Raw genomic sequence first — 57,671 nt, 5'->3', positions numbered from 1 at the left:
GGGCGTTGACATGTTGCATGTCGACGATGCTCGCGAGCGCGCTGTTTCGTCGGCGCAACCGGTCGCCGGATCACTCCGACGAGGAGGATGGGGCGCATGACCGCTCCGGCCGCAACGGCCCCGCTCCGTGACGACCGCCGGGTGGTCCTCGTGGTCGCGATCCTGGCGTCCTTCGTCGTCGGGCTCGACTCGAGCGTCGTCAACGTCGCCCTGCCCGCGATCCGCCGGGAGCTCGGTGGTGGTCTCGTCGTGCAGCAGTGGACCGTCGACGCCTACCTGGTCACGCTCGGCTCGTTGATCCTGGTCGCCGGCTCCCTCTCGGACCTGTTCGGCCGGGTCCGGATCATCCGGTGGGGCCTGGTCGTCTTCGGCGTCGCCTCGGTGGTGTGCGCGATCGCGCCGACGGGCGAGGTCCTGGTCGTCGCCCGGGCGTTCCAGGGTGTCGGTGGGGCGCTCGTGACCCCGAGCGCCCTGGCGCTCATCGTCGCGGCGTTCCGGGGCGCCGCGCAGGCGAAGGCGATCGGGTCGTGGACGGCCTGGTCGAGCGCCGCGTCCATCCTCGGGCCGGTCGTCGGCGGGCTGATCGTCGACGGCATCGGCTGGCGCTGGATCTTCGTGGTGACGGCCGTGCCGATCGCGGTGACGATCCCCCTGGTCCGGCGGATCTCCGGCGACGTGGTCACCGGCGACCGTCCGCGGGTGGACGTGATCGGCGCGGTGCTCGCCGTGGTCGGGGTCGGCGGTGTCGTCCTCGGCCTGATCGAGCAGGAGCGCCTCGGGTGGGGCGCGCCGGTCGTCGTCGCCGCGCTCGTGCTCGGCGCGGCGTCCCTCGTGGCCTTCGTGCCGTGGGAGCTCCGCGTGACCCGGACCGCCGGCTCGCCCCTGGTGCCGCTGGAGCTGTTCCGCGCGCGCAACTTCACGGTCGGCAACCTGGCGACGCTCTCGATCTACGGGGCGCTCGGGATGGTGTTCTTCGTCGTGACCCTGTTCCTGCAGGAGGTGTGGGACTTCCCCGCGTGGGTCGCCGGACTCGCGACGTTGCCGCCGACGCTGATGCTCCTGGCGCTGTCCACCACGGTCGGTTCGTTCTCCGGCCGGTACGGTCCACGGTGGTTCATGGCTGCCGGGCCAGCCGTGGCCGCGGTCGGCGCGCTGCTGATGCTGCTCGCCGGCGACGACCCGGCGGGCTACTGGTGGTCGGTGCTGCCCGGGCTCGTGCTGATCGGCGCGGGGATCGCGACCATGGTGACGCCGTTGACGAGTGCCGTCCTCGGATCGGTGCCGCAGGCGGAGGCCGGTGCCGGGTCCGCCGTGAACAACGCGGTCGCCCGCATCGCCGGGCTGGTGACGGTGGCCCTGGCGGGCGTCGTCCTGGGTGGCGGGGTGAGCGTCGACGGGTTGCACCGCGCGATGGTCGTGATGGCGCTGCTGCTCGCCGCCGGAGCCGTCGTCAGCGCGGTCGGGATCCGGAATGCACCGCTGCGCTCGTAAGTTGAGTGCAGTAGACTCAAGTACACCACCACCGCACGGAAAGGACGGACCGCATGGCGAACCTCCAGGGCGCCCCCGACTCGCAGGAACGGCAGAAGACCGCCCTCGAGCAGTACGGCGTCGACCTCACCGCGATCGCGCGGAGCGGCAAGCTCGACCCGGTGATCGGTCGTGACGCCGAGATCCGCCGTGTCTCCCAGGTGCTGACGCGGCGGACCAAGAACAACCCCGTGCTCATCGGTGAGCCCGGGGTCGGCAAGACCGCCGTGGTCGAGGGTCTCGCGCAGCGCATCGTCGCCGGCGACGTCGCCGACTCGCTGAAGGACAAGCGGCTCGTGTCGCTCGACATGTCCGCCCTCATCGCCGGCGCGAAGTACCGCGGCGAGTTCGAGGAGCGGCTCAAGGCCGTCCTCAAGGAGATCGACGACTCGGACGGTCAGGTCATCACGTTCATCGACGAGCTGCACACGCTGATGGGGGCCGGCGGCGGTGAAGGGTCCGTCGCGGCGTCGAACATGCTCAAGCCGATGCTCGCCCGCGGTGAGCTGCGGCTGATCGGCGCGACGACGCTCGACGAGTACCGCGAGTACATCGAGAAGGACGCCGCGCTCGAGCGCCGCTTCCAGCAGGTGTTCGTGGGGGAGCCGAGCGTCGAGGACACCGTGGCGATCCTCCGCGGACTCAAGGAGCGGTACGAGGCGCACCACAAGGTGACCATCAACGACTCCGCCCTGGTCGCCGCCGCGAGCCTGTCGAACCGCTACATCTCCGGTCGCCAGCTCCCCGACAAGGCGATCGACCTCATCGACGAGGCCGCCAGCCGACTGCGCATGGAGATCGACTCGAGCCCGGTCGAGATCGACGAGCTCAAGCGCAGCGTGGACCGCCTGCGCGTCGAGGAGTTCGCGCTGAAGCAGGAGAAGGACGACGCGTCGAAGGCGCGGCTGGCGACCCTGCGCGCGGAGCTCGCCGGGCGCCAGGAGCGGCTCGACGAGCTCGAGCAGCGGTGGCAGGCCGAGCGGGCGAGCCTCAACCGCATCGGTGAGCTCAAGCAGCAGCTCGACGAGCTGAACATGCGCAGCCAGCGCGCGCAGCGGGAGGCGCAGTACGAGACGGTGTCGCGCATCGAGTACGGCGAGAAGCCCCGGATCGAGGCCGAGCTCGCGGCGGCCGAGCAGGCCGAGAGCGCCGACCGCATGGTGAACGACAGCGTCACGGACGAGGACATCGCCGCCGTGATCGCGCAGTGGACGGGCATCCCGATGGGGCGCCTGCTGCAGGGTGAGACCGAGAAGCTCCTGCACCTGGAGACCGAACTCGGTCGTCGGATCATCGGGCAGCGCGCCGCGGTGTCCACCGTGTCCGAGGCGGTGCGTCGCACCCGCGCCGGCATCTCCGACCCGGACCGCCCGACGGGCTCGTTCCTGTTCCTCGGCCCCACCGGCGTCGGCAAGACCGAGCTCGCCAAGGCGCTCGCCGAGTTCCTGTTCGACGACGAGAAGGCCCTCGTCCGCATCGACATGAGCGAGTACGGCGAGAAGCACTCGGTCGCTCGGCTCATCGGTGCCCCGCCCGGGTACGTCGGGTACGAGGCCGGCGGGCAGCTCACCGAGACCGTCCGGCGCCGCCCGTACTCGGTGGTGCTGCTCGACGAGGTCGAGAAGGCGCACCCCGAGGTGTTCGACGTCCTGCTCCAGGTGCTCGACGACGGACGCCTGACCGACGGGCAGGGGCGCACGGTCGACTTCCGGAACACGATCATGGTCCTGACGTCGAACCTCGGATCGCAGTTCATGACCGACCTGACGCTCACGGACGAGCAACGGGACGAGGCCGTGCGTGAGCTCGTGCAGCAGGCGTTCCGGCCCGAGTTCGTGAACCGTCTCGACGACATCGTCGTGTTCCAGGCGCTCACCACCGACGACCTCGGCCAGATCGTGTCGCTGTACGTCGACCGTCTGGCTCGTCGTCTGTCGGACCGCCGACTCGAGCTGGCCGTGACGCCGGCGGCGCGCAGCTGGCTCGCCGACCGCGGCTACGACCCCGTCTACGGGGCGAGGCCGCTCCGCCGCCTCATGCAGCGGCAGATCGACGACCGGTTGGCGCGGGCGATCCTGTCCGGGGACGTCCGCGACGGGGACACCGTCCGCGTGGACGTCGCCGCGGGCGGCGACGAGCTGACGGTCGAGCCGTTCGAGCTCGCGGAGATCGTCGAGGAGTAGGTCGCGTCCGCCCCGCGGCAGGGTGCGGCCGGGAGGTCCGGTGCCGGTCCGACGGACCGGCACCGGGCCTCCCGGTCGTTGCGTCGCCCCCGGCAGCGTTACGGCCGCGAAACAGTGCACGCGCGACGGTGGTCGCATGGAACCACAGACCGTCGAAACCGTCCCCCTGTTCATCACCCGATCCGCGGAGACGACCGAGTTCGTCGTGCGGTTCGACGAACGGCGGGGGACCGTCCACCTCGACTCAGCGGATTCATAGACATCGCATGTGAAATGTCGAATGTGCGTGTACTCGTGGTCGACGATGAGACCTCCCTGGCCGATCTCGTCGCGAAGGGACTCTGTCGCCAGGACATGGCCGTCGACGTCGCCCACCGGGGCGACGAGGCGGACGAACTCCTGTCGGTGAACGACTACGACGTCGTCGTGCTCGACCGCGACCTGCCGGGTCTGCACGGGGACGAGGTCGCGCGTCGACTCGCGGCGAGGGGTTCGCTGACCCGGATCCTCATGCTGACCGCCGCGACCACGCTGGCAGACCGCGTGCACGGGCTCGAACTCGGTGCGGACGACTACCTCGCGAAGCCGTTCGAGTACCCGGAGCTCGTCGCCAGGGTCCGTGCGCTCGGGCGGCGGAGCGTCGCGCCGGTCGCGCCGGTGCTCGAGCGGGACGGGATCGTCGTCGACTCGAACCGGCGCATCGCCACCCGCGACGGCCGACCGCTCGACCTGACGTCGAAGGAGCTCGGCGTGCTCGAGGTGCTGCTCCGCGCGGACGGTCGCATCGTCTCGTCCGAGGAGCTGCTCGAGAAGGTCTGGGACATGAACATCGACCCGTTCACGGCGGCCGTCCGGGTGACCCTGTCGAAGCTCCGCAAGAAGCTCGGGCCGCCGGACCCGATCCGGACCGTCCCGGGGTGCGGGTACGCACTGTGACGCGGCTCTGGAGCATCGGCGTCCGGACGACCGTCGGATTCGCGGTCTCCGCGATGGCCCTGACCACGGGCGTGCTCGTGTTCGTCGCGCTCGCGTCCCAGTGGTCGCTCCGCGCAGCCACCGAGTTCCGACCGACGGCGCTGTCCTCGGCCGCGACGCCGTCGGTCGGACGTGATCCGCACGTCGACCCCTCGGCGGTGCCCTCCGGTGCGGTCGCCTTCGTGCAGGTCGCCGCCGAGCAGCAGTGGCAGTGGTCGGCGGTCGGCATCGCCGTCGCGGGGGTGCTCGCCGGTCTGCTCGGCTGGGTCCTGAGCCGCCAGGTCCTGCGCCCGATCGACCGGATGGCGCGCACCGCCGACCGGATCTCGGCGTCGACCCTCCACGAACGCATCGCGCTCGACGGTCCCGACGACGAACTCCGCAGGCTCGCGCGCACGGTGGACGCCCTGCTCGACCGGCTCGAGGCGGCGTTCGCGAGCCAACGGCGGTTCGTGGCGCAGGCCGCGCACGAGTTGCGCACGCCGCTCGCGGTGCAGCGCGCGTCGGTGCAGATCGGGCTGCCCGACGACGCCACCCCGGCCGAGCTCGCGGCGGTCCGGGCGGAGCTCCTCGAGCAGAACCGTCGCACCGAGCACCTCGTCGACTCGCTCCTGGTGCTCGCCGAGGCGGAGCGCGGACTCGAGGACCGGTCGACGGCGGTCGACCTCGGTGCCGTCGCCCGTGACGTCGTCGCGCAGGCCGCCGGTGCTGCGCGTGACGCCGACGTCACGCTCGTCGTCGACGAGCAGGACGTGCCCCGCGGGCTGACCGGCGAACCGCTGCTCGTCCGGCAACTCGTCGGCAACCTGGTCGACAACGCGATCGAGTACAACGAACCGGGCGGCACGGTCCTCGTCCGCACAGGCGTGCACGGGGTGACGGTCGAGAACACCGGGGTGCTCGTCGACCCGGACGAGGTCCAGCACCTCACCGAGCCGTTCCGTCGCGGGGACCACCCGGGCTCGAAGCGGCACAGCGGCCTCGGGCTGTCGATCGTCGCCGCGATCGCGGACGCGCACGGCTGGTCGCTCCGGCTCGAGCCCCTGCCCGACGGTGGGCTCCGCGCCGTCGTCGGTGTCTCGTCGGTGTGATCGGTGTCTCGTCGGTGTGATCGGTGTTTCGTCGGTGTAATCCGCGGGCAGCCGTTCGCGAAACACCCTGTCCGGTGTCCTGGATGCATGAACCACACCACCACACCGACTCCCTCGAACCTCCACCGGGCCGCCGTCGTCCTCGCGCTCGTCGTCGGCGCTCCGCTCGCCCTCGCCGGGTGCACCGCGCACGACACGGCGGGAGCGGCTGACACCGCCGCGTCCAGCGGGCTCGGGTCGAAGTGGGGGTCCTGCATGCGGGACGCCGGCTTCGAGGCCGAGGACCCGAGCGACGACGAGGTCACCAGCGGCTCGGTGCTCACGCCGCCCGGGGTCGATCAGGCTGCCTTCCTGGAGGCCGCACAGACGTGCAACCAGCAGATCGGCGTGCAGTCCGCCGACTCGGCGCAGAAGGACGAGTGGAAGCGCCAGTACGCCGCGGTCGACGCCTGCGTGCGCGAGGAGTACCCGGACGCACCGGCGCAGAAGCCGGGGGTCATCGACTACGGCGCCCTCTCCGAGGACCCGGCGTTCGACGACCACCTCGACGAGTGCCTGGCGAAGCACGCGCCCGACACGAAGACGCGGGGCAACTGATCATGACCGGCCGCACCAGGACCACCACCATCCCCGACGACGCGAGGAGCACCATGACACGGACCATCACCAGCACCGGGATCGCCGCGGCGATCCTCGTCCTCGCCGGCGTCCTCGCCGGCTGTTCCGCCTCGCAGCCGGACCCCGGCCGGCCGACGGGCCCCGCCGAGACGAGCAGTGACCACGCCGTCGCGTCCTGCATGCGGGACGCGGGCTACGACGTGACCGACGACGACTACCGGTTCACCCCGACGACCGGAGACGTGCAGGGTCAGCAGGACGCCCTGGCGGAGTGCACGCGGGAGCACGACCCCGAGGCGGCGCGCGAGGCCGAGAGCGGTCGGGACAGCGCGGAGTTCCGGGCGCTCGCCCTGAAGGTCGCGGAGTGCATGCGGAAGGCTGGGTACACCGACTACCCGGACGACCCGGAGCGCGCGGACGCGTACCGGGCCCCAGCGGGCGACACCGCGTACGCGGACGTCCTCGGGAAGTGCTACGAGGGTTCCGGCGCGAAGGTGCAGACGAAGTGACCGGGACCGTGCGCGGGCGCACCGTCGTCGTCAGTGCGTGCCTGGTCGCCGTGCTGGCAGCCGGAGTCGGCACGTGGGCGGTCGTCGGCGGGACCCCGACGGAGTCCTCGGCCGCCGAGACCCGCAGCAAGCAGGCCACCGCCCCGGTCGAGAAGGGGGACCTGACCGACTCGAAGCTGTTCGCGGGTGCCCTCGGGTACGGCGCACCGACCGGGGTCCCGGGCGCGGCGTCCGGTACCGTGACCTGGCTGCCCGAACCCGGACAGGTCATCGAGCAGGACCAGCCGGTGTACGCGGTCGACGAGCGACCGGTCCGTGCGATGTACGGCGCCACCCCGCTCTGGCGGACGCTCGAGTACGGCATCGAGGGGGCCGACGTCCGGCAGCTCAACGAGGACCTCGCCGCCCTGGGCTACGACGTGTCCGTCGACGAGACGTTCGGCAAGCGCACCCGGGCAGCGGTGCAGCGCTGGCAGGAGGACCGTGGGCTGGAGGTCACCGGCGCGCTCACGGCGAACGACATCGTCTTCGTCGACGGCCCCGTCCGCGTCGACTCCGTCGTCGCGAAGCTCGGCCAGCCTGCCGCCGGGGACGTCCTCCAGGTCACGAGCACGAAGCGCGTCGTGAACGCCGCAGTGTCCCAGGCGGACGCCGCGCGCCTCGCCGTCGGCACGAAGGTCCGGGTGCGTCTGAACGGCGGCGAGGACGCGATCGAGGGCGAGGTCGTCGACGCCGAGCCGGACGAGTCGGACACGGGCGGCAAGACCGTCCTGACGACGATCGCGTTCGACGCCGGCGACCAGAGCATCCCCGCAGCGGCATCCGTCCGGGTGGAGGCCCCCGGGCAGACCGCGAAGGACGTGCTCTCGGTGCCGGTGCAGGCGTTGTCCGCGACCGGACGCTCCGGCGAGTACAGCGTCGAGGTCGCCCGACGTGACGGCACGACGAAGCGCGTGACGGTGCAGGTCGGGCTCGTCGCCGACGGTCGTGCGGCGGTCACCGGCGACGTGCACGAGGGCGACGAGGTCGTGGTGCCCTCGTGAGCGCGGCGACCCTCGCCGATCATGCCGTCGCCGGCCCGCGCGCCGCGGAGACGGTGGTCCGCCTCCGTGAGGTGGTGAAGACCTACGGCGACGTGCAGGCGCTCCGCGGGGTGTCGCTCGACGTCACCGCCGGGGAGCTCGTCGCGGTCGTCGGTCCCTCGGGCTCCGGCAAGTCGACGATGCTCAACACCGTCGGGACGCTCGACCGGCCGACCTCGGGCACCGTGACGATCGCCGGGCACGACGTCGGGTCGATGCGCGACGACGACCTGTCCCGGCTCCGCGCCGAGCACATCGGGTTCGTCTTCCAGCACTTCCACCTGCAGGCCGGCGCGACCGCGGCGGAGAACGTCGCCGACGGACTCCTCTACGCCGGCGTCCCGCGTCGGGCTCGGATGGAGCGCGCGGTCGACGCACTGGGACGGGTCGGTCTCGAGCACCGCGTCGGGCACCGCCCGCCGCAGCTCTCCGGCGGCGAGAAACAGCGCGTCGCGATCGCCCGCGCCATCGTCGGCGATCCGACGATCCTGCTCGCCGACGAGCCGACCGGTGCACTCGACACCGCGAGCGGTCGGAAGATCCTCGGGCTGCTCCGCGAGCTCAACGACGCCGGGACCACCGTGCTCGTCATCACGCACGACCTGGCACTGGCGGCCTCGCTGCCCCGCCAGGTGCGGATGCGGGACGGGGCCGTGGAGGACGACTCGAGCACCTCGGACGCGGGTGCCCTCGCCGACGCGATCGTCGGAGCCGGACGGTGAGCGCGCACACGGCGCGAGCGCAGCGCCCGCGGACGGTCGGCGCCGGAGACCTGCTCCGGCTCGGGGTCTTCGGGCTCCGGACCCGTCCGGGCCGGGTCGTGCTGTCGGCGCTCGGCATCGCGATCGGCATCGCCGCCATGATCGCCGTCGTCGGCATCTCGTCGTCGAGCAAGGCGGCCCTCGACCAGGTGCTCGACGCACTCGGCACGAACGTCCTCACGGTCACGAAGGCACAGGGCTTCGGGGACGTCCCGCCCCTGCCGAGCACGGCCGTCGAGTCGGCGCTCCGACAGTCCGACGTGCAGGACGCCGCCGGCGTCGGCGAGGCCGAGGACGGCCGCGTCTACCGGAACCCCTTCGTGCCCGCGGCGGAGACGAAGGGCATCGGCGTGATGACCGTCTGGGGTGACGTGCCGACGGTGCTCGGCGGATCCCTGGCGGCCGGACGGTGGGTCGACCCGTCGCCGGACGCCCCCGCCCAGGCCGTGCTGGGGGCGGTCGCCGCGAAGAACCTCGGCATCGACGAGCTCCGGCCGGACACCCGGGTGTGGATCGGCGGACAGTGGGTGCAGGTCGTCGGCGTCCTCGCGCCGCTGCAACTCGCGGAGGACCTCGACAACCAGGTCTTCGTCCCACAGGCGCTCGCGACGACCCTCGGGTTCGACGGACACCCGACCGCGGTCTACACGCGCGTCGACCCGGAACGGGTGGCCGACGCGCGGGACGTCCTGGCGAACGCGATCAGCCCCGACCACCCGCAGGACGTCGGGGTGACCCGTCCGTCCGACGCCCTCGCGGCGAAGAACGCGACGGACGACTCGTTCACCGGGCTCCTGGTCGGGATCGGTGGGGTTGCCCTGCTCGTGGGCGGGATCGGTGTCGCGAACACGATGGTGATCACGGTCCTCGAACGACGGGCAGAAGTAGGTGTCCGGCGTGCACTCGGCGCCCGACGACGGAACATCCGCGACCAGTTCCTGGTGGAGTCGCTGCTGCTCTCCTTCCTCGGCGGTGTCGCTGGGGTGGTCATCGGGCTGGGCGTCACGATCGCCTTCGCGCTCGCGCAGGGGTGGCCGGTGGCGATCCCGCTGTGGGCGGTCGGGGGCGGACTCGCCGCGACCGTGGTGATCGGCGGCGTCTCGGGGCTGTATCCGGCGGCGCGCGCCGCGCGAATCCCGCCCACCTCGGCGCTCGCCGCGGTCTGACCGGTCGCGTGGTCCGCCGGGCGCACCGGTCGGGAGGCCCGGTGCCGGTTCCTGGAACCGACACCGGGCCCGGCGGCCTAGCGTCCAGGGCATGCCAGAGCTGCCGATCATCCGTCGCCTCACCGACTCCATCGAGCACGCCAGCGTGCTCGACAAGGCCGTCGACCTCGACACGCGCGTCGTCCGCGCGGTCGCGAAGCCGAAGGCCCTGCGGCAGCTGCTGCACGGCGTGCCGTTCGGACACCCCCTGCACCCGCTGATGGTGCAGGTGCCACTCGGCGCCTGGATCTCGGCGGCCGTCCTCGACCTGATCGGCGGGAAGGGCAACGCGCGCGCGGCGCAGACGCTGACCGGGGTCGGGATCGCATCGGCGGGCAGTGCGTCGATCGCCGGCTACGTCGACTGGGCGGAGCTCTCGCTCGAGCAGCGCCGGACCGGGTGGGTGCACCAGGCGGTGAACTGGGTCGGCATCACGTTCTTCGGCCTGTCGTGGTGGCAGCGACGGAAGGGCAACACCGCGGCAGGCAAGGCGCTCGGCGTCGTCGGGCTCACCGTCGTGAGCGTCGGCGGGTACCTCGGCGGACACCTGTCCTACCGGCAGCGTGCCGGGGTGGGGTCGAGCGACCGGGTCCCCTTCGACGACTGACGCCCCACACGGCCTCCACAGGAACGCCCGATCTGCACTGGCAGGTCGGGCGTTCCTTCGTTCGTGTTGGTTCTGCCGCGAAACAGTTGCGTTCGTGTTGCTTTCGGACGTACAGTTCCTCGAACCAACGAGAACGAAGGAGTTCCGGCATGTACGCAACCGAGCGGCAGGACGCCATCGCCGCCACGCTGCAGTCGGCCGGGCGGGTGTCCGTCGCCGACCTCGCCGAGCACTTCGACGTCACGACCGAGACAGTGCGCCGCGACCTCGACGCCCTCGAGACCGCCGGTGTCCTGCGCCGGGTGCACGGGGGAGCGGTCCCCGTCGGACGCTCCAGCGTGGTCGAGCTCTCCGTCGCCGAGCGCGAGGGGCAGCACGGCACCGCGAAGACGGCGATCGCCCGCGCCGCGATGCGCCTGGTGCCGTCGTCGTTCACCGGGTCCATCGCCCTCGACGCCGGCACCACCTGCGCCGCCGTCGCCGCCGAGCTGGTCCGCTGGGAGCCCGCGACCCCCGGAGCCACCCTGACCGTCGTCACGAACTCGGTCCCGATCGCCGCCACCCTGCAGCACAGCGAGCACGTCGAGCTGCACCTGCTCGGCGGGCGGGTGCGCGGGCTGACGAGCGCGGCCGTCGGCACGGCCACCGTCGAGCAGATCGCGGCGCTCCGCCCGGACATCGCGTTCGTCGGCACGAACGGCCTGTCCGCCGGCTTCGGGCTGAGCACGCCCGACGAGTACGAGGCCGGGGTCAAGGGCGCCTACGTCCTCGCGGCGCGACGGAGCGTCGTCCTCGCCGACGCCGCCAAGCACGGCGTCGAGGCGCTCATGCGCTTCGCCCGACTCGACGAGGTCGACACCCTCGTCACCGACCAGGAGCCCCCGGCGGACCTCGCCGGTGCGCTCGCCGACGCCGACGTGGAGGTCGTGGTCGCATGAACCAGCAGGAGCACACCGTGCACCCCAGCACCCGGATCGTCACCGTGACGCCGAACCCGTCCCTCGACCGCACGATCGAGCTGGGCGGCGAGCTGCAGCGCGGCGCTGTGCAGCGGGCCGTCCGGACCACGGCCGAGCCGGGCGGCAAGGGCGTCAACGTCTCCCGGGTCGTCGTCGCGAGCGGCGGGGACACCCTCGCGGTCCTGCCCGGCGACGAGCTCGACCCCGTCCTGCTCGGCCTGGCGACCCGGGGCATCCCGACCGCCGCACTGCCGATCGGTGCCCCGCTCCGCTCGAACGTCACCGTCACCGAGCCGACCGGCACGACGACGAAGCTCAACGAGCCCGGGCCCTCGCTCGCGGGTCGTCTCGAGGACCTCGCCGCGCTCGTCGCCGACGCCGCCGGACCGACCCCGACCGGGCCGTCCGCCCGCTGGGTGGTGTTCGCCGGGTCCCTGCCGCCGGGCCTGCCCGACGACGCGCTCGCCGTGCTCGTCCGTGCCGTGCGCGAGCGCCACGGCGACGACGTCCGGGTCGCGGTCGACTCGTCGGGCATCCCGTTCACCGCGCTGCTGCAGTCGGGGGAGCGGATCGACCTGGTCAAGCCGAACGCGGAGGAACTCGCCGAGGTCGTCGGCGGTGACCCCGAGGTCTACGAGCAGGACCTCGAGGCAGCCGTCGCCGCCGCCCACCGGCTGCGCGAGAAGCACGTCGACACCGTGCTGCTCACACTCGGCAGCGCCGGCGCCGTCCTCGTCTCCGGCGAGGGCAGCCACGTCGCCGCCGCACCCCGCATCGTCGCCCGCTCGACGGTCGGTGCCGGTGACTCGTCCCTCGCGGGCTACCTGCTCGCCGAAGTCGCCGGAGCCTCGGCGTCCGAGCGCCTCGCCCAGGCCGTCGCCACGGGGGCCGCTGCCGCGGCACTGCCCGGGAGCGACGTGCCCGCCCTCGACCACACCGACCCCGGCAGCGTGACGGTCCGGACCCTGCACACGACGCAGGTCCCGGCGCCGATCGCCTGACCGATCCCGCAGCACCACCCCGCAGCACCACCCCGAACCAGCACTGCCCGCGCCCCCGGCGCCACTGCAAAGGAGCAACCCCATGTCCGCAGACACGACGCAGCGCCTCATCAGCGCCGAGCTCGTCGGCCTCGACGAGGACCTCGGCGCGACGTCGTCCGACGTCATCCGCGTGCTCGCCGACCGCGTCGCCGCGACCGGCCGCGCGGCCGACGGCGCCACCCTGGCCGAGGACGCCATCAAGCGCGAGGCGAGCGTCGGCACCGGTGTGCCCGGGGGCATCGCGATCCCGCACGCCCGGTCGGCCTCGGTGTCGAGCCCGACGCTGGCGTTCTCGCGGCTCGCCCGGAAGGTGCCGTTCGGAGCGCCGGACGGCGACGCCGACGTCGTCTTCATGATCGCCGTGCCCGAGGGTGCCGACAAGGACCACCTCACGGTCCTGTCGACCCTCGCCCGGGCACTCATCCGCGAGGACTTCACCGCCGCGCTCCGCGCCGCCTCGACCCCGCAGGAGGTCGTCGACCTGGTGCAGCGTGAAGTGGGCGGCGAGGTCGCCGCAGCCGGTGTCGGGAACGGGAGCAGTGCCTCCCGTCCGACCACGTCGCAGCCCGCGCAGGCCGCAGCAGCCGGCGGCGCGGCCGGCGGCGCCACCGGCGCGCGGAAGGTCATCGTCGGGGTGACCGCCTGCCCGACCGGCATCGCGCACACCTACATGGCCGCCGACGCCCTCGTCGCCGCCGCGGAGCGCGCCGGAGCCGAGATGCACGTCGAGACGCAGGGCTCCTCGCAGGTCGAGCCGCTCGACCCCGCGCTCATCGCCCGCGCCGACGCCGTCGTGTTCGCGGTCGACGTGGACGTCCGTGACCGCAGCCGCTTCGCCGGCAAGCCGCTCGTGTCCGGGCCGGTGAAGCGCGGCGTCGACGAGCCCGACGCGATGATCGCCGAGGCCATCCGCGCCGCCGACGACCCGAACGCCGCGCGCGTCCAGGGCGGTGCCGCGACCGCATCCGAGTCGAACAAGGCCGACGAGCACTTCGGGCAGGCGCTGAAGCGCTGGCTGCTCACCGGTGTGAGCTACATGATCCCGTTCGTCGCGGGCGGCGGTCTCCTCATCGCCCTCGGCTTCCTGCTCTCCGGCTACGCCATCGCGCTCCCGCACGGCGACTCCGGCCAGAACAACGCCGTCTACACGCTGACGAACTCCACGCTCCTCAACCTGCCGCCGGAGGGCCTCGGCTACTACCTCGGTGCAGCGGCCTTCCAGATCGGCGGGGTGTCCCTCGGGTTCCTCGTCGCCGCCCTGGCCGGGTACATCGCCTACGCCATCGCCGACCGCCCGGGCATCGCGCCGGGCTTCGTCGCCGGGTCGATCGCGGTGTTCATGAACGCCGGCTTCCTCGGCGGGCTCGTCGGTGGTCTCATCGCCGGTGCCGCCGCGTACTGGATCGGCCGCATCCCGACCTGGCGCTGGCTCCGTGGCCTCATGCCGGTCGTGATCATCCCGCTGTTCGCGTCGATCATCGCCTCGGGCCTCATGCTCCTCGTGCTCGGCGGCCCGATCGCCTGGCTGATGACCCAGCTGACCGGGTTCCTCAACTCGCTCTCCGGTGCCTCGGCGATCCTGCTCGGCATCATCCTCGGCCTGATGATGGCGTTCGACCTCGGCGGCCCGGTCAACAAGGTGGCCTACGCGTTCGCCGTCGCCGGCCTCGGTGCGGGCACCGCCACGAACGTGGTGCCGTTCGAGATCATGGCGGCCGTGATGGCAGCCGGCATGGTCCCGCCGCTGGCCCTGGCGCTCGCCTCGACCGTGCTGTACCGCAAGGGCTTCACGAAGCCGGAGCGCGAGAACGGCAAGGCGGCCTGGCTGCTCGGTGCGTCCTTCATCTCCGAGGGGGCGATCCCGTTCGCGGCGGCCGACCCGCTGCGCGTCATCCCCGCCTCGATGATCGGTGCCGCGGTCACGGGTGCGATCTCGATGGGTGCCGGCGTCACGTCGCGCGCTCCGCACGGTGGCATCTTCGTCTTCTTCGCCATCGGCGACGTCCTGATGTTCATCGTCGCGATCCTGGCGGGCACGGTCGTCTCCGCGCTGGTCCTGGTCGGGCTGAAGAAGTGGGTGCGAAAGTCGCCCGCCGCCGAGGCCGTCGCCGCCGAGCAGGCAGCCGTGGCCGGCGAGACGGTCGGGCAGCGCGCGCCGGCCGCCGTGTAGCGGTCGTCACCACCTGACGGGCGGGCGCGCCCCGCTCAGCAGCAACGCGAAGCGTTGCGCGGGGCGCGCCGACCGAGCCTGCGAGGGAGGTCGTGCCAGCTGGCACCGGGCCTCCCGTCCGTCGTCGTGCTGTAGTGGCCGGTCAGGTCCGGGGCCGCGCTCGTGATGGTCGTCCTCCACAGCCGGACCGCAAGTATTGCGGGTGTCACATACCACGTTCTACGATGCTCTCGTGATCGATTCGAAGAGCAGCTGCAACAGTGCCGCCGATGCCGGGGCGCTCACCGCCCGTGTGGCCGAGCTCGTCGGTGTCGGCGGCGATCCTGCGGAGGTGGCGGGGGCGGCCGAACTGGTCCGCGGGAAGCGGGTGCTCGTCACCGGCGCAGGGGGATCCATCGGCAGCGAACTCTGCCGGCAACTCGCCGGGGCCGACCCATCGGCACTCCTCATGCTCGACCGGGACGAGACGGCGCTGCAGCAGGTCCAGGTGGCCGTGGCGGGGCACGGCCTGCTCGACACGCCCGACGTGGTCCTCGCCGACATCCGTGACGCGGACACGATCGCCGAACTCGTGCGGGACCGCCGTCCGGACATCGTCTTCCATGCGGCAGCGCTCAAGCACCTCCCGATGCTCGAGCAGTACCCGGCAGAGGGTTGGAAGACCAACGTCATCGGCACGGCGAACGTGCTCGGGGCTGCCGTCGATGCCGGGGTCGAGACGCTCGTCAACGTCTCGACCGACAAGGCCGCGGATCCGTCCAGCGTCCTCGGTTCGACGAAGCGGGTCGGGGAGCGTCTCACTGCCTGGTACGCGGCGGAATCGGGGCGGCACTTCGTGTCGGTACGGTTCGGGAACGTCCTCGGGAGCAGGGGGTCGATGGTCCCGTTGTTCGCCGAACTGATGCGGACCGGGCGCCCGGTGACGGTCACGCACCCCGACGCCACCCGGTACTTCATGTCGATCCCGGACGCCTGCGGACTGGTCGTCCAGGCCTCGGCGATCGCTGAGCCCGGGGAGGTCCTCGTGCTGGACATGGGTGACCCGGTGCGGATCCTGGACGTCGCGCGGGGCATGCTCGCGATGACCGGCAGCCAGAGCGACATCGTGTTCTCCGGGCTGCGTCCGGGCGAGAAGCTCCACGAGGAACTCCTCGGAGGCGGCGAGATCGGCCGACGGTCGGTCCACCCCAGGATCTTCCACACCGCGGTCCCCCCGTTCGATCCCGCACTCCTGGCGGCGCCTCGGACTCTCGCGACCGCTCCGGTCTTCCTCGCCACGGCGGCGTGACGGCGGCGCGACCGCGGCGTGGAGTCGTCCGTGCGCGCACGGCGTCCAGCGCGGGCAGGAGCGCACCGTGATCTGTCAGGACGCTCAGGGAGACTCGGGGCATGACGACCGCCCTCACGCTGCCGCCGACCCTGCCCGCGACGACCACCGCCGCGGGCTCCCGGCCGGAGGGCACCGAGGACCTCGGTGGCCTGTCGGGCTTCGTGCTCCAGCTCATCGACGCGCTGGGGGAGTGGGGCGTCGCGCTGATGCTCTTCGTCGAGACGGTGTTCCCGCCGATCCCGTCCGAGGTGATCCTGCCCCTCGCGGGGTTCCTGGCGGGAGCCGGGCAGATGAACCTCGTCCTCGTCCTGGTGCTGGCGACGCTCGGGTCGTACCTCGGTGCACTCGTGCTCTACTGGCTCGGCGCGGTGATCGGGTTCGAACGGACCGTGCGGCTGCTGGGACGACTGCCGCTCGTCGACGAGGACGACTTCCGCAAGGCCGCCGACTGGTTCCACCGGCACGGCAAGAGCGCGGTCTTCTTCGGCCGCTTCGTGCCGATCGTCCGCAGCCTGATCTCGCTGCCCGCCGGCGCCGACCGGATGCACCTCGTGCCGTTCTCGGTCTTCACGATCATCGCCAGCGGCATCTGGAACAGTGCGCTCGTGCTGCTCGGTGCCGCGTTCGGCACGCAGTACGACAAGGTCGAGCAGTACACCGAGTGGATCGACCGGGTGCTCTACGTGGCGATCGCGGTCGTCGTCGTGACGTTCGTGGTCCGGCGCATCCGCCGCGTCCGTGTCGAGCGGGCCGAGCAGCGTGCGGCGGCGCAGGACGGCGCGACGACCGGAGCCGCCCGCGGACGCCGCCGTGCGACGCCCGCGAACGACTGACCGGTCACTTCTTCGTGAGGGCCGACTCCTTGTGGGCGGCCTTGTTGCCGGACTTCTCCGACTCGATGATCCAGTACGGGTCGTCGTCCGTCGGCTTGAAGTCCTGACCGTCGAACGTGAAGTCCTTCGTCTTCTTCTCGACGAGCTTGCCGGTCGTCTTGCCCTGCGAGGTGTTCCAGTGCACCTCGTCGCCCTTCGACAGCGCCACGATGTCCTCCTTGCGTAGTGGGTGTGGTTCCGTGACTCCGGACCGTACCCCCGCAGATCCGCGGATCCACGGGCATCTGTCCCCCATCACGATGTCGTAACGCCCCTGCGGGATCGAGGTGGGACGCGTACCGTTGACGGCGAGTCAGTTCGCGGCGTGTGCCGCGGTCCCCGATGGCTCCAGACGGAACGACGTGCACCATGACCCTGGTCGACAGCGCACGAGCCGACACGGTCCTCTCCGGCCGCTACCGGCTCGTCAAGCTCATCGGTACCGGTGGCATGGGGTCCGTGTACGAGGCCCGCGACGAGCACACCTACCGGCTCGTCGCCGTGAAGCTGTTCGCGACACCGGACTCGATGACCACGGCCGACCGCGTCCGTCAGGAACGCGAGATCCGCCTGCTCAGCATGCTCTCGCACCCGGGCCTCGTCCCGCTCTACGACGCCGGGACCCACGAGTTCGAGGACGGCCCGCACCGCTTCATCGTGATGGAGCTCATCGCCGACACGACGCTGCTCCGTCGGCTCGCCGGCGGTGCGCTGCACAACTACGAGGTCGCCGACCTCGGCGCACAGCTCGCCGACGCCCTGGCCTACGTGCACTCGCGCGGCATCGTGCACCGTGACGTCAAGCCGGCGAACATCCTCATCAACGACGAGGGCGCATCCGGCTTCGTCCGTTCGGTCAAGCTCACCGACTTCGGTGTCGCCCACTTCGTCGACGGCTCCCGCCTGACGAACGACGGCACGATCATCGGCACCGCCGCGTACCTCAGCCCGGAACAGGTGGCCGGTGAGCCGATCGGCTTCGCGACCGACGTGTACTCGCTCGGTCTGGTGCTGCTCGAGTCGCTGACCGGCAAGCAGGAGTACTCCGGCACCCTCATCGAGGCGGCCCTCGCGCGGCTCCGGAACGACCCGCAGGTCCCCGCAGAGGTGGGGGTCGAGTGGAAGGACCTGCTTGCCAAGATGACGCACCGCGACCCGGCGAAGCGCCCGACGGCCGTGGCCGTCGCGAACGCGTTGCGCGGCGGGTCGACCCAGATCACCGGTCCCGTGCCGCTCGGGCCGGACCGCACGAAGCACAAGCGTGACCACAAGCTGCACCGCGCGGCGCACAAGCACGCGAAGCGCGGGACCTTCACGGCGGTGCGCCGCTGGCGTCGCCGGAACGTGCTCGTCGGCTCGTTCGCCACGTTCGGTGTGCTCGCCGCGTGTGCGGCAGCGTACGTCGCGGGCACGCTGCACTGAGCGGGTTCGTCCACAGCGCAGCCCGAGGGCATCGTCCGACGGTCCGCCCTGGCAGGATGGGACCATGACCGACCAGCGCTGGATCAAGATCTGCGGCCTGTCGACGCCCGAGACCGTGGACGCCGCCGTGGACGCCGGTGCGGACGCGGTCGGGTTCGTGTTCGCCGCCGGCAGCCCCCGCACCGTGACGGCCGACCTGGCCAAGGAACTCGTCGAGCGGGTGCCCGACGGCATCGACGCCGTCGGGGTCTTCCGTGACCAGCCGATCGACGAGGTCGTGGGCATCGCCTCCGAGGTGGGGCTCACCACCCTGCAGCTGCACGGCCGCGAGTCGGCCAGCGACTTCGCCCGTGCCCGCGACGCGGGCTTCTTCACCATCCGCGCGGTGTCCGCCGACGACTACCTGCGCGAGACCGCCGAGCAGCGCGCGGCGTTCGACCACGACCTGCTGCTGCTCGACGCCGCGGTGCCCGGCAGCGGCACGCTGGTCGACCCGGCGACGCTCGCCGATCGGGTCGACGAGGCCTGGATCCTCGCGGGCGGTCTGACGCCCGCGAACGTCGTCGCCGCCGTGCAGGCGCTCGACCCGGACGGCGTCGACGTCTCGAGCGGCGTCGAGTCGGAGCGTGGCGTCAAGGACGCCGCGAAGATCCGCTCCTTCGTCGAGGCGGTCCGCAGCATCCCCTGACCGTGGGTGACGTCGCGCCTGACGCCACCACGGGACGGACGGGAGGCCCGGTGCCAGCTGGCACCGGGCCTCCCGTCCGTCCGTGCGCGTCAGCGCAGGGTGGGGATCAGGTCCGTGAGGAACGCGTCGGTGTCCTCCCAGCCCTCCACCGCGTGGCAGGGCACGCCGATCGCCTTCACCGGGTAGTCGTTGCCCTCGGGGTCGAGGCGGTCGCCGACGAACAGCATGTCGTCGAGCGGGATGCCCGTCAGCTCGGCGAGGCGACGCATGCCGTACGCCTTGTCGATGCCCTTCCGGGTGATGTCGACGCTGGTCGACCCACCGGAGCGGACCTCGAGGTCCGGGAGCTCCGCCTGGACGAGCCGACGCAGGTGGTCCTTCTTCTCGCCGGTCGGGTCCCAGCGCTTCTTGACGTCCACCGGAGCGGACTGGCCGAGCGCCGAGAAGGTGATCTGCGACCCGCGGTCCTCGAGGATCTCGCCCCAGGTCTCCGACTCCCAGTAGCCGGCGGCCTTCGCCTGCGACTCGACCGCCGCGAGGGCACGGGCCTTCTCGTCGTCCGTCAGGTCCTCGGCGTACTGCAGGGCCCAGTCCGACCCGGACCAGCGGTAGTACGCCGTGCCGCACGTCGGGAGCAGGTGCAGGTCGTCGAGCACGAGGCCCTCGCGCTCGCGGAGCGGATGCACGAGCTGCTGCTCGAACTGCTGGAAGTTGCCGCCCGAGATCACCGCGACGGGCACGGTGGCGAGCAGCGCGGCGAACGTCTCGAGCATGCGCGGGTCGAGCGGGGACTTCGACGGCGCGAGGGTGTCGTCGAGGTCGAAGGCGACGAGGCGGGGCGTGGTCATGACACCGATTCTGTCAGGCCCGGTGGGCAGCGGGGTCCCGGCCGTCGTGGTGCGGTGCCGCGCGTCGTCGTGGAGCGGTGCGCGTCGTCGTGCGCTGCTGCGCGTCGTCGCTACTCCTTGACGAGGACGACCTCGTCGAGGGGCAGGCGGGTGCGCGGAGCGACCTCGCGCTCGGCGGCCTTCTCGTCGAGCTGCGACGGGTCTGCCACGGTGCCGATCGCGGTCACGGTGTAGGGGAGGAAGCGCTCGGGCAGGTCGAAGGCGGCGCGGAGGCCCTCGGCGTCGATGCCGGCCATCTGGTGCACGTGGAGGCCCTCGGCGTGCGCTTGGACGGTCAGCGCGGTGAGGGACTGGCCGAGGTCGTACTGTGCGAAGGGGCGCTCGTCGCCGTCCTCGGTCGTGGTCTCGAGGATGCCGACCACCAGGGCACTGGCACGGAAGGCCCACGCGGCGTTGAAGCCGAGCAGGTTGTCGTTGATCTTCGCGAACGTGTCCGTGCCGCGGCGGCCGGCGACGAAGCGGCGCGGCTGGTGGTTCATCGCGGACGCGGCCCAGCGAGCGGCCTCGAGGACGGCGTCGAGCTGGGCGTCGGTCATCGTCGCGGTGTCGTCGTAGGAGCGCGGGCTCCAGCGCTCCTCGAGCAGCGGCACGAGGGGCTGGCTGGAGTCGGTCGAACGGGAGAGCGTGTCGGGCGTCGAGGTCATGGTGCCTGCAACCGTATTCGATGCGAACGCATTTCCCGGCTGAGTGACGTCACATGTGCGCCGGTCGGCCGCACGTGTTGCCGTCCTGGTCGCCGTCCGTGCCGTCGGGCTGCGAGGATGGGGGCGATGGGTGGCGTGTTGACGGGGTTCGCGATCATCGGCGCGATCATCGCCGCCGGCTACGTGGTCGGGCGCGTCCGCCTGCTCGGTCCGCACGCGCAGTTCGTGATGAGCCGCCTGGCGTTCTTCGTGCTCATGCCGTGCCTGCTCTTCCACACCATCGCCACGGCGCACATCGAGTCCTTGCTCTCCCCGATGCTCTGGGTGTCGCTGGTCAGTGCCGTCACGGTCGGGCTCGTCGCCGTCGCGGTGTTCTGCCTGGTGCTCCGGCGGTCCGTCGCCACGACCACGGTCGGGGCCCTGGCGTCCGGGTACGTGAACGCGAACAACATCGGTCTGCCGGTCGCGGTGTACGTCCTCGGCCAGGCAACCGCGGTCGTCCCGGTCATCCTGCTGCAGCTCGTCGTGCTGGCCCCGCTCGCCCTGACGGTCCTCGACGCGGCGACGGCGGGCGGTGGCGGCTGGCGGTCCCGGGTCGTCGGACCCTTCCGGAACCCGATCATCATCGCCTCGCTCGTCGGGCTCGTGTGCTCCGCGCTCCGCCTCGAGCTGCCGGCGCCCGTGCTCGAACCGTTCTCGTTGGTCGGTGCTGCTGCGGTGCCCGTGGTGCTGCTGTCGTTCGGCATGAGCCTGCACGGCGCGACCCCGCTGCGTGACCGTGCCACACGACCGGACGTGCTCGTGGCCTCGGCGCTCAAGCTGCTCGTCATGCCGGCGGTGGCGTACGTCGTCGCCCGGTTCGTCTTCGGGCTCGACGACCAGGACGTCTTCGTCCTCACCACCCTGGGGGCGCTGCCGGCGGCCCAGAACGTGTTCAACTACGCCCAGCGCTACCAGGCGGCCGTCCCGGTGGCGCGCGACGTGGTGCTCGTCTCGACGATCGGCGCCGTCCCGGTCCTGGTCGTCATCGCCGCGCTCCTGCACCCCTAGCGCGCGGGCGCGCCGACCGCGGGAGTCGGGGCCTGCCCTGCCGGTGCCTGCCGGTGCCTGCCGGTGCCCTGCCGGGGGCTGCCCTGCCGGCGCCTACCGGTGCTGACCGGGCCATCTCTGTCACGGTCAGCGGGTTCGGGCGACCGATCGAGCCCGGTCGGTGACCAGCGCGCGGCACGTCGTGCACGCTCGCGGTGGTCCCAGCGGGCACAGGGTGGCCTCGAGCGCGCTCGGAGACGACAGGGACGGGCGCGCTCGGAGACGACAGGGACGGGCGCGCTCGGGGACGTCAGCGGCGGGCGCGCTCGGGGACGTCGGGCGCGGGCGCGCTCGGAGATCGCGGGCGCGGCGCCGGCTGTCGGCCGGGACCGGGCCGGCGTCAGAAGATCATCGGACGATCGTCGTCGAGCGAGGTCTCCAGGTCGAGGTCGACCGACACCGGGACGTGGTCGCTCGGGGCGTCACCCTTGCGCTCGTCGCGGTGGATCGTGGCGCCGACGGTGACGTCCGCGAACGCCTGCGACCCGAGCACGAAGTCGATGCGCATGCCCTCGTTGCGCGGGAAGCGGAGCGACTTGTAGTCCCAGTAGGTGTAGCCCTCTGGCACGAGGGGGCGGACGACGTCCTGCAGCCCGCGGGTCTCGAACTCGCGGAACGCCGCACGCTCCGGTTCGCTGACGTGCGTCGCGCCCTCGAACACCCGGAGGTCCCAGACGTCCTGGTCGAGCGGCGCGACGTTCCAGTCGCCCATCAGCGCGAGCGGGGTGTCCGGTTCGGCGTCGAGCCACTCGGTCGTGCGGTCGGCCAGCTGTGCGAGCCAGTCGAGCTTGTACGTGTAGTGCGGGTCACCGAGCTCCCGGCCGTTCGGGACGTAGAGGCTCCACAGCCGGACACCGTCGACGGTGACGCCCATCGCCCGTGCCTCGACCGGCAGGTCCGGCCCCTCGTGGCCCTTGAGGAAGCCGGGCTGACCGGGGAAGTCGCGGGTGACGTCCTCCATCGGCAGGCGACTGGCGAACGCGACGCCGTTCCACTGGTTCAGCCCGTGCGCCTCGACCTGGTAGCCGGCCGCCTCGAACGCCTCGACCGGGAACTGCTCCGGCTTGCACTTGATCTCCTGCATGCCGAGGACGTCGACGTCCTCGCGCACCAGCCAGTCGACGATCCGGCCCACTCGGGTGCGGACGGAGTTCACGTTCCAGGTCGCCACGCGCATGGGATCGAACCTACCGGTGACGGCTGGCACGCCGCTCGCGCCGGACCAGGAGCTGACACCCGGCGCGTCCGGCCCGACGCCGCTGGCCCGACGATTCTGGCCGGGTGTGCGACATCGCACCCGTCGATCGACAGGTGCGATGTCGGAGTCGCGGCGTGACGCGCGCCGCAAGCCGTACAGCGCCGACGTGCGACGCGCGCCGCCCGCCGTGCGCTCCGGACTAGAGGCGAACGCCCCGCGCCGCCATGAACGGAGCCGGGTCGATCGTGGCGCCGTTGATGTGGACCTCGTAGTGCAGGTGGCAGCCGGTCGAGTTGCCCGTCGAGCCGACCAGGGCGATGAGCTGCCCCGCCGAGACCCGCTGGCCGGGGGAGACCCGGAAGCCACCGTTCACGATGTGGCCGTACGCGGTCGAGACACCGCCGCCGTGGTTGATGCGGACGTAGTTGCCGTACCCGCCGTACCAGCCGACGTACTCGACCGTGCCGGACGAGGCCGCGACGATCGCCGTCGAGCAGCCGCTCGTCAGGTCGAGTCCGTCGTGCTTCGTGACGCGACCGGTGATCGGGTGCACGCGGTACCCGTACGGGCTGATGACGTAGCCACCGCCGGGGCGCACCCAGCCGGTGCCGGAGCCGGAACCGACCCCGCCGCCCCCGCCGCCACCGCCGGCAGCCGGAGCGGGCGCACCGCCGCCGCCACCGCCACCGCGGTTCGCTGCCGCCGCCTGTGCGTCGGCCAGCCGCTGGGCTTCGCGCTGCCGTGCGGCCTCGGCCTCCTGCCGGGCCTTCTCCTCAGCCGCCTTGCGGACCTTCTCACCCTCGGCGAACTCGGCCTCGGTGCGCACACGCCCCGAGGTCAGGGTCGCGAGCTGGGCGTCGAGCCGCGCCTTGTTCTCCTGCTGCTCGTCGTACGCGGCCTGGACCTTGTCGGCGGCTGCCTGGGCCGCCTGCATCTTGCGCTCGGCCTCGGCCGCGAGCTCGTCGAGCGCCTTCGACGCGCGGTCGGCCTGCGCGGTCAGCGACCGGGCGACCGAGGCGTCGGCGCTCGCCGCTGCCTCGACCCGCTCGGCCTGCTCCGACAGCTTGCTCAGGGCGCCGAGGTCGTACAGCAGGTCGCGGGCGTCCTCGCCCTCGGCCAGGACCGACGCCGTCACGTCGGCGCCACCGTGCCGCGCCATCTGCGCCGCGAACTGCCCCGCCTGCGACGCGCTGCGCTCGGCGATCTCGGCGTGCTCGTCGGCCTCGGCACGGAGCTTCTGCTCGGTGGCCGCGGCTTCCTGCGCTTCGCTCTGCGCGTCGAAGAAGTCGTCACCGAGGCGCTTCGCCTCGGCCTCGGCTTCCTGCACCTGGTCCGACAGCCCGGAGATGACCCCGCGGATCTTCGTGATCTGCTCCTGCTTCGCGGACTCCTGCCCCCGGGCCGCCATGACCTCGTCCCACGAGGGGTACTTCGCGGCGCTCGCGCTCGGCGCGTCGACGAGCACCGTCGCGAGCAGGCCGGCGAGGGCCAGGCCGGTGGCGGCGATGCGGAGACGGAGGGCGGGGCGCGGGACGCGGTGGCTTGTGGGACGAGTCACGGGGTCGAGTCTATACATCCGTACAGCCGGCGCGACACGCCGCCGCGCCGCCTGTGGAGAACTCCCGACGGCATCGCGGGCCGCGACCGCGCCTCAGAAGCCCCGCTCGCGACGGATGGCGTCCGCGCTGCCGACCACGTCGCGCTGCAGGACGGCCGCCCCGACCGTGCCCGCGTAGTCGTAGACGTCGAACCCGGTGCAGTGCGTGATGGTCGCCGGCGCCCCGAGCGAGTCCTCGACCGCGGTCGTCCAGACGTCGTTGGCACCGATCACCACGAAGGTCGGTCTGGCGTCCCGGTAGGCGCCGAGGTCGACGAGCCACGGGTAGGTCTCGAACGTGTCCCGGACCTGCAGGAGCTCGACGTCGTCGGACGCGTACGCCGCCAGGGGCCGGACGGTCCAGAACTGCCCGACGCCGGTGACCTGCCGTCCGTCCGCCCAGCGGTCCAGGCAGTCCGCCGGCGCGTACCGGGCCGTCGCGACGGTGCTGACCGTGGTCGGGGCGACGGCCGCCCCACCCAGCAGGACCACCGCCGCGGCGATCGCCGCGGCGAGCTGCACGCCGCGGCGCGGCCGGTGCACCCGGGTCCGACGGACGGCGGAGCGCACGAGCTCGGCGACGGCGACGAGCGCCAGGAGCGGTGCGGTCACGATCGGCTCGAGGTACCGCGGTGTCTCCGACCCGGCGACGACCACCCCGACGGACACCGCCACGACCGTCACGAGCGGCAGCACGGTCGCGACGAGCACGGTCCGCGCGGTCCGCACCCGCCAAGCCCAGACCGTGCCGCCGACGGCCAGCACCACGCCCGCGAAGAGCAGCAGCAGCTCGGCGTCGCCACGGGCCGACCCGGCGCGGTCGTCGGTCAGCGCCGCGAAGAAGGCGAGCGTCCGGCCCGCCTGCTCCGGGTGCACGTAGGTCGACGGGTCGAGCGACACGAACGGGGCGAGCGGGATCCGGAGCAGGTACCCGACGACGGAACCGGCGACGAGGACGGCCGACATCCACCCGGTCGGACGCCAGGGGACGCGTCGCGCGAGCGAGAGCAGCACGAGGGTCACGACGACGGGCGCCGCCGACCACGGGACGTACAACGGGTTCGACGCCGTGGTGCACGCGGCGACGAGGCCGGTCACGACGAGGACGACGACGGAGGCGCGGCCGGTCCGGACCGCGCGGAGCACCAGGACCGCGGTGCCGAGCATGGCGAGCACAGCGCCGTAGTAGTAGGTCGTCGTCAGGAGGAGTGATCCGAGTTCGAGCGAGGTCGCAGTTGCCGTGTACTCCGTGAGCACGATCGCGGTCACGAACCCGAGCGCGACGGCGGACACCGCGATCCTGGCCGACCGGCGTGCGGCCGGCATGAGCTCGTTCGCCGCCGCCCGCACCAGCGCGTACACGGCGAGCAGCACGAGCACGCCGTTCAGCGCCAGCGCCTGCTGCGGGGTCGCGGTGACGAGGGAGCAGAGCAGGTAGACGGGCAGCTCGGGGAAGAAGAACAGGGCCGGTGACATCGCCCACTCGAACGGCTGCCCGAGCCGGATCGACCGTTCGACGAGCGGCAGCAGGACGGAGTCGCCGTCGTACCAGAGCAGGGCGACCCGCTCGGTGACCAGGACGTGGCCGAGGGCGATGACGGCCAGGGCGAGCGCGACGGCGGCGCCCAGTGCCTCCTGGCCGGACGCGACCCACCGGCGGCGCGACGGCGGACCCGCCGGAGCGATCGCGACCGGCTCCGGGACCGCAGCGCGGCCGGACGGGCCGGGCGCGACGGGTGACATGAGCGGAGCGTACCGAGCGAGCCGTGACGCCGCCTGGCGATGGCGTTCCGGGGCCGAGCGACTACCCTTGTGGGCTGTGACCGACACGCGCGACCAGCTGATCCAGCACATCTCCGCAGACGCGGTGTTCCACGGCGACTTCACGCTCACCAGCGGCAAGCAGGCGTCGTACTACATCGACCTGCGCAAGGTGAGCCTCGACCACCGGGTCGCTCCGCTCATCGGCCAGGTGATGACGGACCTGCTGCAGCAGGTGCCGGACGTCGACGCCGTCGGTGGCCTCACCATGGGCGCCGACCCGATCGCGAGTGCCGTGCTGCACCAGGCCGCGGCGCGCGGACTCTCCTACGACGCGTTCGTCGTGCGCAAGGAGCCGAAGGACCACGGCCGCGGCCGCCAGGTCGAGGGTCCGGACGTCCGCGGCAAGCGCGTCGTCGTGCTCGAGGACACCTCCACGACGGGCGGCTCGCCGCTCAAGGCCGCGGAGGCGCTCGAGCGCGAGGGCGCGATCATCGCCGCAGTGGCCGTCGTCGTCGACCGCGACACCGGCGCGAAGGAGCGCATCGAGGCGGCCGGCTACCCCTACTTCGCCGCGATCGGACTGGCCGACCTGGGGCTGAGCGCGTGACCGGGGAGCGTCCGGACGACGCGCGCGATCCCGACCGTCCGTCCGGCCCGGCAGACGGGGCGGACGACCGGGAGGCCCTGCGCGCGTCCGGCTCGGACGCTCCGTTCCGCGGTCTCCGCAGTGCCGCCGACATCTTCGGTGCGCCGCGTGGTGCCGACGAGTGGCCCTCGCGCCGCGAGCGGCGCGAGGCGGAGCGGGCCGCTCGTGAGACCGGCGCGCCGCTGCCGGAGCCGTTCGAGCCGGAGGCCGTCGATCCCGCACCGTTCGCGCCCGCACCGGTCGTGCCGGCGCCGCCCGTCGGCGACCGTGAGGCCGGGTCCGGCCCGGGGTCCACGTCCGGGGCTGGGTCCGGATCCGAGTCCGAGTCCGACGAGGATGCCGGGGCGACCCAGGCGATCCACATGGGCGACGAGCTCCGCGAGCCGTCGGAGAACCCGCAGGCGACGGTCGAGCACGAGCGCGAGACGCTCGGGGACCGCATCCCGCCCGCTGCGCCGGTGCCGCCGACGAGCACGGTCTCGCACCCGTCCTCGATCTCGCTGCCGACCGCGATGCGCCACCGGGACGAGCGCGCTGCCGAGAACCGCGCCGTCGACGACGAGCGACGACGTGCCGACCCGTTCGGCCAGGGGCGCAGCGACGTCGACTGGCTCGGGCGGGTCACCGGGTCACAGCCGGGAACGCCCGCGCCGACGCCGACCGGGCCGGTCGCGCAGCCGCTCGGGGTCGAGAACGTCCTGCCGCCCGCGCCGGCACCCACGAACGAGCCGCCGAGCTTCACCGAGCTGCTGCGCCTGCAGGGAGCGGGTGACGCTGCCCCGGCCGGCGCGACGGAACGACCCTTCGACTGGGCGATCCGGGACGACGAGACCGGCGAGGTCCCGACGACGCTGACGACCGGCCGGTTCGACACCACGGCACTCGGGGCGGGGTCGTGGTCGCTCGCGGACGAGGCGGACGACGACGTGGTCGCGGGCGAGGTCGACACGCCTGCCGGTGGGCTCCCGAGCGGGCTGCTCGCGGCGCCGGTGCCGGCACCGGTGCCGGCACCGCTGCCGGTACCCGCTCCGGTGCCGACGTCGGCCCCGGAGGATGCGAAGGACGACGACGTGGCACGGACGACGGCGCTGCCGTCGGTGCAGGACGACGACCGGGGCGACCGCGAACACCGCGACGACGATGCACGGACGACGGCGCTGCCGGCCGTGGGCGGTGTCGGACGTGACGACTCCGCTGCGGACGCGCCGATGCCCGTCGCTGCAGCGGCGACCCCCTGGTGGGCGGAGCCCGACGCCACCGTGCCGCCGACCGCGGCGCCGCCGCTGATCGAACCGGCGTCGTCGGACGCCACCGCTGCGTACCCGGCGCACCTCCCGCCGTCCGTCGGCCAGGACCTCCGGGGGCTGGCCGGCGATCGCGACGCCCGCAGCGACCGCCGCGACGATGACGACGTCCACGACGAGCGGTACGACGAGCACCCCGTCGAGCGCCTGCCCGCCGCTGCACCGGACGACCTCGACCAGGACGAGTGGGACGGCCGCGAGACGAGCGACACGAGCGTCATCAAGGACCTGTTCGGCACGGCTGCGGTCGGGCAGCTCGGCGACACCGGGTACGACCCCGAGGACTCGGGGACGCGCATGATGCCCGCGGTCGCCGCTCCGGCCGGCGCTCCCGGTCGTGACGGGACGCCCGGTGCACGCGCAGCAACCCGTGGGACGGCTCCCGACCGCGCGGCCTCGGGGAGCACGGCTCCCGGCGACGGCGGCGGACGGGACAACTTCATCAACGAGGGCTTCGGTCGGCTCGCGGGCGAGGGCAAGCGCGGCAAGCAGTTGCTCGTGATCGGCGCCGTCGTGCTCATCGTGGTGCTGCTCGTGGCGGTCTTCGGGCTCACCCGCTGGATCCTCGGGAACTCCATCAGCGAGGAGAGCGCTCCCGCGGCGGGCGCGTCGTCCGCCGCTGCGTCGGCCGCTCCCTCGGACGAGCCCTCGGCAGAGCAGTCCACCGAGGCCGCCGCGGCCCCCGCACCGCCGCTGCAGTTCGCGACCACCCAGGCCGCCCCGGGTGAGCACGCCTGGAACGAGCTCGCCGGCGGTGAGTGCCTGTCGCCGTTCACCGACGCCTGGGCGCAGTCCTTCACGGTGGTCGACTGCGCGGCAGCGCACGCCGGGCAGCTGACCTCCCGCATCCAGGTCGAGGCCGGAGCGTGGCCGGGGCCGGACGACCTGGCGGCGCAGGCGGCGCAGGTGTGCCAGACCGCCCAGGCCGTCGACACCGCGGCGGCGGCGCGGTACGGCGACGTGCAGGTGCAGGGCACCTACGCGCCCGACCAGGAGACCTGGGACCGCGGCAACACCTTCATCTCGTGCTTCGCGACGCGCTCGAGCGGCCAGCCGTTGACGGGCTCGCTCGCCCCGAGCGGCACCTGACCCGATCCCCTCTCCGCAAGACGCAACGTCGGCGGTTCCTCGCAGCGTTGTACCGCTGCGAGCAACCGCCGACGTTGCGTTTCGCGAGGGTAGCCGCGCCGCCGGGTCGCGGGGGCTGCGGGGCGGGCGGCGCCGGTCAGGACGCGGCGGGGACCCGCGCGGACGCCTCGTCCAGGGTGCGGAGCTCCTCGGCGCCCAGCTCGAGGTCCGCGGACGCCAGGAGCGCCGGCAGCTGCTCGGTGTTCCGCGCGCTCGCGATCGGTGCGACGACGTCCGGCTGGGCCTGCAGCCAGGCGAGGGCGACCGATGCGATCTCGGCCTCGTGCGCCTCGGCGATGCGGGAGAGCGCGTCGACCACGGCCAGTCCTTCGTCCGAGAAGTAGCCCGACACCTGCCCCTCGCGGTCCTTGCCGGCGAAGTCGTCCTTCGTGCGGTACTTCCCGGTCAGGAACCCGGCGGCGAGGGCGAAGTAGGGCACGACCCCCAGGCCCTCGGACGCTGCGAGCGGGGCGATGTCCGACTCGTAGGGCTCACGGGTGACGAGGTTGTAGTGCGGCTGGATCGCGACGGGCAGCGCCAGCCCGTTCTCCTTGGCGATGCGGATCCACTCCTCGGCACGCGGACGCGAGTAGTTCGAGATCGCCGTGTACCGGACGAGGCCCTCCTGCACGAGCTGGTCGAACGCACGGACGGTCTCCTCGAGCGGGGTGTCCTGGTCGTCGAAGTGCGCGTAGTACAGGTCGATCCGGTCGGTGCCCAGCCGCTCGAGGCTCGCGCGGGCAGCCGCGGCGACGTTCGACGCCGACAGCCCGCTGTACTGCGGGTGCTGCGAGACCTTCGTCGCGACCACGACGTCGTCGCGCTTCCCGGATGCGCGGAGCCACGAGCCGATGACGCGCTCCGACTCGCCGCCCTCGTTGCCCGGCGCCCACGCGGAGTACACGTCCGCGGTGTCGACGAAGTCGCCGCCGGCCGAGGTGTACGCGTCGAGCACCCGGTGCGAGGTCTGCTCGTCGGCGGTCCAGCCGAAGACGTTGCCGCCGAGGGCGAGGGGGAACACGTGCAGGTCACTGGTTCCGATGCGGGGCATGGGGAGTCCTTCCGGTGCGGTACGGGTCCCGTCCACGCTATGCCCCGGCTCCGTGCACGTGACCAGCGGGCACCCGGTGTTGCATGAGGGGATGACCACCCTCGCCGACGACCTCACCGACCCCCGCTCGTCCGTCCGACTCCGTGCCGTGATGGCCGCCGGCACCGAGGCGAGGCCGTCCGACCTCGAGGTGCTCGTCGAACGCTGTGCCGTCGAGCCGGACCTGCAGGTGCGCGAGGCCCTGACGTGGGCGCTCGTCAGGCTGCCGGCTGAGACCGTCGTGCCCCGGCTGACGCACGAGCTGCACCGTCCGGAGGCGCAGGCGCGCTCCCAGGCGCTCCACACCCTGTCGAAGATCCGCGACGGGTCGGTGTACCCCGAGGTGGCCGACCGGCTCGGCGACGACGACCCCGGTGTGCGTCGGACGGCCTGGCGCGCGGCCGTCCTGCTCGCTCCGGCCGAGGAGGGTCCCGCCCTCGCCCGACGCCTCGCCCGCGAACTCGGTCAGGGTGACCGGGAGACCCGACTCGCGCTGAGCCGTGCGCTGGTCTCGCTCGGCGAGGACGTCGTCGCCCCCGTCCTGGCAGACGCGTCCGAACGTCGCGGCGAGGCCGTCCGCGCGCACGTCGACGAGACCGGACGACTGCTCGCCGACCCGGACGCCGGATCGGCGCTCGCGCTCGAACGCGCCCGTCGCGAGATGGCGCTCGGACGCGGCAAACGCGCCTCCGGGTGACCACCTGACGGACGGGAGGCCCGTGGCTGCGCCGCCACGGGCCTCCCGTCCGACGCGCGGTGCGCCACGAGCGCGTCCCGCCGTTCCGGGGCGGGCCGCGGAAGACCCGGATTCGGGTCGACGAACAGGCCCGATCGGCTTGCGCACGCGGATCGGAGCGCGCCAAGGTGGACGGCGAAGGGGAGTAGCTCCCAGCGCGTGCATCGACACACTGGCCATCACGACGATCGGCCCGGTGCACCACCTGCCGGTCCCACCCGGCGGGCGAGCGAGACCTTCGGCCGTTCTGCCGTGCCGAAGCGCTCCCCACCCCTGCGCGATCGGTGCGGCCCGACCAAGGGACCATCCCGTGATCGACACCTCACCCGTCCGCGTCGTCGATGCCGACGCACCGCCCGCCCGCATGGGAGGCAGCGCCTGGGGGCGCATCGCGATCTGCATCGTGATCGCCCTGCCCGCCGTGGTCTTCCGCGTCACGGGCTCCGCCCCGAACCCCGTCGTCGACCTGCTGGTCTTCGGCGGTGCGGTGGTCGCCGCCTCGTTCCTGCTCGCCTGGGCCGCCGAGGCCGCGCAGAAGGACATCTCCGGCGCGCTCGCCATCGCGATCCTCGCGCTCATCGCCGTGCTGCCCGAGTACGCCGTCGACCTGTACTACGCGTTCCGCTCCGGGTACGACCCGTCGTACGAGCAGTTCGCCGCCGCGAACATGACCGGCTCGAACCGGCTGCTGCTCGGGTTCGGCTGGCCCCTCGTCGTGGTGATCTCGCTGCTCGTCGCCCGCCGGTACGTCCGCGCCGGCACCCTGCCCCGGTCGGCGACGACGGTGCTGCAGCTGGAGCAGTCCTCACGGCTGGACATCGGCTTCCTGGCGCTCCTGGCAGTCGTCGCGTTCCTCATCCCGCTGATGGGCTCGATCCCGCTGTGGTTCGGGTTCGTGCTGCTCGCCGCCTTCGTCGCGTACCTGTGGCGGGCGTCGCAGGCGCCGGACGACGGCGGCGACGAGGAGATGGTCGGGATGGCGGGGAACATCGCCTCGATGCCGCAGCGTGCGCGCCGCTGGACGATCGTCGCGCTGTTCGTCGTGGCCGCCGCCGTCATCCTGTCGTCGGCGGAGCCGTTCGCGGACGCGCTCGTCGAGTCGGGGAGCGCGCTCGGCATCGACAGCTACTTCCTCGTGCAGTGGCTCGCGCCGCTCGCGACCGAGGCGCCCGAGTTCATCGTCGCAGCGCTCTTCGCCCTGCGCGGGATGGGCGGCGCGGCGATCGGGACGCTCATCGCGTCGAAGGTCAACCAGTGGTCGCTGCTCGTCGGGTCGCTGCCGATCGCCCACGTGCTCGGTGGCGGGACGACGGGCGGGCTGCCGCTCGACGGTCGGCAGGTCGAGGAGTTCGTGCTCACCGCGTCGCAGACCGTGCTGGGCGTGGCGATCATCATCGCGCTGCGCTTCCACCGGTGGTCGGCGATCGCGCTCGTGGCGCTGTTCGCGGTGCAGTTCGTGGTGACGGACACGAGCGGGCGGTGGGTGCTGAGCGGGGTGCACGTGGTCGCGGCGCTCGTGGTGCTGTGGATCAACCGGAAGGACATCGTGCCGACGTTGCGGGCGCCGTTCCGGCGGGCCGGCGCCGCCGGCGCTCCGGCCGCGTAGGCGGCGGCGCGGCTCCGCCCGCGGCCGCGGCCGCGGCCGCGGCGGCTGCGGTCGGTTCCGGTCGTACGACTGCCGCCGGCGGCCGTTCCGGTCGCACGACGTGCCGTCGGCGATCGTTCAGGTCGCAGGACGTGCCGTCGGCGGCGGAGGTGAGCGGCATGTCGTGCGACGGGAATCGTGGGACGGGAGGCTCGGGGCGGGCTGGCACCGGGCCTCCCGTCCGATGGGCGTGCCGGCGGTTCCGGTCGCACGACCTGCCGTCGGCGACCGTTCAGGTCGCACGACGTGCCGTCGGCGGCGGAGGTGAGCAGCATGTCGTGCGACGGGAATCGTGGGACAGGAGGCTCGGGGCGGGCTGGCACCGGGCCTCCCGTCCGTTCGTGGGCACCAGCCGCATCGAACGGGCAGGACGTGCCGCGCGCGTCCCGTCGGGCGGGCAGGATCCGTCGGCAGGAGCCGCCGAGTGTGACAGGAAGTGCCCGCTCGGCGAGCGGGCGGGCGGCTGGCGTCAGTCGGCGTCGGGGGCGAGCCAGATGGCGGAGGCGGCGGCGGCCGGCAGGTCGACGAGGGACTCCTCGCCGTCGGGAGCCCGCCGGCTGACGGCGATCACACCCGCGTAGTCGCGGACACGCTCGACGCGCAGGTGCGTGCCCAGTGCGACCCCGAGCTCGTCGAAGTACCGGAGCAGGGCCGGGTCGTCGTCGGACACCCGGTCCACGACCCCGCAGGCTCCGGGTTCGACCGAGCCGAGCAGCGTGCCCGCCGACGACGGGACCGACCCGTCCGTCGCCGGGATCGGGTCACCGTGCGGGTCGTGCGTCGGGTGGCCGAGGTCGGCGTCGACCCGCTCGAGGAACGTCTCGGACACCGCGTGCTCGAGCGCCTCGGCCTCGGTGTGGACCTCGTCCCACGAGTAGCCGAGCCGCTGCACCAGGTACGTCTCGATGAGCCGGTGGCGACGGACCATCGCCACGGCGACCTGCTGCCCGAGCGGGGTGAGCACGACGCCGTAGTAGGGGGTGTGCTCGATGAGGCCGTCGCGGTCGAGCTTCCGGAGGTTCCCCGACACCGTCGACGCCGAGACCCCGAGGGCCGCCGCGATGTCCCGCGTCGCGAGCCCCTCGCCGCCGCGCTCGGTCGACTTCCACACGAGCTTCACGTAGTCCTCCGCCATGACGGACAGGGAGGGCAGGCGCATCACGACACCGCCGTGGTGCAGTGTCCGCTCCGGGCCATGACGGACAGGGAGGGCAGGCGCATGCGTCAATGGTACAAACGGCGGGTGACCACCACCGCACCCGTCCGACGCCGTCGCTGGCCGGTGCCCCCGTCGCTCCTGCTCGGCCTCGCGCCGCTCGTCGCCTTCGCGGCCGTGAGCGCCTGGCGCTCGCGGCCGAGCGACGACTACAGCACGCTCGGGCAGACCGTCGAGGGCGTCCTCGGGGCACTCGTGGTGCCGGAGGGCATCGCGGTGCTCGTGCTCTGCGTCTACGTCACCGCGCTGGGCTGGTGGCCGATCGCGACCGCCGACCGTCGTCGGACGGCACTCCGGTGGACGCTCACGGCCCCGGCGTTGATCGGAGCCGTGTGCGTCGCCCGGCTCCCGCTCGTCGAGTGGGGCGCCCAGCCGGTGCGGTACTTCCTGCTGCTCGCCGTCGGGGTCCTCTTCGTGGGGGTGTTCGAGGAGCTGCTCACCCGCGGCGTGCTGCTCGTCGGGCTCCGGCGGCGGCTGCCCGAGTTCGGCGTGTGGATCGCGTCGTGCGTGCTGTTCGGGCTGCTGCACTTCCTCAACGTCCTCGCCGGCGCGGAGGTCGGAGCGACCGTCGTGCAGGTCGTCTTCGCGGCGTCGTTCGGCTCGACGCTCTACCTCGCCCGCCGGCTCACCGGGAACCTGCTCGCGCCCGTGCTGCTGCACGCCTTCTGGGACTTCGGGTCGATCGCGGTGTCGGCCACCGTGCCGACGCAGGACCTGGTGCGGATGGTGCCCGTCGGGCTCCTCGGACTGTTCGCGTTCGCGGTGCTCGCCCTCGGGGTGGTCGCCGGCGGCCTGGTCGCATGGCGGGACGACCGGGGCCGCCGCCTGCTGCGCCGGTGGCGGTCGGTGCCGCCCGTGGGGGCGCCCGCGGTGCAGGGGGACGAGCCGCGCCTCCCGTCCGCCGTCTGACCCGACCGCCCGCGCTCAGGTACCGGGCCCGGCGGGTGCCGCCGGGCCGACTCGTCCACGAGGGCGACGGGCTGCGAATGCGCACAGCCTGCGGCCCGGTTCACCCCCGGGTGGGGGGCCGTTCGCCGTCCGGCAACCACCCGTCCCTAGGTTCGCCCTGTTTCCACACCGGTACAACAGGAAGGGGCGTCGCCCCCGGGCGACCACCACCACATGCGCAGATCCACCGTCCGCGGCGTGACCGTCGCCACCGTCGCGACCGCACTCGTGCTCGGGTCGCCGCTCGCCGCGCAGGCTGCGACGTACCCGAGCGACTCCACCGAGCCCGACCTGGTGTCGCTGCTCAGCGGGTACGACCAGTACTGGACGTCGAGCGGGAAGAACGACCTGCACGGCACCGTGGACGACCCGGCGACGCTGGCGAAGAACGACCAGCTGACGTCGTGGATCAACCAGCACGCGACGACGGCGCAACAGTTCCGGGCGCTGCAGGACGCCGAGTACGACAACGCGACGAACACCGCCTACGACCAGTCCTTCACCGTGTCGCAGGGGCTCGGCGAGACGCTGAGCAAGCTGTTCGTGCAGGGGCGCAACGACGGCGACCTGCCGCTCGTCGACGCGCTCATCAACTCGTCGAACGGTACGAGCGGTGCCTACGTCGGCACCGGCGACGCGAAGGCCCACTACAGCTACCCGCGGCCGTACCTGCCGACCGACACCGCGGCGACGCTGCCCGCCGGTGACGACACGGCCAGCTGCAACCCGGCGACCGTGAACGCGTCGTCGCTCGCCGCGAACCGCACCGGCACGGCCTGGGCGGACGCGAAGGGCAACCTCACGATCACACGGGTGCCGGCCACGACCGACACCACGCACGAGTTCTCGCCGAACGACGTCGTGCTCGACGCCGGCTACGGCCAGAAGGGCATCTGCACCGGCGGCTCGTACCCGTCCGGGCACACCACCACGGCGTACCAGGCGGGCATCACCCTCGCCACGCTCGTGCCCGAACTCGCGCCGGAGATCCTCGCCCGCACGTCCGAGGCCGGCAACGACCGCATCGTCCTCGGCGTCCACTACCCGCTCGACATCATGGGCGGACGCATCGACGGCGAGGCCGCCCTCGCCGCCCGCTGGTCCGACACGCGGTACCGCACCGAGGTCCTCGAGCCGGCCCGCGCCGAGCTCACGGCGTACCTCGAGGCGACGTGCGGCGACACCCTCGCGAACTGCATCGCCGCGGAGCGGCCCTACACCGACGACCCCTACGGCGGCCAGGCGATGCCCGGCGGCACCGCGCAGGTCGTCACCGACCGGGCCTCGGCCGTGCAGGTCTACCGCGAGCGCATGACCTACGGCTTCGCGCAGACCGGCACCGCGGGTCTCGCCCCGTCGGTCCCCACCGGCGCGTCGAACCTGCTCCTGTCGACCTTCCCGACCCTGACCGACGCGCAGCGCACGCAGGTGCTCGCGCAGACCGAGATCGCCTCGGGTCACCCCCTCGACCAGTCCGGCTCCGCGAACGGCTCGTGGGAGCGGCTCGACCTCGCGGCCGCGACGAGCGCGACCGTCGCCGTCGGCGCGGACGGCACCGCGACGGTCGTCTCGACCGGTGGGCAGGCCCGCGTCGTCTCCGGCGTGCTGACCGCCCCCGAGGGCACCTCCGTGCAGGCCGGGAAGACGATCGCCCTCGCCGGCACCGGACTCCCCGCCGGCGCCACCCTGCAGGTCGTCCTGCGGTCCGACCCGGTCACGGTCGGCACGCTCACGGTCGGTACGGACGGCTCCGCGACCGGCTCGGTCGTGATCCCCGCGGACGCTCCGGTCGGCGCGCACACGCTCGACCTCGTCGACGCGTCGGGCGTCTCGGTGCTCGTGACGCCGCTCGCGATCACCGTGACCGCGGCGTCGAACGCGGGCGGCTCGACCGGCGGCGCGGGCACGTCGGGCGGCACCGGCGCCACCGGGACCGTCCCCGCCGGCGTGCACCTGCCGGTCGTCAGCGGCTGACCCACTCGACGGGAGGCGCGGGACCGGCCCGTCACGTGCCTCCCGTCCGCACCCACCCGACGGGAGGCGCGGGACCGGCCCGCCCCGTGCCTCCCGTCCGCCGCCCCGACCGCTCACCCCCCCCTCGCACCACCGGAGGCCCCCGTGCCGTACCCCAAGACCTGGACCACCGTCGGCATCGCCGCCGTCGTGGTCGCCGCCGCCGCGATCGCCGTCCCGGTGCTGACCGGCGCGACCGGCGGCGACGCCGTCCCCGCCGCGGCGGACCGGACCCCCACGGCCACGGCGCGCACGGTGCCGAGCGTCCCCGACGTCGCCGCAGCGGCGCTCGCCGCGCTGCCCGAAGCGCGCTACTCGGCCGTGGTCGGCGGCCTGCTGCCCGTCGACCGGACGGTGTCGTCCGCCGAGGTCTTCCACCTCCGCACCGACGCACCGCTCTTCGGGTCCGATCGGCAGCGCCCTGTGGCGCGCTTCGCGGCCACCGACTTCCTCGGCCAGCCGACGACGGTCGTGGGACTGCGGCACGAGGGGGACTGGGAGCTCGTCCTCACGCCGGCGCGTCGGGAGCTGCCCTCGGCGGCCGACGGACACGCGGCCGCGCAGACGGCCGCGTGGGTGCCGCGGACGGCACTCGTGCAGCAGGTGACACCGACGTCGCACGTGGTCATCTCGACGGCCGACCAGACCGTGTCCATCGAGTCCTCGTCCGGACGGGTCACCCGGAGCTTCCCCGCGGGGGTGGGCACCTCCGACACCCCGACGCCGACCGGCGTGACGGGGTACCTGGAGCAGCGGTACGTCGACCCCTCGCAAGGGACGGGCGACCACGCGATCCAGCTGACGTCGCTGCACTCGAGCGCAGCCGACGAACCGTACGGCGGGTCGGACGGCGGGCTCATCGGCCTGCACTGGAACGCGGCGGCCTCGGGGACGGTGTCCCACGGGTGCGTGCGGCTCTCCGCGGAGGGGGTCGCGGCGCTCGACGCCCTGCCGCTCGGGACGCTCGTGACGGTGGAGTAGCACGGGCGCCGCCGGGTACGCTCGGGCCGGTGACCGACGGGACCGGACAGTTGCCCAGGACCCTGCGGTCCGGGGCCGGTGCGACCGTGCGCCGACTGGTGCACGTCTCGCGTCCGGTCCTGTGGATCAACACGATCGGCTCGGGGCTGGTCGCCGTGTGGCTCACCGGCGCGCTGTTCGACCTGCGGGCGCTGCCGATCCTGATCTGGCTGACGCTGCCGTTCAACCTGCTCATCTACGGCGTCAACGACGTCTTCGACCAGGACACCGACGCGACGAACCCCCGCAAGGGGTCCATCGAGGGTGCCAGGATCCGGCAGTCCGAGGTCCGACTCATCGTCTGGGCCGTCGCGGTGGTCAACGTGCCGTTCCTCGTCGCGTTCCTGCTGACGCTGCCGCCGCTCGCGAACGCCGCGATCCTGCTCTACGCGGTCGTCTTCGTCTGCTACTCCGCGCCACCGGTGCGCTTCAAGGCCCGGCCGTACCTCGACTCGCTGAGCAACGCGGCGTACGCGCTGCCGCTGGTCATCGTGCCGTTCGCCCTCGAGGAGGAGCCGACGTGGCCCGCCGCGCTGGGACTGATGGCCTGGAGCGTCGCCAAGCACGCCTTCGACGCCGTGCAGGACATCGTCGAGGACCGTGACGCGGGCATCACCACGACCGCGGTCCGGCTCGGACCCCGGGGGACCGCGCTGTGGAGCGGCGCCTGGTGGGTGGTGTCGACGGTGTTGTTCGCCGTGGTCAGCATCCCCGTCGCCGCCGTCAACCTGCTCATCGCCGGCATCCTCGTCGTGTGCCTGCTGCGCGCCCCGTCGCCGGAGACCGGTCACCGCCTGTACCGCCTGTCGGTCGCCTTCCCGTACATCGCGGGGTCCTTCGCCGGGGTGCTGCTCCTGGTGTCCATCGTGCTCGGAGGTGCCCGGTGAGTCGTGTCGTCGTCGTCGGAGGCGGGATCGGTGGCCTCACCGCCGCCGCCCTGCTCGCCCGTGCCGGGCACCGGGTGACCCTGCTCGAGGCGTCGGACCGGCTCGGCGGCAAGAGCCGTCGCATCCAGCTCGGGGCGGACCGGATCGACACCGGGCCGTCGCTCGTCACCTTCCCGGCGGTGTGGGACGAGCTGCTGCGGCGACTCGGCGGACGTTCCGGCGAGGACGGGCACCTCGACCTGGTGCGCATGCCCGAGGTCGGCCGGTACTTCCACGGCGGCGAGGAGACCGCGCTCCCGGTGGCACCCGACCACCCCTGGTACCCGGCGTGGCGACGCTTCGCCGACCTGCACGCGCCGCTCGCCGACGACGTCACGCGGCTCCTGCTCGCCGACCCGCTCGACCGCTCGGCCCTGCCGGCCGTCCGTCGCCTGCTCTCCGTCTACGGCTCGCGGCTCACCACGCGTGCGTACCTCGACGGCCTGTCCTGGCTGCCGGACGGGCTGCGCGAGATCATCGCGATCCACACCCTCAACGCCGGGGTCTCACCCGCACGCACCCCCGCGCTCTACGCGAGCATGCCGGCGATCATGGCGGAGACCGGCGCGTGGGTGCCCCGCGGCGGCGTCTACGAGGTCGTGCTCGCGCTGCAGCGACTCGCCGAGGCCGCCGGCGTCGAGGTCCGCACCGGCGAGGCCGTCACCCGCATCGCGCGCGGTGGCGTCACCACCGAGGCCGCGCACCACCCCGCCGACCTGGTCGTCAGCGCCCTCGACGCCGACCGGCTCGCCGCGCTGACCGGACCGGCCGGTCCGTCCGCGATGTCCGCGATGTCCGCGATGTCCGCGCTGCCCCGCCCGCGCTCCCGCCCCCGCCCCCGGGCCCTGTCCTGCTCCGCCGTCGCGCTCTACGGCGTGCTGCGCGAGGAGCTGCCCGAGGGCCTCGCGACGCACAGCGTGGTGCTGCCGACGAAGCCGGACGCACTGCACCGGAGCCTCGAGGCGGGCGACGAGCCGGCGGACACGATGGTGTTCGTCAACCACTACCGCGCCGGCGAGCTCTCCCCGAACCCGCACGGCACCGTGGGCGTGCTGCTGACCGCACCCGCGGACGGGGCGCACTACGAGATCGACCACCCCTTCGTGCGGCGGGAGGTCGACCGGGTGTCGGCAGCGCTGGGCCTCGACCGACCGATCACCGACCTGCTCGACGACCACGTGGTCCTCGACCCGCAGTACTACGGCACCGGGGGAGAACCGCACGGGGCGCTCTACGGGGCGGCCCGTCCGCCGTGGCAGAGCGGGCCGTTCCACCGCCCCTCGTACAACGACCGCTGGCGGCCCTGGCTGTGGCGGGTGGGAGCGTCGGTGCACCCCGGCGGCGGGATCCCGGCGGTCGTGGGCGGCGCGATGATCGCGACGGAGCGGCTGCTCCGGGCGAACCCGGTCTGAGCGCGCGTTCACGCCCTCGCTAGAGCTCGACCTCGATCGGCTCCGCGCGGACGAGCTCGTGCACGCCGGCGATGACCTCGCTCGGGCGGAACGGGTACCGGTCGATCTCGGCCTGGTCGCTGATGCCGGTCATCACCAGGACGGTGTGGAGCCCGGCCTCGATGCCCGCCTGCACGTCGGTGTCCATGCGGTCGCCGATCATGCCCGTGTTCTCGGAGTGGGCCCCGATCCGGTTCATCGCCGAGCGGAACATCATCGGGTTCGGCTTGCCGACGACGTACGGCTGCTTCCCGGTGGCCTTCTCGATCATCGCGGCGATGGCCCCGGTCGCCGGCAGGACCCCCTCGGCACTGGGCCCGGTGGCGTCGGGGTTCGTCACGATGAACCGGGCGCCGTCGCGGATGAGCCGGACGGCCTTGGTGATCGCCTCGAACGAGTAGTTGCGGGTCTCGCCGACGACGACGTAGTCGGGCGCGGTCTCGGTCATGATGAAGCCGGCCTCGTGCAGCGCCGTCGTCATGCCGGCCTCGCCGATCACGAACGCGGAGCCGCCGGGCATCTGCGAGCGGCAGAAGTCCGCGGTGGCGAGCGCCGACGTCCAGATGCGCTCCTCGGGGACCTCGAGCCCCGACCACCGCAGCCGGGCGCTGAGGTCACGCGGCGTGAAGATCGAGTTGTTCGTCAGGACGAGGAACTCGGTCCCTTCGTCCAGCCACTGCTGGATGAGCTCGGGAGCGCCCGGCAGGGCCTGGTTCTCGTGGACGAGCACGCCGTCCATGTCGGTCAGCCAGCACTCGACTTCGTCGCGGGTCGCCATGGGCCCAGCGTACTGGGGCCGCCGCTCGCCGGGCCCGGTGGTCACCCGACTGTGGAGGACTGGCCGACCGGACACCGACCGGCGTTCGGCTTTGGGTTACGATTTTCGGGACACGTACCGGATCAAGGAGGCCTCCCCGTGCTCGTCGACCCCGGCAGCCCCACCGCACAGCCGCGCACCACGACCGACGGCCGTACCGGCGCGGGAGCGGCCGACGCCCCCACCGGGACGACACCGGCAGCCGACACCGCCGCCGCACCCCGTCGCCGCCGCGGTCGCCCCAACGTCCTGAGCCGACAGCAGGTGGTCGACGCCGCCACCGCCATCGCCAACGAGGAGGGCCTCGACCGCCTCTCCTTCCGCGCCCTCGGCGCGAAGCTCGGCGTCGCACCGATGACCGTGCACCGGACGATCGGCGGCCTCGACGACCTGCACGCCGAGCTCGTCCGTCGCACCGTCGACGAGTTCACGGCCACCTTCGTCTGGCCGGACGACTGGCGCTCGGTCGTCCACGTCTTCGCCTGCACCTTCCGCGACCTCATGCGCACCCACCCCCTCGTGCTCGAGTCGCACAGCCAGCGCGCCCCGCTCGCCTCCACCGAGTCCGACGCCGTCGTGGCGAAGGTCGTCGGGGCCCTGCAGCAGGCAGGTCTGCCGGAGCGCGAGGCCATGTACGCCTTCTTCGTGGTCTACGACTTCGTCGTCGGGCACGCCGGCGTGCAGGTCGGCCGCGGCGACTCGGAGGCGGGACGTCCGGAGCGGCACCGCGTGGTCGGGGAGATCCTCGGCGAGCACTCGTACGACGACCGCTTCGCCCTGGGCCTCGAGATCATCACCGCCGGCATCGAGGCCCGCGTCCGCACGCACGGCACCACCGCGTCGTGAGCACGGTCGACCCGCAGCAGGCACGCCGCGAACGCGAGGCCCGGTACCGCGGCTCGACCACCGCCCTGACGATGACCGTCGTCGGTGCACTGCTGGTCGTCGCCGCGGGGGTGATCGGTGGACTCGCGGTGTCGGACTTCGTCCTGCGCTTCCGGATGATGACGGTCAACAGCATCTTCTCCGACAGCCCCGACCCGGAGACGCACCTGTGGGCGGCCCCGAGCGCGGTCGTCGGAACCCTGGTGGCCGTCGGCGTGTACACGCGGTGGAACCACCGGTGGTCCGGGCGCACCACCGACCTGGTCGGGCTCGGGCCGCTGCCGCTCTGGCTCGTCGGTGCCACCGCGTGCACCTGGTGGGCCACGACCACGCAGTGGCCCGCCCCGGACCGCGTCGGCGTGGCCGTCGACCCGACGTTCGGGCACGACGAGACGTGGGGCATCGGCAGCTGGATCCTGTACACCGCCGTGTGGTGGCTGCCGGGGCTCCTCACCGTCGTGACCGTCCTCGCGCTCGTGGCCGGCGGTGCCACGCGGGTCGGCCGCGGGAACCGTCGCGCCCGACTCACGGACGTCATGGCGAACGGCCGTCGTACGACGGGCGAGGTCACCGCGATCAGCGGCGGCACGACCCCGGACGCGTCGCGCACGCTGCTGCGGTGGACGTTCTCGTTCGTGGACCTGCACGGCGTCCGGCGCTGGGTCGAGCGGACCGAGGGCTTCACCCACGGCACCGCCCCGGTGCTCGGTGGGACGGTCACCGTGCTCCACGACCCGGCCCGCCCCGGCGACCGCAAGCGCATCTTCACGACGACCGGCAGCGGTGACGACCCCGAGGACTACCTGCGCCCCGGCACGACCTGAGGCCGGACGAAGATTGGCACTTCTCCACGAAAACGCGGCGCTCCTAGGCTCGTCAGCCGTGTCAGAACAGAACGTCCAGCCCCAGCAGCACCCGTACCAGCCGTACGCGACGGCACCGGCCGCCCCGCAGCGCACGAACACCCTCGCGATCATCGCGCTCGTCGCGGCGTTCGTCGCGCCGATCGTCGGGTTCGTCCTCGGCTTCGTCGCGATGTCCCAGACGAAGAAGCGTGACGAGGGCGGCCGTGGCCTGGCGCTCGCAGCGGTCATCGTCGGCGGGGTGATCACGGTCTTCTACGCCGTGCTCTTCATCGCGCTCGTCGCGGTCGCGATGTCCGAGCCGTCGGTCACGTACCCGACGTCGTACTGACCGTCGGCTGACGGCGGTCGCCGGACGGGAGGCGCGGGGCACGCGCCCTACGCTGGTCACGTGACCGAGCGCCTCCCGTCCGACCCCCTGGTCCCGTCGACGGGACCGGCGCAGCCGGACGGTCCCACGCTGCCACCGACCCACGAGGCCACGACCAACGGCGTCGGGCCGCACCCCGAGCCCTGGCCGGAGGACCCCCGGCTCGACCCGGAGCTGCTCGCCGCCGGGGACACCCGCAACGTCGTCGACCGCTTCCGGTACTGGTCGATGGACGCCATCGTCGCCGAGCTCGACACCCGCAGACACGCCTTCGACGTCGCGATCGAGAACTGGCAGCACGACCTCAACATCGGGTCGATCGTGCGGAGTGCGAACGCGTTCCTCGCCGGCACCGTGCACGTCATCGGTCGGCGGCGCTGGAACAAGCGCGGGGCGATGGTCACCGACCGGTACCAGCACGTGCGGTACCACCCGGACGTCGCGGCGTTCCTGGCTGCGATGCACGAGGAGGGACGACCGGTCGTCGCGATCGACAACACCCCGGGTGCCGAGCGCATCGAGACCGCGGCGATCCCGGAGCGCTGCGTGTTCCTGTTCGGGCAGGAGGGACCCGGGCTCACCGACGAGGCCGTCGCGGGTGCGGACGCCCACCTCGAGATCACGCAGTTCGGGTCGACGCGGAGCATCAACGCCTCGGCCGCGGCGGCGATCATCATGCACGCCTGGGTCGTCCAGCACGCGGTCCTGCCGACGGACTGACGCGCTCGCCGCCGGGCTGGAGCCGCCGGGCCGCCGGGCCGGGGGGCCGCCGGGCCGCCGGGCCGCCGGGCCGGAGGGGCCGCGCACGAGACTCGGCTCCGCGGACACGTTCGCGGCGCCGGGGCCGCGAACGTGTCCGCGGAGGCGAGACTCGGGTGCGCGCGGGAGGTGCGGGCGGCGCGGACGCTCGCGTCAGCGCGGAGCGGTCGTGCGGCGGGCGACGAGCCGGGGCTCGACCAGGGTCTCCTGCGCCGGAGCGGTCGGGTCGGCGATCCGGGCGAGCAGGCGCTCCCCGGCGCCACGGCCGATCTCCACGCTGCGGTCGTCGATGCTCGTCAGGCCGACGTAGGACGACGCCGCGAGCGGGGTGTCGTCGTAGCCCATCACCGACACGTCCTCGGGGACGCGCAAGCCCCGGGCGGCGAGCCCCGACATCGCACCGAGCGCCATGACGTCGTTCGCGGCGAACACCGCGGTGACGTCGGGGTGGGCGTCGAGCAGGTGCCCGACGGCCTCGGCGCCGGCCTCCTCGGTGGGTTCCACGGGCATGACGTGGGTGGCGAGCGAGGAGGGCGACGTGGCGGAGGTGATCCGTGCCTCCAGGCCGGTGAGCCGCTCCGCGGACGCAGCCGAGCGCCCGCCGACGAAGCCGATGCGCGTGTGGCCGAGCGCGAGCAGGTGCTCGGCGGCCATCCGACCACCGGCGCGGTCGTCGTTCGCGACGGTGTCGGCGCGGGGGAGCACCGCACGACCGCCGGCGACGACGACGGGCATGCTCGCCGGGATCGCGAGGTCGGTGTCGGGCTCGCCGGCGATGACGATGCCCTCGACGCGCATGGACAGGAAGCCCTCGACGGGTGAGGCGTCGAGCCCGGTGTTGAGGAAGCGGTCGGCGACGACGAGGCGGTGCCCCTGGTCCTGCAGCGCCTCGCGCAGGCCGGTGAGCAGGTCGACGAACCACTGGTTGCGGAAGTCGTCGAGCACGACGCCGATCGTGCGGCTGCGGGTGCCGGCGAGGGACACGGCCGCGGTGCTCGGGCGGTAGTCGAGTTCCTGGATGGCCCGCAGGACGGCCTCGCGGCGCTGGTCGCTGACCTTCGGGGACCGCTGGAGCACGAGCGAGACGAGGGACTTCGAGACCCCTGCGCGGGCGGCGACGTCGTAGATGGTCGCCGGTTTGCCGTCTGCGGTGGCGGACCTGCCGTCTCCCATGATCTCCCTCGACCCGTCGTGGTGTCCCTCGATCGTAGCGGCCCCGACTCGAGCGGTTGTCAGGACATGGTGCGCCGACCGGGGTGGGTGGGGTGCGATGGGATGGGTGTAGCGGGCGCGGGGCGTCCGGCGTGCTCGCGGGGCGGAGGTGGCGCGGAGGCGGCGTGTGGTGCTGGGTGCTCGCGCACCACCGGAAGCACGTCGCGCCACGGAACCGCGTGGCGCGACGTGCTTCTCGTTGTGCTGACGGCCGAGCCGCCCTGAGCGCCGAGCGCCGCCCGCGCCGCCCCGAGCGCCGCGCCCGCGCCGCCCGCGCCGCCCGCGCCGCCGCGCTCCGCGCCGCGCCCGCGCCGCGCGCCGCCCGCGCTACCCGATCAGGCTCGGCCGCAGGTCGCGCAGCGTCCGCGAGCGGGTCTGCCGCGCGGTGACGACGTACGACACGAGCAGCGCGCCGAGCAACCAGCACGCGAGCACCCCCGCGTCCGACCACACCGCCGCGAACGACCCGCCGTACATCGTCTGCCGGATCGCGTCCACGGAGTAGGTCATCGGGAGCGCGAAGTGCAGCGCCGCCAACGGCCCCGGCAGCGTCTGCCACGGGAAGGTCCCGCCGGCGGTCACGAGCTGCACGAGCATGAGCACCAGGCCGAGGAACTGCCCGACCGAGCCGAGCAGCACGTTGAGCGCCATGATGATCGCCGCGAAGGTCGCCGAGGCGAGCACCATCACGGCCACCGTCGACCCGGCGTGCACCACGTCGAGGTCGAGCGCGAACCGCACGATCAGGAACAGCGCCGCCATCTGCACGACCCCGAGGAGCGCCGGGGTGAGCCAGCCACCGAGCACCACGCGCAGCGGCTTCTGCACGGCGGTGATCGCCCGCTTGGAGATCGGCTTGAGGATGAGGAACAGCGCGTACATGCCGATCCAGGCGGCGAGCGAGATGAAGAACGGTGCGAGGCCGGCGCCGTAGTTCGACGCGGCGGCGACGTTGTCGTCGCCGACCTTGACCGGGTCCGAGATCACGGACGCCTGCGACGAGCGCTGGGCGGCGGTCGATGCCGGGATCCTCGTGCGTCCCTGGTCGAGCTTCGCGGCGAGCTCCTTCGAGCCGTCCTCGAGCTGGTCGACACCCGACGAGAGCTGCGAGGCACCGGACGCGGCCGACGCGGCACCGTCCGCGAGCGAGGCCGCACCGGACGACAGCGTCGGTGCCGCGGCGGCGAGCTTCGACGTGCCCGCGGCGACCTGCGACGAGCCCGATGCGAGCTGCGAGGCGCCGCTCGACGCCGATGCGATGCCGTCCGCGAGCTGCGGCGACGCCGAGGCCAGCGCCGACGTGCCGGCCGCGACCTGGGCCGACCCGTCGCGGAGCTGGTCGACGGCCGACTTGGTCGACGCGTAGGTCTCCTTGGCCGAGGCGCCGGCGGTGTTCACGTCGCCGACCGCCTTCGTGATCGCCTCCTGCTGCGAGGGGGTCAGCGTGACGCCCTCCGGCAGGTTCGCGGTGATCTGCGCGAGCACCGTGGCGGCGTCCACCGGCTGCACCGCGTCGACGTCGGCGCTGACCGAGTCGACCTTCTCGGCCAACGCCGCGTTCCCCGCTGCGACCCGCTGCGCGCCGTCGTTCAGCTGCGCGGTCTGCGCGGGGAGTGACGCGGTCTGCTGCTGTGCGGACTGCAGCCCGGACGCCAGGGTCGAGGCCCCGGACGCGACCTGCTGTGCGCCGCTGTCGAGCTGGGCGGTCTGCGACGGCAGTGCGGCGGTGCGGGAGGCGAGCTGCGAGGCCCCGGCGGACAGCGCGGAGGTGCCGGACGCGAGCGAGGACGCGCCGTCCGCAGCCGTGGTCGCCCCCGATGCGAGCTGTCCCGCACCGTCGACGGCGTCGCCGAGGCTGTCCCGCACGTCGGCGAGTCCGACGAGCAGGGTCGTCGCCGCCTGCTTGCCGACCCGCTCGGCGACGGCCGTGCGCATGGTCTTGCCGGCCTGTTCCGCGATGGTCGAGGCGAGGTACGAGTTCGTGTCCGCGGTCGTCATGACGAGTTCGGCACGCTTCGGGTCGTCGCCCTGCGCCGACGCCAGGGCCTCGGAGAAGTCGTGCGGGATCGTCACGACGAAGTCGTACTTGCCGTTCCGCACGCCGGAGCGCGCGTCGGCCGCGGTCGTCTCGGTCCACTTGAAGTCGGCGCCGTCGATCGCCTCCTTCGTGACGTCCTCGCCGTAGTCGACCCGGTCGCCGTCGAGCGTCGCGCCGGCGTCCTGGTCGACGATCGCGGCCGGGATCTGGTCGAGCTTGGCGTACGGGTCGCGGTTCGCCCAGAGGTACGCGCCGCCGTAGAGCAGCGGCACCACCATGAGGGCGACGAACGCGAGCCGGGCGAGCGGCGTTGCGGTGAGGCGCGCCAGTTCGGCGCGGATGAGCGAGGGGATGGTCACGCGGGTGCCTCCGTCGGGACGGTTGCGGGAGTTTCGGGGTCGGAGGGGCCGGACGGGAGGCCCTGGTCGCCCCCGTCGGTCGAGGTCACGTCGTCGGGACCCTCGGTGCGGATCGTGTCGAGCAGCTGCTCGACGGTGGCTGCGGCGGCCTTCGACGTCACGAGGACGACGGTGACGCCGCGCCGGGCGACGTCGCGCACGACCGCGAACCAGTCGGCCACGGCGCCGCCGTGCCGCTCGGGCGAGGTGAGCACGATGCCCGTGACCCCGTCCCGCAGCAGCGCGAGCTCGACGAGCAGCCGCACCCGCACGTCGGTCGGGACCCGCTGCACGTGCGTGTCGGCGTGGTCCCGCATGCCGAGCTCGTCGAGCACGGTGTCGACGTGGTCGCGCGAGGGGCGCTGCCCGGCGAACGCGAGTTCCTCGCGCACGACCTTCCGGATCGTCATGACGGGGAACGGTTCGGCGACGCCCGGGGTGTCCACGAGCGCGAAGGCCGCGCGTACCGCTGCGGCGTCCTCGTGTCCGTCGAGCAGCACCCGCCCGGACTCGGGACGCATCCGCCCGCCGGCGATCAGGGACGCGAGCACCGGGGCCTGCTCGGTCTCGACGGCGACGACACCGGGGCGACCGGGAGCGGCGACGGCGGACACGACGGGCAGCTCGGCGCCGGGCTCGTCGCCGATGCCGACGTGGTCGAGTTCGAGCGTCATGCGCGGGTCTCCTGCTCGGTACGGGGTGCGGGTGCGGCGGGTTCGGACAGCAGCGCGGTGCGCCAGTCGATGCCGGCGGTGCCGAGCGCCGACAGCACGACCGTGCGGCGACCGGCTTCGTCGCTCGTGCCGGACCGGGTGGCCTCGTCGAGGACGGCGATGCAGGCGGCCTCGACCAGGCGGGCGAGCGTGTCCGCGTCGACGTCGTCGCGCATCGAGCCCTCGTCGATGCCGAGCGCGCAGGCCGTGCGGACCTGTGCCCGCAGCGGCGCGAACACCTCGGCCACGGACTCGGCGAACGGGCTGCGCAGGGCGACGCGGGCCATGGAGCGCACGTGCGAGACCTCGGCCCAGAGCGTCACGGCGATCGCCGCGAGCCGTGCGGCGGGCGGGAGGTCGGCGAGCTCGGACGACGACGGCATCGCGCCGGCGATCCGTGCGGCGCCGCCGGTCACGACCTCGCGCACGAGGTCGTCGCGGGAGGGGAAGTGTCCGTAGACCGCACGGCGCGACAGGCCCGCGGCGGACGCGATGGTCTCGAGCGAGGCATCGGGGTCCTGCTGCAGGACGCTCCGTGCGGCCTCGATCAGGGCGGCCCGGTTCGCCGTCGCATCCCGTCGGGGCGCGCGTCCGGGCTGGTCGGTGGTGGTCACGAGCACCATCGTAATAACGTGCACACTGCTGTGCAAGTTACGAGGTGCTGTACCCCCGAACGAGGGCCAGTCCTCCAAAGTGCGGACTGTTCCGCCTGTGAACGAACGCATAACTTCACAGGAATTCCCACCACGGACAGAGCCGAGGAGTGCGCCCTGTGACACGTGCAACACCGAACCGTGCAGTACCCGAGCAACCACCCACCACGGAGCGCACCACGCGGTCACGCGTCGCACGCATCCTGACCGCCGGCATCGCCGCCGTCGCCCTGTCGTGCGGCGGTCTCGCCGTGGGCGGCGCAGCGAACGCCGCGCCGAGCGGTCTCTCCGCCGCCGACCTCAAGCTCGCGGCGCCCCTGCGCGACGCCAAGCCCCAGAAGACGGTCGCGGCGTTCGTCCGCACGACCGGCCAGGGGGCCCTCGAGGTCGACGCGAAGGCGAAGGGCGGCGACCTGACGAGGTCGAAGACGCCGTCGTCCGCCGCGAAGGAGCGCGTGCAGGCGATCACGTCGACCGTCGACGCCGTCCGCGCCGCCGTCAAGCGGTCCGACGCAGAGGCGACGGAGCTGTACTCGACCGAGTACACCGTCCCCGGTGTCGCCGTCGTCGCCGACGTCGACGCCCTGCGCGACATCGCCAGCCGGTCGGACGTCGAGAGCATCATCCCGCTCACGCCGAAGAAGATCGTCGACCCGACCCCGGGTGACGCGTCGAAGGCCCCGAGCGGCGTCGACCCCGACCTGGTGCAGCCGGGCGCGGACGGCGTCAGCCCGAAGAACGCCGCGAGCGACGTCTACACGCGCTCGCTCGACGCGTGGCAGCAGACCGGCCGCACCGGCAAGGGCGTCAACGTCGCCGTCCTCGACACCGGTCTCGACTACACCCAGGCCGACTTCGGCGGCCCCGGCACGACGGCCGCGTACGAGCAGGCCCTCGCGAGCACGAGCGCGCCGGACCCGAGCTGGTTCGACGCGAAGAAGTACCTCGGTGGCTACGACTTCGCCGGCCCCACCTACAACGCCGACTCCTCGAGCGCGGGCTACGACCCGACCCCGAAGCCGGACGCGAACCCGATCGACGGCAAGGGCGGCGACCACGGCACGCACGTGTCCGGCACCGCCGCCGGCTACGGCCTGACCGCGGACAAGAAGACGTTCCGCGGCGACTACACGAAGCTGACCAACCAGTCCGTCCAGGACATGTGGATCGGCCCGGGCACCGCGCCGGACGCCGGCCTCTACGCCCTCAAGGTGTTCGGTGACGGCGGCGGCTCGACCGACCTGACCGGTGCCGCGCTCGACTGGGTCGGCCAGGCCCTGACCGAGGGCAAGGACATCAACGTCCTCAACCTGTCGCTCGGTTCCGACTACGGCGCACCGGACGACCCCGACAACGCGAAGATCGACGCGCTCACCGCCCGCGGTGTCCTGCCCGTCATCGCCTCGGGCAACGCCGACGACTTCACCGACATCGGTGGCTCGCCGGGCAACGCCGAGGGCGCCCTCACCGTCGCCGCGAGCGCCACCGGGCAGTCGCTGTTCGACGGTGTCAAGGCCACCGCGCCGTCCGACGTCGCCGGCACCTACCGTGCGCAGTACTCGCAGAACTACCAGGGCACGCTGCCGGTGGAGGGCGACGTCGTCGTCCCGACCACGAACATCGACGGCTGCGCAGCGTTCAGCGCCGACGAGGCCGCGAAGATCAAGGGCAAGGTCGTCTGGCTGAAGTGGACCGACGGGGCGCTCGAGTGCGGCTCCGGTGTGCGCTTCACCAACGTGCAGGCAGCCGGCGGTGTCGGCGTCCTGCTGGCCGGGACGGTGACCAGCTTCGACTCGGGCATCGCGGGGAACGCGACCATCCCGGGTGCCGAGCTGACCTCGGACAGTGCTGCGAGCCTCCAGGCCGCCGCGACGGCCGGGACCCTCCACGTGCAGTTCGCCCAGGAGCTCAAGGGCTTCCAGCTGGCGACCGACCAGGCGAACGTGAACACGCTCGCCCCGTTCACCAGCCGTGGCGTGCACGGCTCGTTCGACGACATCGTCAAGCCGGACGTCGCCGGCCCCGGGGTGAACGTGATCTCCGCGGCCAACGGCACCGGTGACGGCCGCATGTCGATGAGCGGCACCTCGATGGCGACCCCGCACGTGGCCGGCATCGTCGCGCTGACGTTCCAGTCGCACCCGTCGTGGACGGCCCCGCAGGTCAAGGCCGCCGTGATGAACACCGCGACGCACGACGTTCGTCAGGGTGACCGGGACGCCACGCTGCTGCGCCAGGGCACCGGCCGCGTCGACGCGCTGCAGGCGGTCACCGCGGGCACCACGGTGCGCAGCATCGAGAACGACCAGCTCGTCACCGCCTCGTACGGTGTCGTCGAGGTCAGCGGGAAGACCACCGAGTCCCGCACCCTGCAGATCCAGAACACCGACGGCCGTCCGCACACGTACGACGTGGCGTACCAGGCCCAGGTGGACCAGCCGGGTGTCGCGTTCTCGCTGAGCACGAAGCGGGTCACCGCTCCGGCGCACGGCACCGCGACCGTCAAGCTGACGTACACGATCGCCGACCCGACGCAGCTGCGTCGCGTCATCGACCCCACGCAGGAGTCGGTGCAGTCCGGCTACCAGCGTGAGTTCGTCGCCGCCGAGTCCGGTGTCGTGTCCTTCACGCCGACGGACGCGAAGCTGAACCCGATGCGCCTCGGTGCGTACGTCGCGCCGAAGCCGGTCAGTGCCGTGCACGGCAAGGACATCGCGTTCTCGGGCTCGACCACGACCGCGGAGCTCGCGCTCACCGGCCGCTCGGTCGACCAGGGCGACGCCGTGACCGGGTACCACTCGTCCGTCGCACCGTTCGTCCTGGGCGGGACCGACCCGCAGGAGCCGCTGCCCGCCGGTTCGGCGAAGCAGTCGCTGCAGGCCGCCGACATCCGGGCCTACGGCGCGAACTACGACAAGGCATCCGACACGCTCGCCTTCGGCGTCCAGACCGCGGGTGCCGACGCGAACCCCGGCGCGGTGACCAACGTCGAGGTCCTCATCGACACGGACCGCGACGGTGAGCCGGACTACCTGGTCTACGACGCCAAGTCGGCCACGGTCGACGCGACGCTCGCCACCACGGTGGACCTCGCGACGGGCAAGACGGTCGACGCGCAGCCGCTCAACGGCGGCACCGCGGGACAGGACGTCAACACGTTCGACAGCGCCGTCAAGGTGCTGACGGTGTCGGCGTCGACCATCGGTGCGACCGGTCCGTTCGACTACTCGGTCCTGACCGAGTCGGCGTACGCCCCGGCCCTCGCCACCAGCGGCTCCAACGTCGTGGACGAGACCGACCCGGCGACGTACGACCCGTCGGCACCGGCGCTCACCTTCGCGCAGGGCACCACCACCGGTGTGCTCTACGCGGACAAGGGCGCGCTGCAGGTCACGCGACAGGCCGACGCCACGAACGCCCGGGTCCTGCTGCTCCACCTCGGCAACGCGGTGGGCGACCAGGCCGACGTGCTCCAGGCGGCGCAGACCGCGCCGACGCTCACCCTCCGCGAGGGCAGCGCCGTCACGATCTCCGGCACCCCGAAGGTCGGCAAGACGCTCAAGGCGAAGCCCGGCTCGTGGGACGGCAAGAAGGTCTCGTACTCGTACCAGTGGCTCCGTGACGGCGTCGCGGTGCAGGGTGCGACGGACCAGCGCTACACGCTCGGCACGACGGACGCGGGGCACCGCTTCTCCGTCGAGGTGACGGCGAAGGCGACGGGCTACCAGGACGGCTCGGCGACCTCCGCCGAGACCGCGACGGTGGCACCCCGCAAGTAGCGATCGACACGAACGCCCCGTCACCGGTCCGGTGGCGGGGCGTTCGCCGTTCCCGGTCTCCGAGCGGAGTGGTCCCGAGTGCGGCAATGGGACATGTAGTTAGGCAAACTAGGCAATGGATGGGAGAGTGAGGCCATGCGATCCCACACCTCCCTGATGCAGCTCCGGGCGAACCCGATGGAGTGGCGCCGCCGTGGGCTGACCCCGCCCGACGCGCTCCAGGCCATGGTCGAGGAGCGGCTCGCGCAGCCCGGTCACGCCCAGCCGGTGGGCGACCCGTCGTACCAGGACTTCTTCCGCGCCTGATCGCGGAACGCCACCACCACGACGGACGGGAGGCGCGGTGCCAGCTGGCACCGCGCCTCCCGTCCGTTCCGTGGTGCGGTCTACTTGCCGATCTTGTCGTCGGCTGCGTGCTCCGCCTTGTCGATCTGGTCGCCGTGGCCACCGCCGGTGGCCTTGTCGGCCGCGTCCGCGGCCTTGCCGAGACCGGCGTCGGTCGCCTGCTCGCCCTTGTCGCTGTCCGCGAAGTCCTCGGCCTTGTCACCGAGGTCACTCATGTCGTGCTCCCTTGCTCGTCGGATCTGACCCGTCCGACGCTGCGCCGGTCGGCCCGGACGGGCTCCCAGGTCCGATCTGTGGGTCGCCCTCGTCAGCCGTCTCGTCCACAGGGATGTGGCGTGCAGATGGACAGTCGATAGACTCGGGTGGACCATCGGCCCAGCCCGCCGGTGCGGTCCTCCGCCAACGTGAGGAGAACCTCCATGCCCGCAGCAGTCATCATCGGTGCCCAGTGGGGTGACGAGGGCAAGGGGAAGGCAACCGACCTCCTCGGGTCCCGCATCGACTACGTCGTCAAGTTCAACGGCGGCAACAACGCCGGCCACACCGTCGTCGTCGGCGGCGAGAAGTACGCGCTGCACCTGCTGCCGTCCGGCATCCTGACGCCCGGCGTGACCCCGATCATCGGCAACGGTGTCGTCGTCGACCTCGAGGTCCTGTTCCAGGAGCTCGACGCGCTCCGTGCCCGCGGGGTGGACGTCTCGAAGCTCCTGGTGTCCGCGAACGCGCACGTCATCACGCACTACCACCGCACCGTCGACAAGGTGACCGAGCGCTTCCTCGGCAAGCGCCAGATCGGCACGACCGGTCGCGGCATCGGCCCGACCTACGCCGACAAGATCAACCGCGTCGGCATCCGCATCCAGGACATCTTCGACGAGAACATCCTGCGGCAGAAGGTCGAGGCGGCCCTCGACCAGAAGAACCACCTGCTGGTCAAGGTCTTCAACCGTCGCGCGATCGACGCGGACGAGGTCGTGGAGTCGCTGCTGTCCTTCGCCGAGCGCCTGCGCCCGATGGTCGCCGACACCGCGCTCGAGATCCACCGCGCGCTCGAGCGGGGCGACACCGTGCTGTTCGAGGCCGGCCAGGCCACCATGCTCGACGTCGACCACGGCACCTACCCGTTCGTGACCTCGTCGTCGGCGACCGCCGGCGGCGCCGCGACCGGTTCGGGCATCGGCCCGGGCAAGCTCGAGCGCATCATCGGCATCGTGAAGGCGTACACGACCCGCGTCGGCGCCGGCCCGTTCCCGACCGAGCTGTTCGACGAGTCGGGGGAGTTCCTCCGCGCCAACGGCTTCGAGTTCGGCACCACGACCGGCCGTCCGCGTCGCTGCGGCTGGTACGACGCCCCGATCGCCCGGTACACGGCGCGCATCAACGGCGTGACCGACTTCGTGCTGACGAAGCTCGACGTGCTGACGGGCCTCGAGACCATCCCGGTCTGCGTGGCGTACGAGGTCGACGGTGAGCGCGTGGACGAGGTCCCCGTGAACCAGTCGGACTTCCACCACGCGAAGCCGATCTACGAGGAGTTCCCCGGCTGGACCGAGGACATCACCGGTGCCCGGTCGTTCGAGGACCTGCCGAAGACCGCGCAGGACTACGTGCTCGCGGTCGAGGCGATGTCCGGGGCGCGGATCTCGGCGATCGGCGTCGGCCCCGGCCGTGACGCGATCGTGGTCCGCCACGACCTGCTCGGGACCGGCGAGGCTGCCGCGTGACGATGCGGATCCTGTTCGTCTGCAGCGGCAACATCTGCCGCTCGCCCCTCGGCGCCCAGGTGCTCGAGGCCCGGCTCGGCCCGGACGCCCCGGCGTTCACGGTCGAGTCGGCCGGCACCATCGCCGACGACGGCGCCCTGATGGACGAGACGGCTGCCGCGCAGTCGTCGCGTCTGGGTGGGGAGCCCTCCACGCACCGTTCGCGCTACCTGACGGAGCAGATCGCGGCGTCGGCCGACCTCGTGCTCACCGCCGAGCGCTCGCACCGCGCAGCCGTCGTGTCGCTCGCACCGCGGGCAGCGAAGCGGGCGTTCACCATCAAGCAGTTCGCCCGGGTGCTCGACGGGCTAGAGCCCGGCGACCTGGCCGGCATCGAGACCGCGCAGGACCTGGTCGACCGGGTCGCTCGACTGCGGGGGACCGTGCCGCCGCCCGCCGACCCGGCGGACGACGACGTGGACGACCCCTACCGTCGGTCCGAGGACACCCACGTGCGGGTCGCCGACGAGATCGACGCGGCGCTCACGCCCATCGCGGACGCCCTGCGCGCGCTGCGCTGACGCCCCTCCGCTCCGGGAACGACGAAGCCCCCGCCTCGACGGCGGGGGCTTCGTCGTGTCTGCTCACGCCTCCGGCAGGCGGTACGTCCCGACCGTGATCGTGTGCGCGCCCTGGCCGGCCAGCTGTCGCACGACCGAGTCGGTGCGCGCCCGGTTCGGCACGGCGTGCTTGCGTGCCAGGTCGGTGACGAGCCCGCGGAGCTCGTTGTCGTTCGTCACGACGGCGGTCGTCGCGGAACGACCCGTCGGCGTCGTGCTCGTGCTGCGGTCCTCCGGGTTGACGTACGCGGCTGCGTCGCCGGAGTAGAACACGCACGAGTCGACCCACTGCGGCCCGTTGCCGTCCTCGTCCGCCAGGAACCGCTGCAGCCGGCGGGCCTGCTGCCGGACCTGCCGGGTCGGGGCGTTCCCGCCGGACTGCACCCGGACCTGCCACCAGTGCTCGACGTCGTCCGCGTGGTCGAGGACGCGACGGCTGCGGACCTGGATCGCGAACGACCCGGTCAGGGAGGACTCGTCGAGCAGGTTGCGGAACGCGTGGTGCACCGCGCTCGGCTTGCGGCCGTCGAACACGATGCCGTTCCACCGCTTGTTCTCGATGACCAGCACGTGGCCGGACTCGAACACGAGCACGTGGTCGAGCTGGGCGGCGTAGCTGCGGTCGCGGTCCCGCTCGCCCTGGGCCACCGGCACGAACACCACGTTGGTCAGCAGGGCGCCGTTGATCCCGGCGGCCTTGCAGACCTCGAGGATCGTGCGCTGCGAGGCCTCCTCCCAGCGCATGCCGGTGCGGGCGAGGGCGCGACCGGCCTCGGCCTCGGCGAGGGCCTGCTGGCGGGAGGCCTCGGCACCGGCGAGCTGCCGCGCGTGCTCCGCGTCGGCGGCTGCGGTCTGCTCGCGGTGTTCCCGCTCGAGGGTGCCGGTGCGGTGGTCCAGCCGGACCTCGGCGTCGGACAGGGCGGCACGGTTGAAGGACTGGGTCCGCCGCAGGACGATCACCAGGACGACCACGACGATCGCGAGCCCCCCGGCGACCACCCACGGCACGAGGTCGCTGGTCATGGGTTCACCTCACCACGGCTCGACGCGAGTCGGTCGCCGCACCCCGGCGCGTCCCGAGGTCCGATCGGCGATGTGTCCGACGGCCCACGGGTGGCAGCGGACGCCGACACGATCCGCCGTGGTCGGTACGGTGCCGTGGTGCACCACGGAGAGCGCGGCACCGCGCAGCAGATCACCGTCGGAGTCGCGGTCGGAGCCGGGGCGGCCGTCGCCGGTCTGCTCCCGTGGATCGTCACCGGGATGCGGCTCCCACTGCAGAACCTGTGGGCGACGCCGACCACCGACCCCTCGGACATGCCGATCGCCCTGCTGCCGTTCAGCCAGTACGCGGTGACGACCATCGCGTCGCTGCTGCTCGTCGGGGGAGTCGTCGCTGGCATCGCCGTCCGGGTACTGCGTGCTCGCGGGTCCATCGGGCGCAGCGGATCGCTCGCGGCGCTCGCCGGGCTGGTCGGGGTGCAGGTCGTGGCCGTCGTCGAGACCGCCGTCGTCACGGGCGCGGGCATGCGGATGGACGGCACGCCGGGCACCGGTGCGGACGTCAGCGCCGCGCAGTTGTACGTCGTCGCGCTCACCGTCGGGTCGCTCGTGTGCGTCGGAGCGGCGGCGGTGCTCGCTGCGCTCGTCGCCCGAGCGGCTCCCGGCGGTGCGCTCGTCGCACTGGCGCTCGGCGCGGTGGCGCTCGGGTCGTGGGCGAACACGTTCGTCGTCCCGCCGGTGTCCTCGCCCGGTGACGCGGCGGGCGTCGTCCTCGCGGTGCTGCGGTGGCTTCCGGCCGTGGCGGTCGGTGCGGCGATCGCGTGGACCGGGCTCCGTACGGTCGGTCAGGGCATCGCCGCGCTGATCGCGCTCGGGCTCTTGTGGACGGGGACCGCGGCGATCACGGCGGTGTCGTACGCACTGGGGTCGCGCGTGTACCTGCCGTACCCGCTCGAGATGGTGTCGGCCGGCGCCACGGTCTTCGTGATGGCGATGGGACCGGCGGGAGCGACCCTGGTGCCGCTGCTGATCGCCGCCGTCATCGGAATCGCCGGTGCGGTCGTCGTGCGCCTGCGGGACGGACGGCGCCGGTCGGATCCCTGAGCAGGATCGGTGCGGCCAGGTCGAACGGCGCTGGGCGGCCCG

52 protein-coding genes (1 of these 52 cut by a window edge) are annotated in these 57,671 nt (G+C 72.9%); 36 read left to right on the top strand and 16 right to left on the bottom strand.

Annotated elements, in window-relative coordinates:
* Positions 1–19 carry the 5' end (the start) of a heparan-alpha-glucosaminide N-acetyltransferase domain-containing protein gene (locus tag ACIP6W_RS03355; RefSeq protein ID WP_400428282.1) on the bottom strand. Its footprint begins 1,187 nt before the window's first position, so only the first 19 of its 1,206 coding nucleotides appear in the window; its start codon is at positions 17–19; its stop codon lies beyond the left edge, outside the window.
* Positions 20–96: 77 nt separating this feature from the next.
* On the opposite strand from ACIP6W_RS03355, the gene ACIP6W_RS03350 reads away from it, so the two are divergent.
* The 15 genes from ACIP6W_RS03350 (at position 97) to ACIP6W_RS03280 (ending at position 16,896) form a co-directional block, all read left to right on the top strand.
* On the top strand, positions 97–1,491 hold the full coding sequence (locus ACIP6W_RS03350; protein ID WP_066651976.1) for an MFS transporter: 1,395 nt from the start codon (positions 97–99) through the stop codon (positions 1,489–1,491).
* A gap of 53 nt (positions 1,492–1,544) precedes the next feature.
* Positions 1,545–3,713, top strand: a complete 2,169-nt coding sequence (locus ACIP6W_RS03345) for an ATP-dependent Clp protease ATP-binding subunit (RefSeq protein WP_081984593.1) — start codon at positions 1,545–1,547, stop codon at positions 3,711–3,713.
* 282 nt (positions 3,714–3,995) lie between these two features.
* A complete protein-coding gene (locus ACIP6W_RS03340) occupies positions 3,996–4,649 on the top strand; it encodes a response regulator transcription factor (RefSeq protein WP_200884151.1) in 654 nt (217 codons plus the stop codon).
* Positions 4,631–5,779: a HAMP domain-containing sensor histidine kinase gene (locus tag ACIP6W_RS03335; RefSeq protein WP_209684129.1), complete on the top strand. Its 1,149-nt coding sequence runs from the start codon at positions 4,631–4,633 to the stop codon at positions 5,777–5,779. Before ACIP6W_RS03340 ends, ACIP6W_RS03335 begins: the two co-directional genes overlap by 19 nt.
* Before the next feature lie 87 nt (positions 5,780–5,866).
* A complete protein-coding gene (locus tag ACIP6W_RS03330) occupies positions 5,867–6,376 on the top strand; it encodes a hypothetical protein (RefSeq protein ID WP_400428279.1) in 510 nt (169 codons plus the stop codon).
* Between the two features lie 53 nt (positions 6,377–6,429).
* On the top strand, positions 6,430–6,906 hold the full coding sequence (locus ACIP6W_RS03325) for a hypothetical protein (protein WP_144411217.1): 477 nt from the start codon (positions 6,430–6,432) through the stop codon (positions 6,904–6,906).
* A complete protein-coding gene (locus tag ACIP6W_RS03320) occupies positions 6,903–7,949 on the top strand; it encodes an efflux RND transporter periplasmic adaptor subunit (protein ID WP_209684123.1) in 1,047 nt (348 codons plus the stop codon). The genes ACIP6W_RS03325 and ACIP6W_RS03320 overlap by 4 nt, the downstream gene beginning before the upstream one ends.
* On the top strand, positions 7,946–8,710 hold the full coding sequence (locus tag ACIP6W_RS03315) for an ABC transporter ATP-binding protein (protein ID WP_235426449.1): 765 nt from the start codon (positions 7,946–7,948) through the stop codon (positions 8,708–8,710). The genes ACIP6W_RS03320 and ACIP6W_RS03315 overlap by 4 nt, the downstream gene beginning before the upstream one ends.
* A complete protein-coding gene (locus tag ACIP6W_RS03310; protein WP_209684121.1) occupies positions 8,707–9,915 on the top strand; it encodes an ABC transporter permease in 1,209 nt (402 codons plus the stop codon). Before ACIP6W_RS03315 ends, ACIP6W_RS03310 begins: the two co-directional genes overlap by 4 nt.
* A 91-nt stretch (positions 9,916–10,006) precedes the next feature.
* Positions 10,007–10,561 (top strand): DUF2231 domain-containing protein, encoded by a 555-nt coding sequence (locus tag ACIP6W_RS03305; protein ID WP_066652001.1) that lies wholly within the window; start codon positions 10,007–10,009, stop codon positions 10,559–10,561.
* Positions 10,562–10,710: 149 nt separating this feature from the next.
* Entirely contained in the window at positions 10,711–11,499 is a 789-nt protein-coding gene (locus tag ACIP6W_RS03300; protein ID WP_066652003.1) for a DeoR/GlpR family DNA-binding transcription regulator, read from the top strand.
* A complete protein-coding gene (locus tag ACIP6W_RS03295; protein WP_066652005.1) occupies positions 11,496–12,521 on the top strand; it encodes a 1-phosphofructokinase family hexose kinase in 1,026 nt (341 codons plus the stop codon). The genes ACIP6W_RS03300 and ACIP6W_RS03295 overlap by 4 nt, the downstream gene beginning before the upstream one ends.
* Positions 12,522–12,603: 82 nt before the next feature.
* Complete coding sequence (locus tag ACIP6W_RS03290) at positions 12,604–14,733, top strand: fructose-specific PTS transporter subunit EIIC (RefSeq protein WP_400428275.1); 2,130 nt, start codon at positions 12,604–12,606, stop codon at positions 14,731–14,733.
* Positions 14,734–14,965: 232 nt separating this feature from the next.
* Complete coding sequence (locus ACIP6W_RS03285; RefSeq protein WP_400428273.1) at positions 14,966–16,021, top strand: UDP-N-acetylglucosamine 4,6-dehydratase family protein; 1,056 nt, start codon at positions 14,966–14,968, stop codon at positions 16,019–16,021.
* Positions 16,022–16,122: 101 nt separating this feature from the next.
* Positions 16,123–16,896, top strand: coding sequence for a DedA family protein (locus tag ACIP6W_RS03280; protein WP_400428271.1), 774 nt, complete (start codon positions 16,123–16,125; stop codon positions 16,894–16,896).
* 4 nt (positions 16,897–16,900) lie between these two features.
* Here ACIP6W_RS03280 and ACIP6W_RS03275 read toward each other — a convergent pair whose 3' ends face one another.
* Entirely contained in the window at positions 16,901–17,104 is a 204-nt protein-coding gene (locus tag ACIP6W_RS03275; RefSeq protein WP_058729617.1) for a DUF2945 domain-containing protein, read from the bottom strand.
* 200 nt (positions 17,105–17,304) lie between these two features.
* Between ACIP6W_RS03275 and ACIP6W_RS03270 the strand changes: the two genes are divergently transcribed.
* Both ACIP6W_RS03270 and ACIP6W_RS03265 read left to right on the top strand, forming a co-directional pair.
* A complete protein-coding gene (locus tag ACIP6W_RS03270; protein WP_066652012.1) occupies positions 17,305–18,357 on the top strand; it encodes a serine/threonine-protein kinase in 1,053 nt (350 codons plus the stop codon).
* Between the two features lie 64 nt (positions 18,358–18,421).
* The gene (locus ACIP6W_RS03265) at positions 18,422–19,045 is read left to right on the top strand and encodes a phosphoribosylanthranilate isomerase (protein WP_066652014.1); all 624 of its coding nucleotides are present in this window, start codon (positions 18,422–18,424) and stop codon (positions 19,043–19,045) included.
* A gap of 89 nt (positions 19,046–19,134) precedes the next feature.
* Here the strand turns inward: ACIP6W_RS03265 and ACIP6W_RS03260 are convergent, their stop codons facing one another.
* On the bottom strand, positions 19,135–19,893 hold the full coding sequence (locus ACIP6W_RS03260) for an HAD-IIB family hydrolase (RefSeq protein WP_271827001.1): 759 nt from the start codon (positions 19,891–19,893) through the stop codon (positions 19,135–19,137).
* A gap of 110 nt (positions 19,894–20,003) precedes the next feature.
* On the bottom strand, positions 20,004–20,597 hold the full coding sequence (locus ACIP6W_RS03255; RefSeq protein ID WP_066652018.1) for a nitroreductase family protein: 594 nt from the start codon (positions 20,595–20,597) through the stop codon (positions 20,004–20,006).
* Between the two features lie 126 nt (positions 20,598–20,723).
* Here ACIP6W_RS03255 and ACIP6W_RS03250 point away from each other — a divergent pair, with 126 nt between their 5' ends.
* A complete protein-coding gene (locus ACIP6W_RS03250) occupies positions 20,724–21,647 on the top strand; it encodes an AEC family transporter (RefSeq protein WP_400428268.1) in 924 nt (307 codons plus the stop codon).
* Between the two features lie 379 nt (positions 21,648–22,026).
* Here the strand turns inward: ACIP6W_RS03250 and ACIP6W_RS03245 are convergent, their stop codons facing one another.
* The 3 genes from ACIP6W_RS03245 to ACIP6W_RS03235 all read right to left on the bottom strand — a co-directional run bounded on the left by ACIP6W_RS03245 (position 22,027) and on the right by ACIP6W_RS03235 (position 26,224).
* Positions 22,027–22,863 carry an exodeoxyribonuclease III gene (locus tag ACIP6W_RS03245; protein WP_066652020.1) on the bottom strand — a complete coding sequence of 279 codons (837 nt, stop codon included), beginning with the start codon at positions 22,861–22,863 and terminating at the stop codon, positions 22,027–22,029.
* Between the two features lie 220 nt (positions 22,864–23,083).
* The gene (locus tag ACIP6W_RS03240; RefSeq protein ID WP_251154127.1) at positions 23,084–24,442 is read right to left on the bottom strand and encodes a M23 family metallopeptidase; all 1,359 of its coding nucleotides are present in this window, start codon (positions 24,440–24,442) and stop codon (positions 23,084–23,086) included.
* Positions 24,443–24,535: 93 nt separating this feature from the next.
* Positions 24,536–26,224 carry a hypothetical protein gene (locus ACIP6W_RS03235; protein WP_066652022.1) on the bottom strand — a complete coding sequence of 563 codons (1,689 nt, stop codon included), beginning with the start codon at positions 26,222–26,224 and terminating at the stop codon, positions 24,536–24,538.
* 76 nt (positions 26,225–26,300) lie between these two features.
* On the opposite strand from ACIP6W_RS03235, the gene pyrE reads away from it, so the two are divergent.
* Together pyrE and ACIP6W_RS03225 are read left to right on the top strand one after the other, a co-directional pair.
* Positions 26,301–26,852, top strand: a complete 552-nt coding sequence (pyrE, locus tag ACIP6W_RS03230; protein WP_066652024.1) for an orotate phosphoribosyltransferase — start codon at positions 26,301–26,303, stop codon at positions 26,850–26,852.
* Positions 26,849–29,284, top strand: a complete 2,436-nt coding sequence (locus ACIP6W_RS03225) for a hypothetical protein (protein ID WP_400428264.1) — start codon at positions 26,849–26,851, stop codon at positions 29,282–29,284. Before pyrE ends, ACIP6W_RS03225 begins: the two co-directional genes overlap by 4 nt.
* Before the next feature lie 136 nt (positions 29,285–29,420).
* Here the strand turns inward: ACIP6W_RS03225 and ACIP6W_RS03220 are convergent, their stop codons facing one another.
* Positions 29,421–30,374: an aldo/keto reductase gene (locus ACIP6W_RS03220; protein WP_066652028.1), complete on the bottom strand. Its 954-nt coding sequence runs from the start codon at positions 30,372–30,374 to the stop codon at positions 29,421–29,423.
* Positions 30,375–30,465: 91 nt separating this feature from the next.
* Here ACIP6W_RS03220 and ACIP6W_RS03215 point away from each other — a divergent pair, with 91 nt between their 5' ends.
* Both ACIP6W_RS03215 and ACIP6W_RS03210 read left to right on the top strand, forming a co-directional pair.
* Positions 30,466–31,110, top strand: a complete 645-nt coding sequence (locus tag ACIP6W_RS03215; RefSeq protein WP_400428262.1) for a HEAT repeat domain-containing protein — start codon at positions 30,466–30,468, stop codon at positions 31,108–31,110.
* A gap of 349 nt (positions 31,111–31,459) precedes the next feature.
* A complete protein-coding gene (locus ACIP6W_RS03210; protein WP_400428260.1) occupies positions 31,460–32,755 on the top strand; it encodes a sodium:proton exchanger in 1,296 nt (431 codons plus the stop codon).
* A gap of 508 nt (positions 32,756–33,263) precedes the next feature.
* Here ACIP6W_RS03210 and ACIP6W_RS03205 read toward each other — a convergent pair.
* Positions 33,264–33,953: a metal-dependent transcriptional regulator gene (locus ACIP6W_RS03205; RefSeq protein ID WP_066652032.1), complete on the bottom strand. Its 690-nt coding sequence runs from the start codon at positions 33,951–33,953 to the stop codon at positions 33,264–33,266.
* Between the two features lie 84 nt (positions 33,954–34,037).
* On the opposite strand from ACIP6W_RS03205, the gene ACIP6W_RS03200 reads away from it, so the two are divergent.
* From ACIP6W_RS03200 to ACIP6W_RS03180, 5 genes are all read left to right on the top strand, one after another.
* Positions 34,038–34,919: a lysostaphin resistance A-like protein gene (locus ACIP6W_RS03200; protein ID WP_400428258.1), complete on the top strand. Its 882-nt coding sequence runs from the start codon at positions 34,038–34,040 to the stop codon at positions 34,917–34,919.
* Between the two features lie 237 nt (positions 34,920–35,156).
* The gene (locus tag ACIP6W_RS03195; protein WP_400428256.1) at positions 35,157–36,932 is read left to right on the top strand and encodes a phosphatase PAP2 family protein; all 1,776 of its coding nucleotides are present in this window, start codon (positions 35,157–35,159) and stop codon (positions 36,930–36,932) included.
* A 144-nt stretch (positions 36,933–37,076) separates the two neighbouring features.
* On the top strand, positions 37,077–37,952 hold the full coding sequence (locus ACIP6W_RS03190) for a L,D-transpeptidase (protein ID WP_400428254.1): 876 nt from the start codon (positions 37,077–37,079) through the stop codon (positions 37,950–37,952).
* 29 nt (positions 37,953–37,981) lie between these two features.
* The gene (locus tag ACIP6W_RS03185) at positions 37,982–38,878 is read left to right on the top strand and encodes a UbiA family prenyltransferase (protein ID WP_066652042.1); all 897 of its coding nucleotides are present in this window, start codon (positions 37,982–37,984) and stop codon (positions 38,876–38,878) included.
* Positions 38,875–40,329 carry a phytoene desaturase family protein gene (locus tag ACIP6W_RS03180; RefSeq protein WP_400428250.1) on the top strand — a complete coding sequence of 485 codons (1,455 nt, stop codon included), beginning with the start codon at positions 38,875–38,877 and terminating at the stop codon, positions 40,327–40,329. The genes ACIP6W_RS03185 and ACIP6W_RS03180 overlap by 4 nt, the downstream gene beginning before the upstream one ends.
* 19 nt (positions 40,330–40,348) lie before the next feature.
* Here the strand turns inward: ACIP6W_RS03180 and ACIP6W_RS03175 are convergent, their stop codons facing one another.
* Complete coding sequence (locus ACIP6W_RS03175) at positions 40,349–41,146, bottom strand: HAD-IIA family hydrolase (protein ID WP_058730132.1); 798 nt, start codon at positions 41,144–41,146, stop codon at positions 40,349–40,351.
* A gap of 138 nt (positions 41,147–41,284) precedes the next feature.
* On the opposite strand from ACIP6W_RS03175, the gene ACIP6W_RS03170 reads away from it, so the two are divergent.
* The 4 genes from ACIP6W_RS03170 (at position 41,285) to ACIP6W_RS03155 (ending at position 44,023) form a co-directional block, all read left to right on the top strand.
* A complete protein-coding gene (locus tag ACIP6W_RS03170; RefSeq protein ID WP_066652046.1) occupies positions 41,285–42,031 on the top strand; it encodes a TetR/AcrR family transcriptional regulator in 747 nt (248 codons plus the stop codon).
* Positions 42,028–42,894: a DUF3592 domain-containing protein gene (locus ACIP6W_RS03165; RefSeq protein ID WP_400428248.1), complete on the top strand. Its 867-nt coding sequence runs from the start codon at positions 42,028–42,030 to the stop codon at positions 42,892–42,894. Before ACIP6W_RS03170 ends, ACIP6W_RS03165 begins: the two co-directional genes overlap by 4 nt.
* Before the next feature lie 58 nt (positions 42,895–42,952).
* The gene (locus ACIP6W_RS03160) at positions 42,953–43,264 is read left to right on the top strand and encodes a DUF4190 domain-containing protein (protein WP_209684090.1); all 312 of its coding nucleotides are present in this window, start codon (positions 42,953–42,955) and stop codon (positions 43,262–43,264) included.
* Between the two features lie 87 nt (positions 43,265–43,351).
* Positions 43,352–44,023 (top strand): TrmH family RNA methyltransferase, encoded by a 672-nt coding sequence (locus ACIP6W_RS03155; RefSeq protein ID WP_400428874.1) that lies wholly within the window; start codon positions 43,352–43,354, stop codon positions 44,021–44,023.
* A gap of 192 nt (positions 44,024–44,215) precedes the next feature.
* Here ACIP6W_RS03155 and ACIP6W_RS03150 read toward each other — a convergent pair whose 3' ends face one another.
* From ACIP6W_RS03150 to ACIP6W_RS03135, 4 genes are all read right to left on the bottom strand, one after another.
* Positions 44,216–45,235: a LacI family DNA-binding transcriptional regulator gene (locus tag ACIP6W_RS03150; RefSeq protein WP_400428246.1), complete on the bottom strand. Its 1,020-nt coding sequence runs from the start codon at positions 45,233–45,235 to the stop codon at positions 44,216–44,218.
* Positions 45,236–45,601: 366 nt separating this feature from the next.
* On the bottom strand, positions 45,602–47,671 hold the full coding sequence (locus ACIP6W_RS03145; protein ID WP_400428244.1) for a YhgE/Pip family protein: 2,070 nt from the start codon (positions 47,669–47,671) through the stop codon (positions 45,602–45,604).
* Positions 47,668–48,384 carry a hypothetical protein gene (locus ACIP6W_RS03140; protein WP_400428241.1) on the bottom strand — a complete coding sequence of 239 codons (717 nt, stop codon included), beginning with the start codon at positions 48,382–48,384 and terminating at the stop codon, positions 47,668–47,670. The genes ACIP6W_RS03145 and ACIP6W_RS03140 overlap by 4 nt, the downstream gene beginning before the upstream one ends.
* A complete protein-coding gene (locus tag ACIP6W_RS03135; protein WP_066657692.1) occupies positions 48,381–49,037 on the bottom strand; it encodes a TetR/AcrR family transcriptional regulator in 657 nt (218 codons plus the stop codon). Before ACIP6W_RS03135 ends, ACIP6W_RS03140 begins: the two co-directional genes overlap by 4 nt.
* Before the next feature lie 158 nt (positions 49,038–49,195).
* On the opposite strand from ACIP6W_RS03135, the gene ACIP6W_RS03130 reads away from it, so the two are divergent.
* The gene (locus tag ACIP6W_RS03130; RefSeq protein ID WP_400428238.1) at positions 49,196–52,855 is read left to right on the top strand and encodes a S8 family serine peptidase; all 3,660 of its coding nucleotides are present in this window, start codon (positions 49,196–49,198) and stop codon (positions 52,853–52,855) included.
* Between the two features lie 135 nt (positions 52,856–52,990).
* Entirely contained in the window at positions 52,991–53,161 is a 171-nt protein-coding gene (locus ACIP6W_RS03125; protein ID WP_153257418.1) for a hypothetical protein, read from the top strand.
* Between the two features lie 80 nt (positions 53,162–53,241).
* On the opposite strand, the gene ACIP6W_RS03120 is transcribed toward ACIP6W_RS03125, so the two are convergent.
* On the bottom strand, positions 53,242–53,415 hold the full coding sequence (locus ACIP6W_RS03120; protein WP_400428236.1) for an Rv0909 family putative TA system antitoxin: 174 nt from the start codon (positions 53,413–53,415) through the stop codon (positions 53,242–53,244).
* 204 nt (positions 53,416–53,619) lie between these two features.
* Between ACIP6W_RS03120 and ACIP6W_RS03115 the strand changes: the two genes are divergently transcribed.
* A complete protein-coding gene (locus ACIP6W_RS03115) occupies positions 53,620–54,924 on the top strand; it encodes an adenylosuccinate synthase (protein ID WP_066652061.1) in 1,305 nt (434 codons plus the stop codon).
* Between the two features lie 2 nt (positions 54,925–54,926).
* Complete coding sequence (locus ACIP6W_RS03110) at positions 54,927–55,484, top strand: low molecular weight phosphatase family protein (protein WP_245171941.1); 558 nt, start codon at positions 54,927–54,929, stop codon at positions 55,482–55,484.
* A gap of 63 nt (positions 55,485–55,547) precedes the next feature.
* On the opposite strand, the gene ACIP6W_RS03105 is transcribed toward ACIP6W_RS03110, so the two are convergent.
* Complete coding sequence (locus ACIP6W_RS03105) at positions 55,548–56,546, bottom strand: nuclease-related domain-containing protein (RefSeq protein ID WP_400428234.1); 999 nt, start codon at positions 56,544–56,546, stop codon at positions 55,548–55,550.
* Between the two features lie 138 nt (positions 56,547–56,684).
* Here ACIP6W_RS03105 and ACIP6W_RS03100 point away from each other — a divergent pair, with 138 nt between their 5' ends.
* Positions 56,685–57,629, top strand: coding sequence for a hypothetical protein (locus tag ACIP6W_RS03100; RefSeq protein ID WP_400428232.1), 945 nt, complete (start codon positions 56,685–56,687; stop codon positions 57,627–57,629).
* Positions 57,630–57,671 lie beyond the last annotated feature (42 nt).

This window comes from Curtobacterium sp. NPDC088465, assembly GCF_044753165.1.
Classification (GTDB): Bacteria; Actinomycetota; Actinomycetes; order Actinomycetales; family Microbacteriaceae; genus Curtobacterium.
The sequence above is the reverse complement of the archived record's forward strand: the minus strand, read 5'-3'. Positions and strand labels throughout refer to the sequence as shown.

Bases quoted from the DNA above. Each gene is read 5' to 3' on its own strand.
- ACIP6W_RS03350 (WP_066651976.1), top strand. From the start codon at position 97: ATGACCGCTCCGGCCGCAACGGCCCCGCTCCGTGACGACCGCCGGGTG.
- ACIP6W_RS03345 (WP_081984593.1), top strand. From the start codon at position 1,545: ATGGCGAACCTCCAGGGCGCCCCCGACTCGCAGGAACGGCAGAAGACC.
- ACIP6W_RS03330 (WP_400428279.1), top strand. From the start codon at position 5,867: ATGAACCACACCACCACACCGACTCCCTCGAACCTCCACCGGGCCGCC.
- ACIP6W_RS03325 (WP_144411217.1), top strand. From the start codon at position 6,430: ATGACACGGACCATCACCAGCACCGGGATCGCCGCGGCGATCCTCGTC.
- ACIP6W_RS03305 (WP_066652001.1), top strand. From the start codon at position 10,007: ATGCCAGAGCTGCCGATCATCCGTCGCCTCACCGACTCCATCGAGCAC.
- ACIP6W_RS03300 (WP_066652003.1), top strand. From the start codon at position 10,711: ATGTACGCAACCGAGCGGCAGGACGCCATCGCCGCCACGCTGCAGTCG.
- ACIP6W_RS03295 (WP_066652005.1), top strand. From the start codon at position 11,496: ATGAACCAGCAGGAGCACACCGTGCACCCCAGCACCCGGATCGTCACC.
- ACIP6W_RS03290 (WP_400428275.1), top strand. From the start codon at position 12,604: ATGTCCGCAGACACGACGCAGCGCCTCATCAGCGCCGAGCTCGTCGGC.
- ACIP6W_RS03280 (WP_400428271.1), top strand. From the start codon at position 16,123: ATGACGACCGCCCTCACGCTGCCGCCGACCCTGCCCGCGACGACCACC.
- ACIP6W_RS03270 (WP_066652012.1), top strand. From the start codon at position 17,305: ATGACCCTGGTCGACAGCGCACGAGCCGACACGGTCCTCTCCGGCCGC.
- ACIP6W_RS03265 (WP_066652014.1), top strand. From the start codon at position 18,422: ATGACCGACCAGCGCTGGATCAAGATCTGCGGCCTGTCGACGCCCGAG.
- ACIP6W_RS03260 (WP_271827001.1), bottom strand. From the start codon at position 19,893: ATGACCACGCCCCGCCTCGTCGCCTTCGACCTCGACGACACCCTCGCG.
- ACIP6W_RS03255 (WP_066652018.1), bottom strand. From the start codon at position 20,597: ATGACCTCGACGCCCGACACGCTCTCCCGTTCGACCGACTCCAGCCAG.
- ACIP6W_RS03250 (WP_400428268.1), top strand. From the start codon at position 20,724: ATGGGTGGCGTGTTGACGGGGTTCGCGATCATCGGCGCGATCATCGCC.
- ACIP6W_RS03245 (WP_066652020.1), bottom strand. From the start codon at position 22,863: ATGCGCGTGGCGACCTGGAACGTGAACTCCGTCCGCACCCGAGTGGGC.
- ACIP6W_RS03235 (WP_066652022.1), bottom strand. From the start codon at position 26,224: ATGTCACCCGTCGCGCCCGGCCCGTCCGGCCGCGCTGCGGTCCCGGAG.
- ACIP6W_RS03220 (WP_066652028.1), bottom strand. From the start codon at position 30,374: ATGCCCCGCATCGGAACCAGTGACCTGCACGTGTTCCCCCTCGCCCTC.
- ACIP6W_RS03215 (WP_400428262.1), top strand. From the start codon at position 30,466: ATGACCACCCTCGCCGACGACCTCACCGACCCCCGCTCGTCCGTCCGA.
- ACIP6W_RS03205 (WP_066652032.1), bottom strand. From the start codon at position 33,953: ATGCGCCTGCCCTCCCTGTCCGTCATGGCGGAGGACTACGTGAAGCTC.
- ACIP6W_RS03175 (WP_058730132.1), bottom strand. From the start codon at position 41,146: ATGGCGACCCGCGACGAAGTCGAGTGCTGGCTGACCGACATGGACGGC.
- ACIP6W_RS03150 (WP_400428246.1), bottom strand. From the start codon at position 45,235: ATGGGAGACGGCAGGTCCGCCACCGCAGACGGCAAACCGGCGACCATC.
- ACIP6W_RS03140 (WP_400428241.1), bottom strand. From the start codon at position 48,384: ATGACGCTCGAACTCGACCACGTCGGCATCGGCGACGAGCCCGGCGCC.
- ACIP6W_RS03125 (WP_153257418.1), top strand. From the start codon at position 52,991: ATGCGATCCCACACCTCCCTGATGCAGCTCCGGGCGAACCCGATGGAG.
- ACIP6W_RS03120 (WP_400428236.1), bottom strand. From the start codon at position 53,415: ATGAGTGACCTCGGTGACAAGGCCGAGGACTTCGCGGACAGCGACAAG.
- ACIP6W_RS03115 (WP_066652061.1), top strand. From the start codon at position 53,620: ATGCCCGCAGCAGTCATCATCGGTGCCCAGTGGGGTGACGAGGGCAAG.
- ACIP6W_RS03110 (WP_245171941.1), top strand. From the start codon at position 54,927: ATGCGGATCCTGTTCGTCTGCAGCGGCAACATCTGCCGCTCGCCCCTC.
- ACIP6W_RS03105 (WP_400428234.1), bottom strand. From the start codon at position 56,546: ATGACCAGCGACCTCGTGCCGTGGGTGGTCGCCGGGGGGCTCGCGATC.